Here is a 57,671-nt window from a genome sequence, read left to right on the forward strand (position 1 = left end):
TTGGAAAATCGTTGAACATCTTCTAAAGGAACTGCTTTAGAAGTGGCATTGGAGTTTGTAGAAGTATTTGTTTCATCATCTGCAAAGCCAGTCAGAGGTAACATAAGAGTAAAAGCGTACACTATCGCAAGCGTGCATGGATACAGTTTTCTTATCAACATAGCGATCTCCTCAGATGCAAGGCTACAACATAAGCCATCTTCTTTTATTATAATTATTGAAATGCAATTAAGGTGCCAGGGTTCACTTATGATAACCAATTAAGTGGTGGAATTGCCTTTCCCCTTAGTCTTATTTCAAAGTATAGACCGTTTTGTTTAATTCCGCCGCTATGACCAACACTTGCAATTTGTTCATTTTGTCGTACATACTGACCCTTGCTTTTGAATAGGGATTGATTGTGAGCATACAAGGTCATAAAACCCTGTCCGTGATCAATAATAATCAATAATCCATATCCCTTCAGCCAGTCGCTAAATACTACTTTTCCAGGATAAACGGCAGTAACTACGGCTCCTTCCTCGGCAAAAAATGTCACTCCTTGATTCATTTTGCGTAAGGATCGGCTCTGGCTCTGGACTGGACGCGGCAATTTTTTGCGCATTTGGCTAAATGGACTGCTCGTTTCATGAAACGGGTTGTCCTTTTGAGTAATGCTTTGTTGTGCCAATGACTTTAGCAAACGGGCCAAATTCTCTTTATTTTTCCGTACCTCTCTTAATCTGTTTTGTTTATCTTGAATTTCATGATTCAAAGATTGAATTAACGTCGTATGATAACTTTTATTTTGTTGCAGTTGTTCTTGATGCTTAGTAAGCTCCGTTTTAAGCTGCCTGTTCGCATTAAGTTCTTCACGAAGATTTTCTTTACTTTCACTTAAACGTGCACGAGTTTTATCAATTTTTTCAATCAAGAGTTGTCGTGACTTAACGATATATTGGTAATAGGTTAAAATCCGGCTGACCTTATTTGGATCATCTTGATTGAGCAGCAGTTTAAGGGATTGATACTCACCCATTTGATAGCGAGCACGCACGTGATTCGCTAATAATTGTTGTTGGGTTATAAGTTGTTGATTTAACTGATTTACTTGTTTTTGCAAGTCAGTAATTTTATTTTCTTTGTTCTTGATATCTTCTTGAATGGAGCGGAGTTTGCGAATCCCTTCACCGATCTGCTTTTCGGTCTCTGATAATTCTTTATTTAAAATACCGCGTTTGTCGTGTGCTGAGTTTAACGTTTTTTGGAGGCTGTTAATTTGAGCATCTAATTGTTTTAACTTATTTTGTGTTTGGAGTACGGTAGAAGATTCTGCATATACTCCAAAGCAAAACAACATACCAAAGAATAATCCACTCAAAGAGAGAGCACTCGATTGTTGATTAGTCCATCGAGTCGGTTTTAGTTTTTGCTTAACCGCTATCAAATGATAAAAAGGGGAATTTTTAGCATTTGAGTGACATAAGTCATGAGAAATTAAGTAATTCCGTTTATTCATGAGTATCTTTTTCTAACAATTGATGTCCTGTCATTTCCACTGGAGGAGTAATACCGAGCAAGGCCAACATGGTTGGTGCGATATCAATTAAGCTTCCTTCACTACGTGTAAAATGCCAATGTCCCCCTACATATACTAATGGCACAGGTTCACTGGTATGGGCAGTATGTGCTTGATGTGTCGTTTCGTCAAACATTTCTTCAGCATTCCCATGATCCGCCGTAATGAGTAGTTTACCCCCTTGTTGGGCTAGTGCATGCCACACTTTGCTCATGCATTGATCAAGGCATTCTATGGCATGAATTGTAGCCTGAAAATTCCCACTATGTCCTACCATGTCGGCATTAGCATAATTGCAAATAATGACGTCATAGGCTTGACTGTTAATTGCTTCGACCAAACATTCTGTTAATTCGGGGGCGCTCATTTCGGGTTGTAAATCATAGGTGGCGACTTTAGGAGAAGGAATGAGAATTCTCTCTTCATTCGAAAAAACATTTTCGTTCCCCCCATTGAAGAAAAAAGTTACATGCGCATATTTTTCTGTTTCTGCAATGCGTAATTGACTTAACCCGTGCTCTGCAAGAACTTCACCTAAGGTATGATTTAAAGGAATCGGTGGAAAAGCAGGGGAAGTCGGTAGATTTTTATCATATTGGGTCATGCTGACAAAATAGGATAGTTGCGGTTGCACCGTGCGGTTGAATTTTTTAAATGTTGGATCAATAAAAGCCGTAGTTAATTGTCGCGCCCTGTCTGCACGAAAGTTATAGAACAAAACCGCATCGCCATCTTCTATTGCTTTCTTTTCGCCTATAAGAGTAGGAGGTATGAACTCATCAGAAAGATTTTGTTGATAATAAGACTTGATTGCTGCTTCGGCATCTTGAAAATGATGTTGGCTGTGGCCTTGTGTTAATAAATTATAGACAGGTTCTATTCTTTCCCAACGATTGTCTCGGTCCATTGCATAATAGCGCCCACTAATCGAACAAATTTGAGCTACTGGATGTATTTTTAATTCCGTATTAAGTCGTTCTAAACTAGCTAAGGCACTTTGTGGCGGTGTATCCCGGCCATCTAAAAATAAGTGTAAATATACCGAAGTGAATTGTTTTTGTGCACATAAATCAAGTAAGGCAAATAAGTGTTGTTCGTGGCTGTGTACTCCTCCTGGAGAAAACAAACCCATAATATGCAATGACTTATTGTTTTTCTCTAGGGTGGTTATTACCTCACGAAAAATGGCGTTGTTGGCGAACGCTCCATTTTTTATGCTTTCGTTGATGCGAGTGAAGTCTTGTTGGATGACTCGCCCTGCACCTATATGCATATGTCCTACTTCGGAATTACCCATTTGCTCGTCAGGTAAACCAACAGCATATCCTGAAGCGTGCAAAAGAATATGGGGACAATTGTTCCACCATTCATCCCATTGTGGAGTATTGGCCTGGGCGATCGCATTATATTCATTATTTTTGTTATATCCCCAGCCGTCTAATATCATGAGCAACAAGGGTGTTTTTTTTTGCATGCAATTCTCCGTGGAACACAATCCCAATTGGGTGGAAAAATTATACCTTACTTAATTGGTATTTCGAAATTTATTCATGCAGTAAGGTTTTAAACTCTGGACCATTCATCGTACCCTTATCTTCGCGCTGAGTGATAAATTAATAATTTCTTAATAATAATGGTATAGAATGCGACCAGATTGATTTTTGATTGCTCAGATTAAGGCAGGCTAAATTTAATCTGGATAAGCAATACAAACCATGAGGAACGCTGCAACATGCCTATAAATTCAGGTCCTAAATTTTTCAAACTGAGTACAACTCAAGAAAACACAGCCTCATCTTCATCTCAAAATGTCCCCAAAGAAGGGAGTAATACTCGGCAATTGGCTGCTAAATTTTTAGATAAAGTAATTGATTATTCAAAATTAGATCTTAAGACCAGTCCTATTTTAATGAAACACTTGTTACATCTCTTAAAACTGGACGACCTAGAAACCAAAGATGAAGCATTTAATCTTTTCATAAAAAAACTGACCTCAGAAAGACTTGATTTGACGCAACTGATTAATGCATTTAAAGAATATGCATTGAATAATGAGGGAGTTTGCACTCTTTTAGCTTACATTGAAGACAATCAATTAATTTCCCAAGAGGAAATTAAACAAGCAGAGGATACTCTTCTCGTTCAGCTCCATCTATTGTGTCTGCTTGAATCCTTTGTTGCCACATTAAGCAATAGCAGCCAATTTGCTGAGGATACCTTTAAACATATTCTGAATCGGCGTAACAATCCATTTAATAAAGGTAATACCTGGACAAACTTTTTATTCGGCACCCCGTGGGATACCCCTTTATTTGAACGTTTGAAACTCATTTCCATTGAACCTGGCTTTTTGCAAATCCTTTTTCAACGCCAAATGAGCGATAAATTAAAAATAACCGAAGAGGATGTAAAACAATTTATCGAAAAATATCATTTATCCAGTTGGAATGCATCATCGATTATTGTCCCTAACACTGATGAACGCCCCATCTCAATTGCACCTATGGCCATTAATATAATTGAAGCATGTCGTACCGATGTGGTTAGCCTAAGATATGAAGAGCGTGGTGGCAAAGAGAACTCAAAGTCAGGATTAGGCTTAATTGGCTTGATGGAGCAATTAAATTATCGTACTGCAGCAACACACAAAAAGCATATTCTTCCTGAAGGGGTTGAGGAGCGTATGCAACATACAGATGACTATCCATTGATTCCAGGTTTAACAATTAATAGTGAACCAAAGGTGGTTTCCGAGTTTAAAATTGATAAATTTTGGCAAGATTTATATGTAAGCTGGAATGCGCGATTTGTTATTAGCAATATTGATTACAGTTTTCTTATATTTAAACTCATGGTGCCCTCAGTGCTAGGTGCGGAGGCGCATAATTTTAAAGAAACACGATTGCTTGCACTTTTTTTTATAGGTAATTTATATCTTAGTGTAGCGCCACAAAATAATTCGCTTTTTAAAATCGGATATCGGTTAAAAAATGCTGATGAAATATTGAAGCAATGGGGTGTTATAAACCAAGAGTGGGCATCCTTGCTGTTAAAGGAGCGTACCACCGATTCAGACGTCATGCCTGATAAGGCTTATGAAAAAATTATAGGTAACTATCCCACACTAAGTATGCTGAGACAGCTTACTCTATTCTCGCAAAATCCAGAGGCTTATCGAATGTTAGTAAAAGGAACCATGGCTGAACAAGAAGTTGATGAGCAAGAAAAGCCGAAAACAAGTAAACAAAAAGTTGATAAGCAACAAGAAACAAAAACAGGCAAACAAGGAGTTGAGGAACAAGAAAGAACCAGCTCCGGTAAAGAAGAGCGAGTGTTTCTAAAACCTCAATAAAACATCATGAAGCGGCATAGCTCATGTTTTAATTAACGATGTCACTTGAATATTTTTCGTTCATAAGCGCTAGTCTTCAGCTCAAAAAATGATAGGGTGAATGGTATAAATTAAATTTTTTGACATTTGTCTTGATACAATTTTTTTGAATGTCTATTGAGTCTCCTTGCTTCAGTAGTGACAATTTTGTATTAAAAAGGTTAGACTATGCACCATTTATTTAATTGGGAAGAGTAGTTTTGGAACAAAAAATTCCTCAGCATGTTGCCATTATTATGGATGGAAACGGTCGTTGGGCTGAAAGTAGGGGACTTCCGCGTATTGAAGGTCATAAAGCAGGTGTTGAGTCTGTGAAGAAAATGATTCGCTGCTGTATGACCAAGGGAATTCCTTGTCTTAGTTTATTTGCATTCAGCTCGGAGAATTGGTTTCGACCTGCTGAGGAAGTTAATTTTTTAATGGAATTATTCCTGGAGTCCTTAAGAAAGGAACTTGCTGAGTTAAATCAGCATGGAATCCGCATGCGATTTACGGGAGACCGTAGTTTGCTCTCACCGGTCTTGCAACAACAAATGCGGGAAGCAGAGCTTTTAACCGCGAATAATGAGCAATTAATTTTGAATGTAGTTGTTAATTATGGGGGTAAGTGGGACCTGGTAAACGCTGCAAAAAAGGTAGCCAAGGCAGTTTTAAATGGTGAATTGACAATAGAAGATATAAATGAAGTTAATTTTGCCCATTATGTGGATACAGAGGGATTACCTGACCCTGATTTATTTATTCGTACGAGTGGTGAGTTACGAATTAGTAATTTTTTCCTCTGGCAGCTTGCCTATACAGAGCTTTATTTTAGTGAGGTACATTGGCCAGATTTTGGTGAATATGAGCTTGAATTGGCTTTAGCTTCTTTTAATAAAAGGAAGAGAAGATTCGGGCAAATTTCTTAATTAACAATAGGGATATACATTTCATTAACTTGAGCCACATGGCCTGATTTTGGAACACAGAATCTGGTCATCCCTCGAAATGCTCAAATGACGGGAAGTGGGGGCATCCGAGTGCAGAAGGTCACTGGTTTGGCTGATATAGTAGAATTGTTAGACTCTAAATAATAAGGGCGACATTATGTTTTTCCAACGCTTAATTACAACACTGATTTTAGTGCCCTTGGTTTTATGGCTTATTTTTTATGGTAATCAGTGGCTTTTGGCAGGAATTGTTTTGCTTGTTTTTCTTGCGGCATGCAGAGAGTGTTGGCAATTAATACCATTGAACCATTGGAGTCTACAAGCCGGATTTGTTGTAATTATGCTTGTGGGGTTGTGGGCTTGTGGTGCTTTCTTTTATTATTGGGTGGATATTGGCTTAATTATTTGGTGTTTGAATGTACTTGCTATCCTCAGTTTTCCTGGCTCACAGAAATATTGGGGTTATCCTGCCGTCGTAGCGATTGTTTGTTTTTTACTTCTACCGCTATTCGCACAAAGCCTAATTCATTTATACAACTTGCCTAATGGCAAAGCACAGCTCGTTTATTTGCTGTTTTTAATTTGGGTTTCAGATACAGGGGCTTATCTTAGCGGAAAACTGATGGGTAAACATAAATTAATTCCTCAAGTCAGTCCTGGAAAATCTTGGGAGGGGGTTATTGGCGGCATTATTCTGTCTATGCTCATCGCTTGGATTGGGTATAGTTACTTTAAACCGGTTGCCGCGGTTCATTGGTTCGTTTTAGCCTTATGTACTATAATTATTGCAATCTTTGGTGATTTATTCATTAGTATATTAAAGCGTCGTTGCCATTTAAAAGATACAGGCGCTCTTATTCCGGGACATGGTGGTATTTTAGACCGTTTGGATAGTTTAATTGCAGCGTTGCCTGTGTTTTATTTTGGATTAACTTGGTAATAGTCGCAGGCGGCCCTATTGTCTGAGCTGTAAAAAATCGATATCAGGATGCTTTTCGCAAATGTGCATGGCAAGAAAGCACTTTTTACGTAGGTCTCGGAGAATTTGAATCGTAATTCTTGAGGATTACTTCATTTAGGATAGAACTATGCTTTCAACATTGCTGTATTTTCTTTTGGCGTTGGTCTTGTTAGTTACGGTACATGAGTATGGTCATTTTCAAGTGGCGCGTTGGTGTGGCGTTAAGGTTCTACGCTTTTCTTTTGGTTTTGGTCCTATCTTAGCGCGTTGGCGTGACAAAAAAGGAACAGAGTATGCCTGGTCGTTATTTCCTCTGGGTGGCTATGTCAAAATGCTTGATGAATCAGAGGGAGATGTAGACGAAAAAGAGCGTCATTTAGCCTTTAATAATCAATCTCTGTGGAAAAGAGCCGCAATCGTACTTGCAGGGCCTTTTTTCAATTTTATTTTTGCTTTTGTTGCGTTATGGTTCGTGTTGATTATTGGGATGCAATCATTAGCACCGATGATCGAATCAGTGAAACCTAATAGTATTGCGGCACATGCTGGATTAAATGCAAAGGAAGAAATTATTGCATTGAATCATACTAAGATAAACAGTTGGCGGGATTTCCAGTATGCGCTCATGCCCCTTGTTGGTTCTCAAGAGACAATTCAGTTAACAATAAAATCTTTGGTTAATGGAAAGGAACGGCAGGTATTTTTGCCTTTGACCAATTGGCAATTAGACAGCAAAAAGCCTGATCCGCTTGAAAGTCTTGGGATTCAACCGTTTATTCCTTCAATCCCCCCTATAGTGGGTGAGGTAGTCCCTAATTCTCCGGCGGCGAAAGCAGGGCTTGAGAATGGCGATAAAATATTAAGTGTTGATGGAAAACCTTTTGATGATTGGTTGTTTTTAGTGGATTACGTACAAACTCGTCCTAATCAACAATTAACTTTATCGCTTAAAAGAAACGGCAGTATACAAAATATTGTAGTACAAACTGGCAGTCAGGAAAATAAGGGTAAAATTGAAGGGTTTTTGGGAGTTCGCTCACAAAAAGTAAAATGGCCAGCACATTGGTTACGTTTAGAGAGAGAAGATCCTTTAACTGCCGTAGGTACTGCATTAAGACAAACGGTGCAACTAACTGGCACTACATTTACTTTAATGGGGCGGTTAGTTACGGGTAAATTGGGATTAAATAGTATTAGTGGGCCCGTGGGTATCGCTCAGGGGGCGGGTGATTCAGGGCGTAGCGGGTTAACAACCTATCTATTTTTTCTTGCTTTGGTCAGTATTAGCTTAGGTGCATTAAATTTATTACCTATTCCGATGCTGGATGGTGGTCACTTGATGTATTATCTTTTGGAAGCAATTCGACGTAAACCCATATCTGATGGCTTAAAATCAGCAGGAGCCTATTTAGGTTTATTGCTATTGGCAGCCCTGATGTTTATCGCGTTGTCTAATGATTTATCAAGACTTGCGGGATAATTTTCGAAAAACTTCGTAATGCTAGATTTCAGGTTGTCTTGATCGTTGCTCCTGAGACGAAAAAGGCATAGGTTAAATAGCATTTTGGGTTCCTTGGAATGATGAATCAAGCCATTAATCGCAAAGTATTGGCAAAGTCAGGGAACAAAAACTTGACAGTAGTTTCTACTTCCTATAAAAAGTGTTTCAATTTTCAGTGTACCAAATTTGAGAGTTAATAGTACACGTAGTACTGGGCGTAAAATAATAATGAAAAAAATCAGTAGTAAGTTTATATTAGGTGTTTGTTGTTCCTCGCTCATAGCCTGGTCTTCACAAACAATAGCAGCAGATACTTTCGTTGTTCGCGGTATTAAAGTGACAGGCTTGCAACGTGTTTCCACTGGAACAGTACTCAATTATATACCTGTCCAGGTTGGAGAAGAGATTGGCCCTGAATCAACTGCTGAGATTATTCGCACCCTTTATGATACCGGTTTTTTTCAGTCTGTTTCATTAGAGCGTCAAGGTAACACTTTGATTGTCAATGTGGTTGAAAGAGCCACTATAGGTTCTATTAGTGTTGTCGGGAATAAAGAAATTCCTAGTGACAAGATGAAAGACTTCCTTAAAGAGATGGGTTTAGTGAAAGGTCGTGTTTTCCAAACATCTACTTTGGAGCGTTTGGAAAAAGAATTGAAACAAGCCTATAACGCGAGAGGAAAATATAATGCGCGTATCGAAACCCGAGTTAGCCCTTTAACGGATAACCGGGTTGGTATCACCATTACTATTTCTGAGGGGCGTGTTTCCCGAATTAAACAAATCAAAATAATAGGTAATCACGATTTTACTACCAATGAATTATTACCTGAGTTTACTCTCTCCAAATCGGGTATCTTTACTTATTTTACTAAAAAAGATCAGTACTCTAAATCCGGTATGGATGCCTCTTTAGAAGCATTGCGTTCTTTTTACCTGGATAGAGGTTATTTGAAGTTTAAAATTATCTCCTCTCAAGTATTACTGTCGCCTGATAGAAAAGACGTTTATATCAATGTTCATATCGAAGAGGGGCCTCAATATCATTTTTCAGGCTATAAGGTAGTAGGGAAGCCGATCTTGCCTCCGGAGAAAATTAATTCCTTAATTCAAGTCAAAAAAGGTGCTGTTTTTTCACGTAAAAAAGTAACTGATTCGATTTCTGCTATTGGTTTGGCTTTAGGTGATATAGGTTATGGTTTCCCAGCAATTAATGCTGAACCACAGATAGACGAGAATAATAAAACCGTATTTATTGCCTTTATTGTACAGCCTGGCCGCCATGTTTATGTTCGTCGTATCAAGTTTCATGGCAATACCAAAACCAGTGATTATGTATTGCGAAGTGTCATTCGTCAGGATGAGGGGGGACTTTTATCGCTGCATAATATTAAAGAATCTGAACGGCAATTGCGCTTATTAGGTTATTTAAAAAATGTAGACGTAAAGACTAATCCTGTGCCCGAAGCAAATAACCAAGTGGATTTGGATGTTAACGTAGAAGAAGCGCCTTCAGCAGAAGCAAGTGCCTCCATTGGTTACGGTACGAATGGTTATCAATTGAATGCTTCAGTAAATCAACATAATTTTATGGGTACTGGACGTTCTATGGGGGCTGCATTTACTGCGAGCAAATGGGGACAGGACTATACAGTAAATTATTATAATCCTTTTTATACCGATACAGGTATAGGACGCGGCTTAAATCTTTATTATGCTCGCGTTGACCCGAGAAACCTTAATGTCAGTACTTACAACTCCAACCGTTTTGGTGGTGATGTGAACTATAGTATCCCGCTTGGGGAAACCAGTAGATGGCAATTGGGCTATGGATATCAAGATGTAGAAATCAAGAGTGTTGGCTATGTAGTGCCCATTCAGAACTTTGTGCAGATGTATGGAACCCATTTCCAGGAAATTCGTTTATCAACAGGTTGGAGTAGGAACAGCTATGATCAATTTCCTTATCCTACAAGAGGGATTAACCAACAAATTTCGGGGGTGGTCGCCTTACCTGCAACTTCAGATTCATTGTCTTACTTTAAAGGCTCTTATCAAGCGCGTATGTACCAACCTATAACAAGAGGATGGATTTTCTCCTTACAAGGTTTTGCAGGTTATGGAAATTCTTTTAACAATAAAGGATTGCCATTTTTTGAAAACTACTACGCAGGGGGTACAGCACAACCAGGCCAGGTACGTGGATATGACAGCTACTCTTTAGGACCATTGGATAATTACCGTAATTCTGTGGGGGGTAACTTATTACTCAGCGGAACGGCGGGAATTATATTGCCTTATCCTTTGAGTCGAGATAATGTGAGAACAACTGCCTTTGTGGATGCGGGTAACGTATTTGCGGTGAATACCTTACCTACTTTGACTGGTAAATATGAAGGTCCTATAAGATATTCAGCAGGTCTTTCACTTGAATGGCGCTCTCCATTTGGTCCGCTAGCATTTAGCTTGGCTAAGGCATTGAATCCTCAACCATTCGATCAAAAGCAATTCTTCCAATTTGCTCTATCTTCAGGATTTTAACTGATAATTTTCTTTCTTTTCTCCCTGAGCTGGGAGAAAAGATGGAGCATATTATTTGTTACAAAATTATCGAAAATCATGCTGTACATATCGCAACCTATTGCGAATTGTGCTAGCATCATGCTCTTTAAATTTGGGAGATTAGTTATGAAGCGGTTAGGTCTGGTCTTAGTGGCCTTTTTTTTCAGCATATTTGGCACAACTGCATTTGCTGATGCAGCAAAAATTGGTGTAGTTGATCTGCAAAAAATCATGCAGACTTCCAGTCAAATAAAAGAAATCCAAAAAAAATTAGAGAAAGAGTTTAAACCACGTCGCGATAAGCTTGTTGCTGTTGAAGCTGGCATTAAAGCGGACATGGAGAAATTTAAGCGTGATAGCGCGATTCTGAGTGCGGCTCAAAAGAAAGAAATGGAAAAGAAAATTGTAAGTGCACAACAACAATTTGAGCGTGATGGTCAGCAATATCAACAAGAATTAAGCACTGCAAATAATGAAGCAATGGAAGCATTGTATGCTAAAGTTCGTGCAGCAATTGCAAAAGTTGCTAAAGATGACAAGTACGATCTTATTGTACAAAAAGATGCAGCTCCTTTCAGTGCAACTACCCTCGATGTAACTGATAAAGTTGTAAAAGCAATTAATTAACCGGCGATGTAAAATTGCTGACGTTAGCGGAATTAGCTAATCATTTAGGTGGCGTGTGGCATGGAAATGCCAATCACGCCATTTTTTGTTATGCCTCCCTTGCTCGAGCTACATCTCAGGATGTTGCTTATTACGATAATTCGGCGTTACTCCCACTTCTGAGTACCACATTAGCTGGTGCGGTGCTGCTCAAATCAGAACATCGCCATTTATTTCCAGGAAACTGTATTGTTGTCGCACATCCTTCACAAGCAATGATACATGCTGCCCAGCTTTTATCAGCTCCACTGCCTGCAGTTTCCGGTATTGATCCTACGGCTATGGTTCATGAGTCTGCTCAATTAGGGCACGGCATATCAATAGGTCCTTATAGTGTAATTGGTGCTAATGCACAATTGTCTGATGGAGTGATCATTGGAGCGAATAGCGTTATTGAATCTTCCGTACGCATTGGTAAAAACAGTCAAATTGGGCATGAGGTAGTGATTCATTCAGGATGTCAGCTGGGTGCTCAAATAATCATCAATTCTGGCTGTGTCATTGGTGCTTCTCCATTTAATTATTTAAAACAACATGGACACTGGCAACAAGGCTTTAATGCAGGTGCTGTGGTTATCGAAAATCAAGTACATATAGGTTCGAATACCGTTATCGATCGTGGCTCATTAAGCGATACTTATTTGGGGGAAGGTGTTTGTATTGATAATTTGGTTCAGGTTGCGCATGACGTTTTGGTTGGTAAGAATACAATTATTGCAGGATGCGCGGCTATAGGTGCCTATGCGCAAATAGGAGCAGATTGTATCATCGGTGGTGCGAGTTGTATTGCCGCTCATGTTCACTTGGCGGATGACATAGTGATTACCGGAATGTCTACAGTCAGCAAATCGCTTGCCAAACCTGGAATTTATTCATCCGGTACTCTTGTACATGAACATCATCGCTGGCGCCGTAATGCGGCACGATTTCGACGATTGGATGATTATATGGTAAAGCTTGGCATCTTAGAGAAAAAATTGAGTAGTATTGAATAAGAAGAATAAGTTTTTAGCATTAACAATTGATTTGAACCTTCTAAATCAGGATAATGTTTTTCCTTTGGACTCCCTTTTGGGCCATACTAAGCGTACTTATTAAAGCGAGATTGCGTATGAGTGAACCTGTAGATATAAAACAGATTTTTAATATATTGCCGCACCGGTACCCCATGCTCATGGTAGACAGGGTGCTCGATTTTACACCATATGACTGTTTGACTGCTATAAAAAATGTCACCATGAATGAGAATTTCTTTTCTGGCCATTTCCCGGAAAATCCAATTATGCCAGGTGTATTAATGCTGGAGGCGTTAGCACAAGCGAGTGGACTTTTAGCAGGATTGTCTCAAACACCTGAAGAAAATTATGGTATTTTGCATTTTTTTGCAGGTATCGATAATGCAAAATTTAAACATGTGGTTACTCCTGGAGATCAGTTGCGCTTGGAAGTAAAGATATTAGCAAGAAAAAGAGAATTTTGGCGTGTGCATGGCGAAGCCTATGTGGGTGATAAACTGGCCTGTTCCGCGGATTTATTAAGTGCTGCAAAGGAAATTCAAAAGTGATAGATGAACGAGCAATAATTCACCCTTCTGCAAAGCTTGCAAAAGGGGTTTCAGTAGGTCCTGGTGCCGTAATCGGCGCTGATGTAGAAATAGGTGAGAATACCTGGATTGGTCCTTATGCACTCATTGAGGGCCCGACAACCATTGGGAAAAATAATAAAATTTTCCAGTTTGCTTCAGTAGGTGATGATCCCCAAGATATTACATATAAAGGTGAACCCACTCGTCTAGAAATTGGTGACGATAATATCATTCGCGAATACTGTATGATTAGTCGTGGAACCGTTAAAGGGGGAGGAGTTACCCGCATCGGCAATAATAACTTTTTTATGGCTTATTCGCATGTGGGGCATGATTGCATCATTGGTAATCAAATTATACTGGTTAGCTACGCTGCATTATCAGGGCATGTCACTGTCGGTGATTATGCAAATATAGGCGGATATGCCGCAGTCCATCAGTTTTGTCATGTAGGTGCCTATGCGTTTATTGCTAGAGCTTCTTATGTAGCTAAAGACGTACTTCCCTATCTCATGATTTCAGGGGATACAACTTCTGCTTGTGGCATTAATACCGTTGGATTGCGTCGACGAGGATTTTCATCTGAAGCAATTGATGGTTTACGACGTGCCTATAAAATAATTTTCCGCAAAGGATTAACGGTACAACAGGCTGTTGCTGAATTAGAATTAATGCAAAATGAATGCCCTGAAGTTGTTTTAATGATTGATGCATTAAATCAATCCACACGTGGAATTGTTCGATAAATTGATTAGAGTGATATCCTATGCTAGACATTCAATTATTGCGGGATGATCCGCAATTTGTTGCTTCCCAATTGCTAAAGCGGAGATTTAAGTTTGATGTTTCATCGTTTACTGCTTTAGAAGAAAAGCGTAAAGCGCTGCAGGTTGCCACACAAGCATTGCAAAATGAGCGCAATTTACGTTCTAAAGCGATTGGTGAAGCAAAGTCTCGTGGTGAAGACATTGAGCCAATGCGCGAGGAAATGGGCCGTCTTGCTAAGGAATTAGAAGAGAAGAAGGACGAACTGGATGATTTGCTCCAGCAAATTGAGGCAATTGCTCTAAGATTACCCAATATTCCTCATGAATCGGTTCCTGTTGGTGAAGATGAACAGCACAATCTAGAAATTAGACGCTGGGGTAAAGTGCCTACTTTTGATTTCCCCGTTAAGTCTCATGATGAATTAGGTGAGAACTTAAACCAAATGGATTTTGCTTTGGCTGCTAAACTGACTGGCAGTCGTTTTGTAGTTATGAAAAATCAACTGGCTCGATTACATCGTGCTTTAATTCAATTTATGTTGGACATACATACCCAACAACATGGTTATCAAGAAATTTATGTGCCTTACATTGTCAATGCAGACAGTCTAATGGGCACAGGGCAATTACCAAAATTTGAAGAGGACTTGTTTAAGTTAACTGGAGAGCATGGGTATTATTTGATCCCTACTGCAGAAATTCCGGTAACCAATACAGTTCGTGATGTGCTTTTAGAGGAACAGGTTTTGCCTATTCGTTATGCCTGTCATTCGCCTTGTTTTCGTAGTGAAGCGGGTTCTTACGGTAAGGATACCAAAGGGATGATCCGACAACATCAATTTGAAAAGGTTGAATTAGTTTGGATTACTAAACCTGAAGACTCATATGCTGCTTTAGAACAATTAGTAAACCATGCGGAAACCATTTTACAGCGTTTGGAGTTGCCTTATCGAGTGATCACTCTGTGCACGGGGGATATGGGACCTAGTTCAGCAAAGACTTATGATTTAGAAGTTTGGTTACCCAGTCAAAACACGTACCGAGAAATTTCATCCTGCTCGAATATGGAATCTTTCCAGGCAAGACGAATGAAAGCACGCTACAGACAGGGGCAAACACGGGAAATCGAATTAGTCCATACCCTGAATGGCTCAGGTCTTGCAGTAGGCAGAACATTGGTTGCATTGATGGAAAATTATCAAGATAAAGAAGGAAATATCCATATTCCAATGGCTTTAAGACCTTATTTAGGTGGTATTGAGTGTATTCGACGCGATGTGTGATTACTGAATAAAATAGTTGCCATGAGCTGCAGCTTTGGCTGCAGCAAAAATCAAGAATACCAGCTCTTTAATTGCCCACCCTAAGTTCCATGATCTGATTCGATACAATGTCGCTAGCCATGTGCTGATTATTTTGAGCTAAGGCTGAAAAGAAGGTGAGTCGTGGGTTATTAAAGAAGCTTTTTTTTCCGTCTATAGAGTGTTCTGAACTCTTTAATAAATCTAAAGTAGTGTCTATATCCCCTGCTAATGCATCATCGGTTATTTCTGAATGCCATTCGTTCTGTAATTCATGATGCTCAGGATTTAGTTCTTCTAGTTCACTTTGAATTTCTTTCGAAGCAGCACGCTCTTTCGTGTCGATTTCTGCTAATTCAAAAAATGAATGGCTGTATGGATTAAAAACAGAATGGTCTAAAACATCTGCATGAGCTTGCTCCAACAATTCAGATAGAAATCCAGCGGATCTTGGTTCTAGATCTTCCTTAGGATTAAGCTTGGTATGAAGGTGTGCTTTATCTTTTAATGCATGCTGATGAATCCCTGTGATTTCACGAAGTAAGATTTTGTTAATGAGTGACTTCATATTGGCGCTGCTTTGGATCTGTTTTAAAATGCTTCTTAAATAATCAATATTAACGGGATAGCTAGGGCCATTTTTCTTCATTTTCCTAGATTTTTGTGCACCAAATAAAGAATAAGGATTCCTTTTGTCACAGCGATTTTGGAGAGCATGATAGGCAGGCATTGTTCTTGCCAAGTTATGACCTAATGTTTTTTCCCTGAATTTTAAAAATAGCCAACGTTTTCTCTTTCTTTGTCTGGCTTTAAAATGTGCTTTTCTAATTAAAGCAAACAGAAGTCGTAATCTGGAAGTGAATGACGGAGTTATGAATAATTTATTAATGACATTAAATTGTCGGGTTACTGTTAGAAAAAACAATAGGTTATGTTTAAATAAAAATTTGAATTCTTGTTTTTTTTGCTCATTTTGATGCATTACATCAAATGGGTTAGGTGCTGCATTTATTTTTCTGAGCCACTCTAGATAAGATACTAATAAGGGATAAGCCGCCTCTGTTAATTGAAGGCGTTTAAAAAATCTATGCGAGTTTTGAATTGTTCTTTGTAAAGGCACATCCAGTGCTAATTGAATGGTATCCATATCACTCAATTCCTGTTCATCCAAGTTTTAAAAGTATAGTAGTTTTTGAAAAAAGTGCATTTATTTTGGGCGGTGTGATTTATTGATTGTCTTTCAGTGAGTTAAGTTAATCCTTTGACTTCCAGGAATATTTGCTTTTATGATGTTTTTATTTCTGTTGCGTATTTATTGGAAAAAAAGTTAGGTAGATAGGATTTTTTGAACAAAGCTTCCATTCAAAGGGAATATGATGCTGCTCGATACCTTGGATCTGGTGAACACCCTAGAAGATTATTTACTGCTATGGTTTTCTTTTCCTAAAAATAAACTATTTGCCCAAGTGACAACGGTAATGAATCAAAGACCACATATTCGAACTATGGATCTTTACCATTTTACCCCTAAAGGCTCATTGATTTTTGTAACTGCACCCGCTCACCCAAATGGATGAAAAAAAATTGCCTCTTTTTTGAGTGAAAACCTTTTGCAGTGTATTCGAGTATTTGGGGAAATAGAAAAAGAGGAAGTTATGGTGAAAAAAGGAAAATTTTATTGTTTGGCGATTCTCAACATTTTAACCATAATTTTTTCTCAGAATATAGGTGCAGCTTGTTCCCTCACTGATTCATCAGGCCAAACTATTGGACCAATGGAAGATATTTTAGGACGTTTACTTTTATCGGATGCACCATGTCCCCAAAATGTTTTTGCATTGCGCCAACTGCTCAAAAACTCAGGGTTAACATTGAAAACTACATTGGTTGCTAATCGTGGATTTCATAATCCAACTCTGGGAAGTTTTAGTTTATTTGAAATGGCTTTGGGGGCGTTAAAAATCAATGACGCTGATTGGCCCATTCAAGAGGGCGATTTTTTCTTCGGGCATTTTACAGCAATAGGACCAGTGGGAGACTTAATAGCGGATCAGAATCCAGAGAAAGATTCACTGATGATTGAAGCGTTTGCTTGGGATTCAAAGAAAGAAGTATTTAATTTCTATGAATTACGCGGTGATGGCTCCCAAGGGCAATGGTTCTATCGAGGAGATTCGTCTGATATTTTTGCCGATAATGAATTACTCCATCGCCAGCCCGATCCAAAGCACCCACAATTTGGTAATCGACTTCGTTGTTCAGGTTGTCATGGTGCTGGCGGACCGATTATGAAAGAACTGGATCAGCCTCATAATGATTGGTGGGAGCCTGTTAGACAACTGGATTTTGGTGGACACCATCCTGATGCCTCATTACAAGAGATTTTAGAAACATTGGTTCCTCCTGAGCAATTAGCTAAAAATGTTTTAATAGGACTGCAAAAATTGAATCAAAGTAAAAAATTGCTTTCATTACAAGAACAACTCCGTCCTTTATTTTGTCCTGTTGAATTAAATTTAATGTCCGATAGTTATCCCAATGGTAAACAACATACCGCAATAAATATTCCTGTAGAGTTTTTTCTTGACCCAAGATTTTTGCAAGTTAAAGGAAAGAAAACTATTAAGATTTCACGAACTTTATATCAAACCGCATTAAACGAGGTAGGTAGTCATTTTCCAGAAACTGATTTGAACGATGCAGATCACGCCTGGCTTACTCCAGTTAAGGCTAAATCCGATCAGTTAGCAATAGATAATCTCCTAAAAAATGGGATCATTGATTCGAAGTTTATGATGGATGTTTTAGACGTAGATATGACCAATCCAATATTTTCCTCAGCTCGTTGTAGGCTTTTGCGTTTACTTCCTAATGCAGCTACACCGGACTGGCTTGCGGTATTCAAGGAAAACCTCAATCAATCGTCCGACTGGGCGGCTAAAAAATTACTTAAAAACCTCATGTCTCAACAGCAAGATCCCGCTTTTTATGAGCAAAAAGCAAAGAAATATCTACAAGAATGCCAGTTAAAACTGCAAAATAGCAAAAACGTATTAATGGTGTATCGCTTATTGGCACAAAGACGAGCGGAGATTCGTGCCTCTGAAATCTCATTAAATCCTCGAGGGCAGATTTTGGAGCCTGGATTTCGCATTATCTTCCCTGAAAATAAAATAAACTCAACTCCTGAGCGATTAAAACTTACTTTAACCTGTGAGGTAATTGAAGACATTTGATTTATAGCAGTATCTCAATAAGCCTACCTCCTCGGATGCGCTTTAGGAGAGGAATAAAAATTAATAGATATTGAGACCTTAGCTGTTTCATAAGTAAAGAAAAAATTTATTGCCTTCCTGGTTTATCTGCTGGATTAACATCTCATTTAATTGTAACCTTCATACTTGTTTATAAGTTGTTTTTAAGTAGTTATGCTGCTTTAGCTTTAACCTGGTTTAGGAAAGAATATGGTTATTTATGAAGTAAATTTGGCCATTGATGGTGATGTTTATCCTCAATTTCAAATATGGCTAAAAAAGCATGTCAAAGAGATGCTACAGATTCCTGGATTCATTCAAGCAAGTGTTTTGAAACCCGAACATGAGGAAACTGTGGAGCAGGAACAATTAACAGTCCAATATCAATTAGAAAATAGAGATTTTCTAAATGTATATTTTGCTGAATTTGCACAAAAAATGCGTGAAGAAGGGCTTAATCTATTTCAAGATAAATTTTCCGCCCAAAGACGAATTTTCGAGGTTCAGACTAATTTCTTACATTAAAGAATTTGCATAGGCAGTATGTTTTCATATAGCCTTTTACAATGCAAAAATTATTGCACTTTGTCCTTCGGATAAATATAGGATATAGAATGAGACAGATGATTAAATTTGGATTTATATTGGGTTTGGCGGCAACGAGCAATGCTTTTTGTGCAGATCCTGTTCAAGGAGTTTATTTGGGATTACTGGGGCAACTAAGCTATGCGCCTAATACTAATCTTAGTGTGACACTTCCTGATGGAAATACTTACAATGGTTCAGTTAAGTTAAGTGTCATCGGTGGTGGAGGCGGTGCTTCTTTAGGCTATAAAATAAAAAATTTTCGATTAGAGGGTGAGTTTCTTTTTAATCTAAACAATTACGGTTCATTCAGTACAGGCTCTTGTACACTTATCAGTCCCGATGTTTTGGGTCCTAATGGGAGCTGCTCTGCTTTTGTTGAAGAAACCGGTCTAGGCTTTAATGGTTACACCGCAGGTATTTATGGACTTTTCAATACCTTTTATGATTTTTTGTCCAGCGATCCTAACGTCAACTTTGTTCCCTATCTGGGATTAGGTTTGGGGGGCGCTATTATTAAAAACCATGCTTTATTCCACAGTAATAACCAATGTATTTCTTTAGGTACTTGTTCACCGATTGTCTCGCAAACGGTGGATACCTCAAACAACGGCTTCGCAATACAAGGGATCGTTGGATTCAATTATTATCTTGACGACTTTACTACCCTTGGTCTTGATTTCCGATATCTTTCTACAGTCAATTTTAATAAGAATAATGCAAATACTTTGGTCACTACAACGAACTCAAATAGCAAGAATTATGGGATAGGTACCATTAATATCACCGCAAATTTTGCGCTTCAGAAAGCAGACTGATTGTTTTTCAGGTGCAGACTTTTCTGTGGCATGAACCATCAAGTTATATTGACTGCTAAATCATAAAATTTATAGAAAAAAAAAGCGATTCCTCTGTTTTATAGCTAGAATTAAAAAACAGAGGATTAATTTTTATCTTTAGGTGATACCTTCACGGTGATACGCCATCCCGAATGTGATGAGGGCTCTTCAGCTTGTGGGATGTGCACTCATGATGAAATGTGATGTCCATATCGGGAGAATCTTGGTGGTAAAACGTCTTAGAATGACGAGAGCTTTATGCAATTGGATTTAATTACCAATAGGTAGAATAAGGATTAGTTAATCCATCATTTTGATGTCAGGCATAATTTATTTACAGGAGTTCTTAAGTGATGCACAGTCTGATGAATCATTGTTTTCCCACATTCATATTTCTTTTTTATCTCATTATTTTTCTTTTGCTTAGCAAAGTAGTATTTCATTTTAAACGTAAGCTCACTAAGAACGCGGAAGACACAGCAATGGATATTGTCGGGAGTATCGGTGCTTTTTATAGTATTTTTTTAGGTTTTGTTATCTATATTTTATGGACTAATTATCAAAAAACGTATGAGCTTGTTAATACGGAAGCTTCCCAATTATATATTACCGCCCAAAGCGCTAAAGCTTTTCCTCCAGAGATTCAACAAAAAGTCATAACAAACTTAAGCTTATATATTTCATCTATTGTAAATGATGATCTAGTCGCTATGTCATTAGGGGAGGAAGGAAAAACAACGCAAGGAATAGGGGACAACTTGTATCGTATCTTGTTGCACTATCAACCTAAAGCTTCTGTTGCGAATTTTTACCAAAGTGCGGTTTCTGCATGGAATCAGGCGACTCAGTCTCGTGATTTTCGTTTGAATATGCTCAATCCAGCAATTCCTATTGCCTGGTATATTATTATTTTTTTAGGTGCTTTTTTTATAATTGGTATCTATTCTTTGGAGTCGAGTTTGCAGGGGCATCCTTTTCTGTATATTTTATGCATTTTTCTCGCCATTTACATGACTGCTATCACCGTTCTAAGTTTTCCATATTCGGGTTGGGTCAAGGTATCGGATGTACCCTTTAATCGACTGTATAAGACCTTAAATAATTTACCCATTCAATCCAGTATAAAAATTGGAGAGGGTGCAAAAAGCAATAATTTTTTGAGTTCATCATTTAATTGAGACGGAAATTTGGATTAATTCATTATAATTTAGGGAATAATCATGGCATTAGAATTTGATGTAATTGTTTTAGGTGGTGGCAAAGGAGGTAAAACTCTAGCTGTTGATCTAGCCAAAACTGGGCAACGGGTTGCCATGGTTGAAGACAACCAAATTGGTGGTACTTGCATCAATGTGGCGTGTATCCCTACAAAAACGCTCGTACAATCTGCAAAGATTGCACATTATTGCCGTTCAGCCTCAGATTATGGTCTTGAGGCTACTCTTGCACCCGTAGATTTTAAAGCAATTCGAGCGCGTAAAGATGCTGTCGTTCATGCAATGCGAGAGGCCAATTTAAAACAATTTTTGGATTCAGGAATGGATCTGATGTTGGGGCGTGGACACTTCATTGGGCCGAAGACAATTGAGGTTCTTTTGTCATCACCACGTGATGGTAAAAAAGTAGTGGAAATTACCGCGGACAAAATTTTTATTAATACCGGTGCCTTACCTTTTATACCGCCAATTCCAGGCCTCGACACAATAAAATATCATACCAATGACAGCCTAATGAATGTCAATAAAGTGCCGAAGCATTTGCTTATTGTTGGTGGTGGTTATATCGGTTTGGAGTTTGCTCAATTATTTCGACGATTGGGGGCAGAGGTTACAGTAATCGAGGCTGATAGTAAGTTTCTTGGTCGTGAAGATAGAGATATTGCGGAACAAGTTCTTAATACTTTAACTAAAGAAGGGATTCATTTTGCTCTTAATACTAAAATTAATAGTATTCGAGAAGAACATGGCGAAGTATTTGTTGATGTAAATCAGAATGGAGAGCCAACGTTGATTCGTGGGAGTGACGTACTCATTGCTGTGGGACGTACTGCGAATACGGCAGGATTAAATGTAGAGAAAGCAGGGGTTCAGCTTGATGAACGTGGATTTATTAAAGTAAATGATTATCTAGAGACTACAGCTAAAGGCATTTGGGCTTTAGGAGACGTAAAGGGTGGGGCTCAATTTACCCATTTATCTTTAGATGATTATCGGTTAGCAAAACATAATCTGCAACACCCTCAAAATAAGCATTCAGTTCAAGGACGACTTATTCCTTATACAGTATTTCTTGATCCAGAACTGGCTCGCATTGGTCTTACAGAAACTCAAGCGCTTGCTCAAGGCCATACTTTAAAAATAGCAAAAATTCCCGCTACGGTTATTCCCAGGGCGAAAACACAGGGGGAAACAACGGGTCTTTTAAAAGCGGTTATTGATGCAAAAACAGATCATATTTTAGGTGTATCCATCTTCTGTGCTGAGGCGGGTGAAATACTTGGGGTAATCCAATTGGCGATGGAGGTGGGTATGCCTTATCAGCAATTACGTGATGTAATGTTTGCCCATCCTACCCTTGTAGAGAGTATTAATCTTTGGTTTGCCACGGTGATAGAAAATCCCAGCCATTGAGTCTATGACGCGAGCGATGCATGCCCTGAAGCGGAGAGGAACCCCACGAAATAAGGGGAATAAAAAATAGGTTACAAAGCGTCAAAATGCCTCTTCTTGGCGCTTTTTGAGCAAAAATATCCTTCTGAATCCCCAGGCGTTTCCGCATTTTTTTAATAAAAATAGAGCAAATACTGTTCAATAAGATCTAATTTTGTAGAAAAAACACTAAAAAGTGTTGATTTTAATTTCATCTTATGTAAACCTTGCTCGACTATGAGTAGGAAATTAATTTACATAATAATCGGTATTAGTTGTCTTACATTCGGTTTGCTTGGATTGTCGCTTTATAAGAAAGCTAAGGTCCATGAGCAACCACTAACTCCGAAAAAGGTAGTTATTAAAACCGAAAAGGTAAAAAAAGGTACGACAAAAAATAATACCTCACATAAAAAGGCTGAAAAAATAGCACAACAAAGCGCTAAAAAAATAGCGCAGAGTGCTAAAACCATAGCGCATGCTACTAAAAAAATAGTGGTTGCTAAGAAAAGCGCCCGGCCTAAGGACACTACAAGAAAGGTTATTATGAAAAGCAGAAATATTGCTTTGACTAAAGTATCTTTCGATGAGTTGCCAGGTTGGGATACTGCTGATGTTAAAAAATCTTTATTAGCATTTCAGAAGTCGTGTGAGACGTTTTTGAAGCAATCACCATCTCATCCGATTAGTACCCAACACATCAAATTAAAAGCCCGTGATTGGCATCCAGCATGTAAGGCCGCTTTAGCCATGGATTCGGTTTCAGAAGATTCAGCAAAAGAGTTTTTTGAAAAATGGTTTCATCCTATTGAATTTGCGCAAAAAAAACCCGTCCATGGCTTATTTACAGGCTATTATATGCCTAAAATAAAAGGTACTTTAACAAAAAGTACTAAATACAATACGCCAATTTATGGGCTGCCAAAAGGTAAATATTCTACTTCCTATACTCGGGAGCAAATTGATAATGGCGCTCTTAAGAAAAAGGCACCTGTGATTGCATGGATCCATAGTCCTGCCGAGCGGCTCTTTTTAGAGATAGAAGGTTCAGGCGTGATTCAATTGCCTAATGGTGAAAATATCTATTTAGGATATGCAGGTGAAAATGGGGCTCCATACACCTCAATTGCCAAGGTGATGATTAATAAAGGGATTATGAGCCGGCATAATGCATCTAAAGCAGCGATTATTCGTTATTTGGAGAAACATCCTGAAAAAGCAAAAACGATTATTCAGAAAAATAAATCGTTCGTCTTTTTTGAAGATTTAAAAGAGCCCATGGCACTTGGCGCTCAAGGGATGGCTCTTACACCAGGCTATTCTTTAGCTGTGGATAAAAAATGGATTCCGCTGGGAGCTCCGTTGTGGTTGGATACCAAACGTCCTGATAAAGAAGATCAAGAGAATGAGAAACAATTCCAGCGCCTTATGATTGCCCAAGACACGGGTGGTGCAATTCGTGGGTTTATGCGTGGTGATATTTATTGGGGTTCAGGGAAGCTTGCAACATTTCTAGGCGAGCATATGAAAAATGAAGGTCATTATTGGCTCTTGCTTCCAAAAAATATTTTATCTCGGTTGGCTAAAAAATCACTTTAACTCCGTAATGCTTCTGAATGAATTATCAAACAGGTTAGTGCATCCTGGTTACAAAATACATGAGGGGGCATTGGTTATTGTCGAATAAATTGAAAGCAGAGTTGTTCCGATTGTCATGAAGCATGAAAGGATGGTAAATAGAAACCTTTTTGTAATATCTCATCACTCTAGAGGGTGAGATTTTTCTTACCTTCCGGGAGTGGTGGTGCAGAGTTAATGACATCCGTAATTAATAGCCGTTAATATATTATTTTTAGTTCAGCTTTTATTCGTTGGCATTGATCTTGAGATGTTTCTAATGTTGTTTGGGTCTTACGAACCGTTTGCGGTAAAATATTGAAAAATTTCATGCACGAAGTTCGCCATGAGGATTCATTATTATACTTTGCCAGGGTTAAATTTTCTTTATTTATATCCTTAGTGATTTCATCCAAAACATTGATAGCGCATATGAGTTTTTCATCAAGCTTTGCTTTCATTTCACCATAACTTTCTCTGACATAAGGGGCAATAAGGCCATTTTTCATGTCTTCAATTAAAGAGGTTAAATGAGCTAATTGTGATGAAAGGATCAAAAATTTTGCATCGGTTGACCCGTATTTAAGGACTAATCGCCCAGCAATTCGCTCAAAATCGTGTTTCATTTTTTCTGCAACAGAGAGAATAACTGCATATTTTTCTCTAAAACGCATAAATAATTTGCTTAAATGCTCTTCAGAATTGTAATTCCTAAAGTAATCGGTATTTAGATTAGGGATAGGGGCGAGTCGATGTTTGTCTTTGTTAAAATTCTCTGAAAAATTGGTGAATGTTTCTCCATTATTATCATCTACCTTATAATAGTTTTTAAGCCTCGATAAATATTTTACGGCAGGGTATGCCTCATTTTCAGATGGGTCGCAGATATAAGCCTCTTCACCCCATGTTGTGGGATCCAGGGGATTGCTACCAGCTTTTCTTCCGATTACTAGAAAGCAATGATCACCACCTTTTATATAAAAAACTTCTGCAGAAACATGAGGCTCATGATTAATAACATAATCTAAAGCAAGTAACGCATATTCATAACAATTTCCAACTGAGAATTTCTTACAAAGTTGAATACGTTGATAAAATTGTTGGGCATTACTATCAAATTCCAAAGAAAATTTAGGGTCCCGCATTGCCAAAATACGAAATTCAAACATCACCTCACTAATTGCTTTTTTTCGGATGTCACTATACATATTATTGGCAGGCTGAGTTGTCCCTTCCAAAATAATTTCTCTAGCATATTTTACAGCTTTTCCTGCGATATCTTTGTTAGTCATAGGGTATCTAAAAATATAAAAAGAATTGAATAATAATAAATAAAGGGAGTTAAGTAATTATTAAAATAGAACAAAAGCTGAAAACTAAAACATCGTGGACAAGGTTAATTTTTGTTCATTTTTGGCTATAATTTACAAAAGCATATAAAAAGGAGTTAATATGCTGTCCAAGTTAGAGAGTGCCATTAAAAAAGAACTCCCATCTTTAGTGTTCAGGCTGATCCCAGGCACGGATTTAATTCCTACCCGTAATACCCATGGCCCACGCCTAGAGTCTCTAAATACGGGAAATACTTTGCAATTAGGATATTACGGCCTTGTTAATTCGGAGGATATTGGTGGAAGGGAGGTGGAAAAATTATTACCTTGTCTGCAAGCAGAGCATCAAATTACTTCAATACTAGCGAATAATAGTGTTATAGATGATCCGGGTGCTGTATTAATCGCCAATTTCCTAAAAAATAATACTTCTCTTCGTGTTTTAGATATACACGCTAGTCAAATCAGTGAAGAAGGTTTACTTGTAATCATCGACGCCTTGAAATCAAATGATTCCTTAGAATATCTGAATATAAGAGCAAATAAGATTACCAATAAAGTATTAGAGAGCCTTTCACTGACGCTTCAACAGCACAATACTTGTTTAAAGCAAATTGAGCTGACGCAAAACAGCGATGACCTATCAGAAAAAGCTTTAGATCAAGGGCTACTCACGAAAATTTACGAGCAATTACCTATTAATTTCGAGACGAGAAAAAGAGAGGAGCAAGAAAGGCAAATAGCGTTACTAGCCATTGGGGCAGAATCGCAGAAAGGCGGCGAACTTGAAAAAAGGCTACCGAAGGAGGTGATTGGTATTATCTCCTCTTATTTTCGCCCTCCACCTCAATCAAAACCTGGTGGGCCGAAGGAAGATGCGTCACCTACGGTGGGACCTAAATAGTCATATAGGATAGGTGTACAGCCACAGAATTTCAGGCTCTGGCTTTGTCCTGGAAAATAATATCCCTAAAATGGTTTCTTAACTCAATTATTCGCCTATATCCTCACTCCAGAGCTTACTATTTTGAGTAATGAAATGCCGCTTCATGGTGATGCATTCTTTATTCTGTAAGGCCTCAAGTTTGACACCATGAGATGTTAATAGCGACTCTTCCCCCATAAAGGTTTGATTTTCTCCAATCACAACATAAGGGATTTTATAAAGAAGAATGGTTCCGCTGCACATGGCGCAAGGAAAAAGAGTGGTATATAAAATGGATTGCTCATCAACTTTAGCCTGCTGTCTACCTGCATTTTCGAATGCGTCCATTTCACCATATAAGATGGTGCTTCCTTTAGCGCTTCTTTAAGATAACGTTTATGGAGCACGGACATGGTTTATTCCTTTAAATCGGGTTTATATTTTTCATATATTAGGGCGTGTTGCCAATTTATCCCCACCGGCTACGTGCCGCGACGTGTTCGCGGCATCCAGGAAATGGTCAAGTTAAAGATGAACTTAATTCATTGCTCTAATCGATTGATGAATAAGAGCAAACTCATAATATATCGACTTCAATATCAAGTATAAAACGAGTTTGCAATGGCAAGACTGATGTTCCGTGATGAGCTATGGTCTAAGCTAAAGGAGATAATGCTACAACATCAGATATATGACAAACCTAATGTTCGTATGATGGTTGAGGCAATGTTATATCGCATGCGTGTAGGCTGCCCTTGGCGAGACCTACCTAAAGAGTTTGGATTTTGGAATTCTGCCTATCAACAATTCAATCGTTGGTCCTCAAAGAACAAGTTGATGATGATTTTCAAAGCGCTCATACAACATCCTGCTCTTGAATGGGAATTTATTGATGGCCGTATCGTTCGTGCCCATCAACATAGCTCAGGCGGCATAGGAAAGAAACATCAAGCAATAGGGAAATCCGTTGGTGGTAATACAACAAAAATTCATAGGGCAGTTGATGCTTGCGGCCTTCCGATTGAATTTCAATTGACTGGCGGAGAGGTACATGATGCTAAAGCAGCTTCAGGTCTCATTGAAACACTCCCTAAAGCTGATTACACCATTGCAGACAAAGGATATGATAGCGAGGAAATTCGAGATCAGATTAGGCAAAAATCATCTACTCCAATGATTCCTCGGAAGACGAACTCTAAAACTGGGAATGCTGATATTGATTGGGGTCTATACAAATATCGTCATCTAGTTGAAAACGTATTTGCGCGACTTAAACATTTTCGAGCTGTTGCCACAAGAGATGATAAATTGAAGAGAAATGATGCGTCAATGCTCGCAATGGCTTGTTCCTATATTTGGCTACCAATGTAATCCGTGAAATTTAGGTGATATCATCGCATTGAGTCCAACACTCTGATCAAAACAAGGAAGCCAAATGAAGTCATTTTATGTCTATATTATGGCAAGCAAGCGAAGTGGTACACTATACGCTGGTTCAACATCAGATTTAATTAAACGAGTATGGGAACATAAAAACAACCTGATTCCAGGATTTACAGCTAAGTACAATGTACATATTGGTTTATTATGAGGTTCATGAAACCTATATAGAAGCTGCTCGACGTGAAAAGCGATTCAAAAATTGGCCCAGGCAGTGGAAGTTACATTTGATTGAGAACCTAAATACAGAATGGCATGATCTTTATGAAGAAATTTGCCACTGATTAAGATCGGCTGGTTGCCGCGAACACGTCGCGGCACGTAGGCGGTGGGGATGAATTGTCAACACGCCCTATCAAATCGCATATAAAACACATTAAAAATAAAAATTTTACAGTAGCATTAAGAGCTAAATGATAACTTATAGTTACCTCGAGCTGTGTGGCAAAAAATATTCCTGACAACTGGCATGTGATATTTTAAATGTTCAATATTATCCCTGTTGATTTTTTTATCTAAGTACTTGTAAAATATTAGACTCAATGACGTTGTGATTTTGGGAATGAACGTCAGGAATGACTTCTGCTCTGTTAAAAAATCTTGCGAAAATATCCATTTTTGGTTTTATGCCCTGTTTGTATTTTGATAACTCAGGATCTGTTTCACAGGAGTTATTTTTGATTTTGTTCCCTTTGCCTTTTCCAGTTCCTACTTCAAATGCTTCTTTGTTTTTCTTTGCTTTCTCTGTATCTGCAATCATTATATCTTCAGTCGCACGAAGAAAAATCAATTCTGCTACTTCGTAGGGTATTTCGATCCCATTTATCTTTAGTAAATTATTGCATATATAGAAAAGATAATGGGCGTGTTTTTTTATTTCTAAACAGTATCTTATTAGTGCCACATCAGCAGCTACAGGCTGCTCTAGTCGCGTAATTACCTCCTTCTTTGTCATTTTATCTGTAATAAAAATATGGATCTTATCTGTAAAATTTTTAAGTTGTAACAGATTTTGGTCGCTCATAAGTTGATAAATTGGATAATTATCATAGATGCTTTGTCTGTCGGATTTCAATAACTGACATAAGAGAAGATATAACAAATAGAGCAAAATGAATGCGACAAACATCGTGCCTACACTTTCAGGAGCAATGTACACCATCAAAGCCTCTGAACAATATTCATCTTTCAATTGTATGCACTCAGTCGGATTCACATCCAAACTTTGACACACAACGTAAGTATTATCAATGCTGCCATTTAATTCATAGCAGGTAACACTACTACCGTCAGTGTCACTGAATACTACATTTTCCCAACGCTCTTCAAGCTGTGATTTTTTTATGATTCGAGTAATCAGATCATATAACAAATAGCTAAAGCCTATACTACAAGTCCCGCTTAAAAGAGTAGTAGTTGTTAACTTCATTCGATCAAATTTCGGATTGCTGTCTACGCTGTATAATTTAGCCTCCCTTTTAATAAAGTTGATACACTGATTTATATTTTTATGACGAGATTCCAGGTCGGATAATAAAATTTCATAATAGCAGCCTGCTTTTCTAAAAGATTCTATTTCAGGGTAATTAGGCTTAGGCTCCATTGGCGTTTGAATCTCTTTCTTCTTATCTTTCTCTTCATTTTCTCTGGTGACTAGGGGTTGAGCTTCAAGATCAAATTGCGCGCTCGTTTTTTTCTTTCCTTTAGAAAACAGTCCAAACATTTTTACGCCTTATTTTTAAAATATTAATTGGTACCTTTTTTGTATTTAATCGTATTGAGCTGATGTACTTTTTTTAGCGAAGCTATTGATAATAATCTATTTTCTAAAAAATTAAGATGATTCTCAATTTGATAGGCAGGCAATTCTATAGAAAATGAAATGCTAATGCGAGAAATTAATGTAGTTAAATTTTATATTGCAATGAACATGAAGCGCAGCAAGCGTAGTGGTGTTCAGTTCATGAAGCCACAGTACAATAGGATATCCCGCTTAAAACGCGTCCTCTTGAAACTGCAGCTGACAAGCACCTGAACAATTTACCTACTCCACCAGATCATGAGATTTTCTGCGACAAAACCGAATCTTCAGATGCAGGATCTGGTAAAGAAACAGATTGTATTTCCCCTTTTTGATTCTTAACTTGCTCCTTTTTCAGGGGCTTAAAAAACAATATTCTGGGTTGCGAATCAAATTTACTTAAAAGCGAATCTTCTTTCTTTTTTAAAGTGTTTTGCAAAATTTTTACTGAGGCAAAATTATTAGGATGTACTGTGGCAACAATCTCATCAGGTAGTCGCGATTCTCGATTCTCTGTAGACTGAGAGACAAGATATTGTATGTATTTTTTTCCAATTATGGCCATTTCTGTTCCATATCCTTTACCCCAACAGGTATGATCAATAATGTAACCTATTTCTGCAACATTCTTATGGCCACGACCTATGTTGTCATATCCTGGTGAAGGATAATAAATATTCAAACTTCCTATAAAAGTACTAGAGTTTAGATCATTAACAGAAAAAACACCGAATCTACCGCCTTCATTCCATTTATTTGTTTGCGTGGTGATAAAATTTTTTACGCTTTCTTCATTCCATGGATTTCCATCTCGGAACATTTGGACATTATTAACCTTGCCAAGGAGTAATTTATAGTGATGAGTTATTTCAGGCGTATCATATTGATTGAGGGAGCTAAAGGAGAGTCTTTCTGTTTTGATTGTAACGTAATTTTCTTCAATGGATATACTTATGCTACCAATTTTTTTTGACTCTATGGTGTCGGTCTTGCTCAACATGCGGGTCTCCACTTATGTACATTATTAAAATTAATTAGTTTTGCTTTTCTCTGTAGGATTGATGAAGTGTATAAGCTATTTTTTCCCTAATTCTTTCCATTGAACGTTCTATATGTTTGCCTGCCCAGGCAACTTATCTAATTTCTACAACTATCCTACTTTTTTGAAAAGGGTCGTTTCAGTAAATAAGATTTATTCGAGTTCCATTTTACATGAACAGTACCATTTTTGCATGGTGCTTGTTTTTGCCTTTTTATTGACTAAGGCGACTAAATTATTACAATGATGGCATCAATACTTTCGGAAAAAATCACATGCCAAGACAATATAACCAGCTACAAGATATTGATGTATCAAGGCAAAATCATAAAAATTCAATAGATGCGAGCGATAATTCTATGGAGATTGATGAAGAGCTGACATTAGAAAGTGACGAAGAGGAGGAGCCTCAACGAGAAAGTGAGGTCGCACTCTATACCTATTTGGAAGCAAATGAAATACAGTTTATTCCCTATGAATTCCATGATGAAACAAATGCAGTAGACCTGGTCATTGATTCCAGAGAGCAGGATCATCAGGATCCTGTAATATGGTATTGTTCTAGCAGACTTAAGTCATTGAAACAGCTTAATATGGATTGGGCAAGTACTATGGCAGCAGTCGCTCTGTTTGATAATAAAGAATTTTGGATGGAAAGTGCAGTGGCTGCTGGACGTTGTACCCGTTTATTATTGGGCGAAATGCAACCCGAGATGCATGTGTGCAAGGGGGAAACTATTTCGGAAGTCACTGGGATGTCTCGTATTTATAGATTATCAAAAGAAATACCGGGCTTTCGTACTTGGAATTCTTTTTGGCAAAATAGCAGGATTTTTCCCCTCAAAAAACCAATAGTAGGACTAACAGCCGTTTTTTTAATAAATTATTTTCTAGCTAATATTGATATGAATAACGACAACTATGGTGTGGTTGAGTTAGAGGATTATTGGCAAGCTGTGTCCATTGATCCTGAATGCTGTTTCAGTTATGAATTTTATACTGAGCAAAAAAGCAAAATTCATTCTTATATCCAGAGGTTGCCGGACATGCTCCCTGACGGATTATTTAATCAACAAGAGCTGTTTGATACTTTAGAAAAAATTATTTCCACCCCTTTATCGGCGTACCAGAAAATTTTTGATGAATCTTTTAGTCCAACATATAAGCGGCAAAAAGAACTCTACTTGTCGGTTATGGGAGTAAGGATCCAGAGATTTAAGGAAGTTTATGGTGAAATTCTAGAAGAGCCAGTGAAACATTATAAAAAGTTAGAAGAAACTTTTAACTGTAGCCGTGCACAGCAACGTGCGAATCAAAACTTTCTTGAAGCTATTTGTGATTATAAGCCGCAGCCTCAGAGTTTTTTCAGTAACAATCCATATGTGTTTTATTACAGTAAGACTCAGGATGAACAGGCCACAAAGCAACCGACTCCTTCCAACAGAGGTTGGTAACAAGCCAGCATGGAGCATTGCGAACCTCATCCATTGCCCCCTTTTTTTACCCTCGACCGTGATAAAAAAGGTTGGCTTGCTTTTTGAGCACCATAAAAACTGGAAGTGTGGATCCTAGATAAACTCGATAAGCTTGAATTGATCCTATTAAATATCTGATACTTTTAACTCAGATTGGTCTAAATGATGATCTTCATTTTGAAAATCGTAATCCTCTAAGCTGACATAGTTCCACGCATCGAGTATTTCTTGTCGCGCAACCTCCCAATCGGTACCTCCTTTATCTGAGCCTTGCCAAGACAGTGGCGTGAAATAGGGAGTTATTAAATGTTTAAACGAGAGGATTTCCGTTATGGTATTTCCCTCATGGCCATATCCACATTTTTCAATTTGCAATAGTTCATGATAGCTTTTGGCACGCGCCTCAAATGGAGAAAGTCCTATAGAGGCTTCATCGAAGAGCATATTTTTTTTCTTAGGTGTTATATACCCAATTAGATAAGGTCTGATAAATGTAGTGGCTTTTCTTTTACCTTCATTGGAGCCAGAACATCGAATAGTTCCATTTTCATGAACTAAATATAAACTCGATCCCCGTTCACTTTTTTGATCGTTGGTGATAAAAATTACCGGTTTATTGAGGGGGCCAGAAAAAAGATAAGAATAATTGAGGCATTGTTTCTCTTTCATGGAGTACTTACCGCCTAAATGGAAGCGAATTGTGCTCTAAACAATAATAAATGGCAACCCCTTTGCATGAGTTCTTCTTGGTTTATAGAGGGCGCTTTTTATTTTCGTCTGGGATAGGTGGTGAAGAATTAAAATACAGATAATTAATAGGACTAAAGAAACGGCAAGTGCAAGATAAAGAAGGATTTTTTGCGATAAGGATAAAGGTAGGATTAGTTCCTGTATTTATGTAAGTGGCCATAAGAATTGCTATAGCCAAAAATGCAAAAGCCCCAATTCACATTATTTCTCCCTATGATAAAACTTCCTCCTTATAGAGTAGTCTAAATTTGATTTAGAAAATGTTAACTTTTCAAAAAGTATTTTTTGAAGGAGCAATTTATGGGTTATCTTCTGATAACCCATAAAATTTAACTTGCTCTAGTTAAAAGCCCGAGTACATCGTACTCCTAACATGTAGTACTTAACACCAGTACTCTGAAAACTGGCTCCCCTGTCAAAGATTTGGGACCACGAGTTGAATTGTTTAAAGGTAGAGTCCTCAGTAGAGCTATTATAGCGGTTTGCAAGGCAGTTTGCACCCAGAGCGCAGGAAGTGCTTGGATTGGGAGCACCAGCGACACCAATTAAAGCGGGTAAATCATCGACGATGTTTTGCGTGCCAGTAACACAACCAGAACCATTGGATTCGGGACCCATCTCACAAATCGCCGGTAGATACCAGTCTGCATAACCATTAATTGTCTGCGCACAGAGTCCTGCAGCGTAATAGGTTAATGGGGTTGGTCCAGGAGTGGCTGTGAATTTCGGGGTTCCAAAATCGTTATAATGGGTTATGAATGTATTATAGAAGGTTAGCAGGTTGTCCGTATTACACTGACCATCGGCATTTCCCTGGCATGCTCTAAATGACGAAGCGGTAAATGGGTCCGTATTGGTATACGTCGCCGAAAAAGCGGTTTGAAACTCAGAAAAAGTGGGCGACGGACTCAATGGAGTAGACGTATTATCAACTCCAGGGATTACGTCGTAACTTACATCCTGGGGATCAAAGGGAGAAGTCCCATGACCTGTACCCCCATTTGAGCTATAAATAATGCCAGGAAGTACCGGTGCCTGATCGACTAAAGAAACCACCTTGCCACCAATGCTCTGAGATCTATTCGCCGTTTCTGCCATGGCAAAAATATATCCCCCTTGATAAATACAGCCATAACCCAGAACTTCTACATTCACTGAGGTTTGGAGTGCATTATTTGCAGTGACCGAGATCACGCCTGGTATTGGCGCAATTCCCGTAGTACATGCCGCATTGCCTGCTCCTGAGGTGGCTGTGGTGCCAGGGACTACGGTAATCGTGCACGAACCACCGGCTGGAAGAACAGTACCGTTGGTGCAGGCGGTGGAAGAGGTAGTGTCTACTGTAGTTCCCGCTGGCCATGTGGGATAACTAATGGATAATCCGGTTGTAGGAGCATCTCCGTTGTTGTTGATGGTAATCACTCGGGACTGTCCTGAAGGTTGTCCATTTAAGGTAAGCCCCTTGATGCTGAGTGCTAAATTCGCCGTACTCGCACTTAACTCTTGTGCCACAGTAATGGCTAAACTATCTGCTTTACTCGGGCTATAACACTCATTGGGATTAGGTGTCCCATCAGGATTAGCTTGACACAGAATAGGTCCTCCAGAGAGTCCGCTGGTAGGCAGTGCACTGCCGTTAATGGTTAATGACAGCTGGCAGGTGGGATTTGGAGAGCCTTTGGGACCAAGCAGACAAGGACCGTTTTGACTTACCCCTGTTTGTGGCTTGATAACCAGGTTATGAGGCTTTCGTGAATTATTGGTTACAGTGTACTGTACCTCAACAGTGGCTGTTGAGGCCACCGTTGCTGTAGGTGGATGATTGACATCTGGTGTAAAACTCCAGACAGGAATTCCTGCTTGTACGGCACTGATAAAACAACAAGTACTGAAACCGATGCCCAATTGTGGCATTAAAAGTGCTAATTTCATGATTGTGTCCTTATGCGATGTAGGTGAGGTTGAATAAAACACCATTGGTATAGAGATGATTTAGTGTCAGCCCGCTGTTTTCGGTTTGCTCCTCGGCACGGCCAAGACTGCTTTTACCCCAATCAGAAAATTCATAGCCCACCCCAACCTGCCAATGGGATGTTAATGCCTTTTGCACGCCAGCACCTACCGTATAGCTGAACGCTGTTTCAGTGTGGGATGCAAAATTGGGATTAGGCAGTGCTTCAAAAATCAAAGGTGTATTATGAAATGCATGGGCATCGTTGAAACCAACACCGATACTGCCACTTACCCATGGAATAAGCCAGTAGCCCATGTCGGCCAAGAGTTTACCTTTTACGGCTACATGAGTGTGCTGAATTTTATACTCATAGGTAAAATTATCAAACTCAGGGTCCGCATCATCCCATATATGCCCAGAAAGTTTTGCATTACTGGTTGCAGCAACGGCCACGCCCAATTGACCTTGCAGGGTTTGTGACAGCCACTTTTGCAGACCCAAAAAAACTTCACCATCGAATAAAGTGTTCGTGGATTTAGTCGCTGCGTAGGTCTTTTCTATATCGGGTGCCAGATAAAAGGTTTGCGTTTTGCCACCATCTTCCCAAACTGGACCTACACTGACCGTGCCTACCCAAGCCCAAGCAGGATGTTGCGTTATAGGCCCCATAGTGCCTGCGAGCGCACTACTGGTTGTAAGACTGGCTGATAACAGCAGTACAACAGAATTCTTATTCATTAGTTCTCCTATACTAAAAACGGTTCATAAAAAACAAGGGGGTAAGACAAGCAATCTCATATAACAAACTGGTTGATGTGTTAAAGTACACGACTTTTTTCAAACAGCAAAATAAATAAATCAGAAAAAAACCCAGAAAATGAATGGGGATGGAGGTAAGTTGAATCGAATGGATAGTCCAGTTGTTCATTAATCCCTAAAATAAGTTTCCAAGAGTAATGCTTACAAAAATTTTAAGCTGCAAACATGCCTAGGTCATCCTATCTTAATTGTTACAAAAATGCAAAAAATTCCTTTAATTTCAATGACTCAACTCCATTATTTTGCCCTGGTATTGTACGTGTTACTAGGGTTGATTTTGCTTATCCTGTTAACGTTCGCACTTCTGTTTCATGTTGTAAAACCAGGTTTAATTTCTATAATTTTTAATAAAGCTTTTATTTGGAGTAAGGCAATGAGTCGTTGTTCACTAGCATTTTTATTCACTTTAATTTCAATGGCCAATTTCGCCTTCAGTGATGAAGTCCCTGAGGTACCTAATAAAGCTCAAACCAATAATATTCTTGAGCAAACAAAACAAAAACTTGATCATGCGAATCAAATTGAGAAGGATAATTTAGAGAAAGGCATCCAACAAGGGGAGGGGCAATATGACAAAAATAATTGATACATTAGGGCCTATATTTTTGACAGAGCTTTTATTTAAATTCAAACGTTAGCATATCAAAGCAAGCCCAGTTCCAGTGACCATGGAGTACATCAATAAGTGGACAGAAGATATTTTAAAATGAGATATCTAAATAGCTGAATCATTGCCTGAGCGCCAGAGCAAGGATGTTACTTTTTTTAGATCCCAAAACAGGCACTCGCAAACTGCGTGCGACAATTTTTTGAATGTGAGTATTGTCGCTCTCGAAGCCTTTGCAGTTATTGGAAGTAATAACTCAAGGATTAGCTCCCTAATTAATTTTTTTGCTCTTGCATTCCAAAAGATAATGGATTGTGTGACTGAAACGTTAAATGTCACTTTATAATTTTGCCAGTTGGTTTCGCACTGATTTTTGCCGGAGTCAGGTTGTTAGTGATACGGGAGATAGCCCTATCTATTCGTCGTTGAAGCATGATTTCGACCATGACTGTTTCATTCGGATGAAGAATTTTGTGAATGTCAGCGAGCGAAGAATGAAAATCGAGTAACCTGTAATAGGCAAGGGCTTGGCTGCTGGCTTCAGGGTGTGCCTTAATTCGAAACCCCAGATTACCTTGCATTTTTGGCGTATTGATCCCGGCCTCCATGATATCGTAGTTAAGAAAATAGGTGAGTTTTCCCCGAGCACGCTGGTTTCGCTGGCGGTCTGCGAAGAAACCTACAGGAAGCGCATCCTCGCTATATTGGGGGCCAGCAGTGAGATAAAGATCATAATCGTCAAGATGATTGCCCCGGTCATCAATGAGTCGGAATATAATCATCGAGTAGCGATTGGTGATATACTCGCGCTTATAAATAAGTGTCTTCACAAGTTCTGTATGCTCATTTTTTTGCGTTTCTTCAGTAAGCTTATCGAGTTCTTTTGCCAATGTATTATAGGCGTCACGATTTTTTACTTGCAGGCATTTTAAGACCCATGTCGCCGTAGGATGAGTGGCAGCGTTGGCCATAGTAATACTGCGAATAACTCCCATATTTTTACCCGAATGCGAACATCCAGGAAGAACTCCGAAAGCCATTGGCCGTGCCCGTCTCATTTTGGCAACCACAAGACTTTCTCCATTATTTCCCTCTTGATGTAACTTTAATAGACTGTAATTCATATTTGCAGCAGCAACTCGTACCACTCCATCCGATCCGGCTTCGCCGGTGTAGGAATTAAGCGCATCATAAAGTTGGCGATCGATCTTCTGTCCTGTAAGCACAAAGCAATAGATACCATGAGCAGTGCAATCGTAATCAAGCCAACTTTCATTAAGTTGCCAGCTCATATCACTCCCAAGCTCAAGCCAATCAAGTACATGCTGTCCCGGTTCAATACCTTCAAAAAAGCTTTTTATACGACCTAGCCTGGATTTACCGAGTTGGGCAAGCGCAGAACCGTGGTTGGCGGGAGCCAACATGATAAGATGGCTCAAGGGGCATTTTGCAAGATTATTCTTAAAGTATAAATCCATCCATTTACGGACAACGGGGCCACCGGTAGAGTGAGTGATGCAAGCAAAACGCTCCCCTTTTTGCAGCTTATCCGCAATTTCATCGCCTATTGCATGATCGAATGCACGTGCTATATCATCGACTGTTACTGTATCGTTAAAGCTGATATAACGTCCAAGATAGATATTGCCCACTTGAATATCCAGCGTTCCATCTTTGCTCTGACGTTCAAGCCATTGAGGCAGCTCCCCATAAGTATTGGTATGTGTGACACTCCAACCATGGACAAAGATAACAATCATAACTCTCCTTAGCTTATTCACTCAACAAGGGGCAGGGCAGAATAAATCGATGGTATTGGATTATTTTACAATGAGTTAGCTAAGTCAAATTAAAACTTGATGTCCATTTGAAACCAAGACCTATACTTGAAGCAGTGTCCTATCAATAAGACGAGCAATGTCCTGAAATTGCTGGACTATACTCATTATATGGAGTTCAAGGAGGAGAAAAAAAATGCTTTCTATTCAGCTTACCCCTATTATTTCAATAATTGCTGGAGTTTTAATCCTGCTTTTACCACGACTATTAAATTATATTGTCGCTATTTACCTGATTATTGCTGGCATTGTAGGCTTGGGAGTTTTGCATTAAGAAAACTGATCCATAGCTGCATTAGATGAACACCTTTATCTTTAAGTTGTGGAGCAAACTACAAACCAAGACCTCTATTGGCTCTGGTAATTAGTGTTGTTTTCATAGGAACCTGCTTTGTATTTGAAATTTGCCGGGATCAGAAAAGCTCGCTTTTTAAAATTCCAATTGTTTCATATCTAAAAAGTAACTATTAAATCAATTCGTAGTATAGTCATATTCACTTATGAATGACTTTTAAGAGTCAACATAGAATACACATATAGAATTGTTTGCGCCTTTGCACTTCAGCAAAGGCTAAGGCGATGCAAAAAATTATATTTTAATCAGGAGAACTAGATGTGGATTAAGGACTTATTTATTGATATCCCTATACGAGATAATGCACCTGAAACCAGATTGCATATCCGTATAGTCTGTGAAAACGAAGCTAATCTCGACAAAATGCCCTACGTTTTTATGCTTCCTGGCGGCCCTGGTGCCAATTATTCTCACTACAAGGATTATGAATGCTTAAGTACAACAGGCAATATAGTATTCATTGATCCTAGAGGATGTGGATTAAGTGATAAGCAAAACCCTGCATTCTATACTATGGACAATTATATTCGGGATGTGGATGAAATTCGTAAATACCTCAATCTGGAAAAAATAGTTCTATTGGGTAAATCCTATGGAGCGATGTGCGCTCTAGGATATACTCTGGCCTATCCAAAATATGTTTCAAGTCTTATCCTGGCAGCTGGTTCTCCAAGCTTTAAAAACCTTGAAACAGCGCGTCTTAATGTGGAAAAAAGAGGATCTCTAGCTCAACAAAAAGCTTGTAAGCAATTATGGGAGGGGACCTTTAAAAGCGATGAAGAGCTGGATAATTTTTTTGATGTCATGGATTCTATGTATTCTTGGAGGAAAAGACATAATCTTCCTGTAAATCGACCAGCTCCGGATTATATTTTTGCACATGAGCCTTTAAACCAGGGTTTTGGTGGATTTTTACGTACATTTAATTATGAAGATTGCTTGCATGAAATAACCTGTAAAACGCTCATTTTGGTAGGCGAAGAAGACTGGATTACCGATAAGAAACATTCTGAATTCATGGCGAACAGAATTCCGGACAATCAATTTATCGTGTTTCCCAATGCAGATCATTCCATGGAATCTGATGTTCCAGAAGAATTCTTCTCAAGCATACAATCCTTTTTGAAAAGCCAATGTGAAAAAAGAAATTCGCATCATTTTTTTCAAAATGAGCACAAGGGAGAAAAAGCAAATTTGATTGTTGATGAAACAAAAAAATGTTCATTCGGCTAAAAATTAAAAGAGTTCATTTGCAAAGTAATGTTGGGTCTTTTTGAACCAACAAACCATTTTATCCCAATGCTCGATCTTATTGATGTCCTGGTGGATGCAACCAATCAGGTGGGTGGTTATTCAATAAATCCAATTCGATTTGTTGGTGTAACTTCTCCTGAGTAGTTTTAACTTGATGGATTGTCGATAGTTGAAAAGTTTACTTTGGTGAATTTAGCTTATAAATTTTTTATTTTTAATGGTCGGAGTGACAGGAATTGAACCTGCGACCCCTGCCTCCCGAAGGCAGTGCTCTACCAGGCTGAGCTACACTCCGTGTGAGAGTCGTACTATATAACATGGTTTGCATTGAATTCCTGGGTTCACTGTGCTGCACCCAGGCTTCTTAAATCAATAACTTCTTTGCAAAGCGAATTGAGCCAAATTAATTAGTGCTTCTTTATATTTTGAATCAGGTAGGATCACCAAAGAGGATAACGCTTTGTCAACTTCTTGGGCGGCGATGTTCTTGGTATATGCTATCGCTTTTGTTTCTTCCAGGGCCACAAGAATATCCGGTAAAAAATCCAAGCTGCCTTTTTTTAGGCTTTCTATAATTTGTTGTTTTTGGAGTTCGGTACCGTGCTGTAATGCATGAATTAAAGGCAAGGTAGCTTTTCCATCAGCTAAGTCGTCCCCTATATTTTTGCCAATAGTTTTGGCATCAGAGCAATAATCCAGAGCATCGTCTATAAGTTGAAATGCATTACCCAGATGCAGTCCATAGGCATAGAGGCTGTCTTGCATTTCCTTGGAGGCATTGCTGATTATCGGGCCTATACAGGCAGCAGCAGCAAATAAAAGCGCTGTTTTTGCTCGAATTACATCAAAGTATTCATCAAAGGTTAGCGTAGGATTATGACGGTTTGATAGCTGTTTTACTTCCCCACAGCTGATCTCAAGAGCTGTCTTGGCAAAAAGCTTGAGTACTTCTGGGTTACCAGAATCAACAATTAATTCGATGGATTGAGTAAAAAGATAATCACCCACTAAAATACTTGCTTTGCTACCCCAAATATCATTTGCCGTTTGCCGTCCTCTTCTTAAGGTGGATTCGTCGATGACATCATCGTGAAGCAGGGTGGCTGTATGGAAAAACTCCACCATAGCAGCCAGAGTAATATGCTCTCTACCTTGATAACCACAGGCATTACTTGCTAAAAGAACTAACAATGGACGCAGTCTTTTGCCGCCACTTTCTATTATATGGTGGGACATATCATCAATTAAACCGATTTGTGATTCGATTTTATTAATGATAAGCGCATTAACTGCATCAAAATCGTCACTAACCAGCGTGCGTATACTGTCAATCGACATTGTTTGTCCTCTACGATTCAATCAGCAAATGCTAAGGTTTGTGCATACGAATTGTCAAGTAAAAGTAGGTTTAACTTGCAAGTACTCTGCCCCAGGTCCGGCCAAAGCATACGATCTTTTCTTGAGTTATTCGCTGCACTCGAGCTTATACATTAAATCGAAAATGCATGACATCGCCATCGCAAACCACATAATCTTTACCTTCCAGACGTAATTTCCCTGCTTCTTTTGCACCTTGTTCACCTTTACAGGTGATAAATGCATCATAGGCAATGACTTCTGCGCGGATAAAGCCTTTTTCAAAGTCCGAATGGATAACGCCTGCTGCTTGTGGCGCAGTAGCTCCTTTAGGAATAGTCCATGCTCTTACTTCTTTGACGCCCGCAGTAAAATAAGTTTGCAAGCCTAATAACTCATAACCTGCACGAATCACGCGATGTAATCCGGGTTCACTTAAACCTAAGTCCTCCATGAATTCTTGGCGATCTGCTTCATCTAGTTCAACTAACTCTGCTTCAGTTGCAGCACATAGAGCAACAATGCTGGCTTTTTCTTGCAACGCTAAATTCCGAACTTGATCCAGTAAAGGATTGTTTTCATAACCGTTGTCATCGACATTTGCAATATAAAGCACGGGTTTTGCGGTAAGCAGAAAAAGTCGGCGCGCAATAGATTCTTCTTCAGCACTCAATTCTAGGGTGCGGACAGGATAGCCTGCATCAAGATGCGTCTTGATTTTTTCCAGGGTTTTCATCTCAAAAATTGCTTCTTTATTACCACTACGACTGTTTTTTCCTGCTTTCAATATGGCTTTTTCAAGAGTATCCATATCGGCTAAAGCCAGTTCTGTATTAATGACTTCTATGTCACTGAGTGGATGTACTTGACCTTCGACATGAACTACGTCGGTATTTTCAAAACAGCGTACTACATGGGCAATGGCGTCCGTTTCACGAATGTTAGCCAAAAACTGATTACCTAAACCCTCGCCTTTAGATGCTCCTTTGACAATACCAGCAATATCAACGAATTGCATGGTTGCTGGGAGTACTTGTTGTGGTTTGACTATGTCACTTAAAGCATCAAGACGGGGATCAGGAACAGTAACTATCCCAACATTGGGTTCTATTGTACAAAAAGGATAGTTTGCCGCTTCAATACCTGCTTTGGTGAGTGCGTTGAACAGTGTTGATTTACCAACATTGGGCAAGCCCACGATGCCACATTTAAATCCCATGTGTAGTTACCTCTATTATTAAAACGAATGTGAGTTCAAAATAGAACGTCATTCCCGTAAAAATGTGGGGCATTTTATACGGAGCCATTCTACATAATTCGGTTCAATCTAACAAAAGGTATCTTCTCAGATTGAACTCACCTTATATCTATACTAACTGCTACCCTTCATTAAGCTGCATTCAAATTCTAGCCAGAATTTTTTTGCATCATAGATAAGCAGTTTTTAAACATTCAATTGATTCATTGCCCTGGCTAAATCACCTGAGAATATTAAAGGCATTACTGCTACGCCTCTATCAATTGCATCATAAATTAACTGTCTGTCTTGTGCCGAGGGTTTGCTGAGCACAAATTGATGAACTAAATCTCTATGGCCAGGATGACCTATTCCTATTCGTAAGCGGTGAAATTCTGTGCTGCCTAATTGGGCTATTATATCTCTTAAACCATTATGACCACCATGGCCTCCACCTGTTTTAAGTTTAATGCGTCCTGGTGGTAAATCCAGTTCATCATGAACCACCAATATTTCTTCAGGTGAAATTCGGTAAAATTGACTAATAAGCCGGGTAGGTTGACCACTATGGTTCATGAACGATAGAGGCAAAACCAGCTTACCTGAGTGCTGATTTAATTCCAAATCAGTCAGTTCGGCCTGCATTTTTTTTTCCAGCTTAAAACAGGCACTATGGCGCTGAGCTAAGGCTGAGACTAACCATCCACCAGCATTATGTCGAGTATATTCATAAGCTGAACCTGGGTTACGCAAACCAATGATAAGTTTAATGGCCATGATATAGTTCTTGATAGGGGGTTGGTGCTTATGTAGCCTGGGTTATGATTCGCTTAACCAGGCTACATTTTACTACGTGTTACATTGATTCAAGCAAACTTGAATGATTACTCTTCGTCTTTTGCAGCATTAACAGTAGGTACCTCAGATGCTGAAACCTCTGTAGCTTCTGGTGCTTCTTCTTCTGTTGCGCTTGCTCGAGGCATGTGAATGCTCACAACAGGAGCGTCATGACTACCATCGGCAACATCAACAGTCAGTTGTACCCCTTTAGGCAATTTCAAGTGAGATAGGTGAACCACCTCATCCATTTGAACATTGGACATATCTACTGCGATAAACTCAGGTAAATCTTTTGCCTGACAACGAACTTCAACTTGAGTCATGGTATGGTTAATAATACCACCCGCTTTAATGCCAGGAGCTTTGTCTTCATTGATAAAATGAATTGGCACTAATTTAACCAGAATGTCGGTTTTAGAAACGCGTTGTAAATCCATGTGCATTACAAGTGGTTTGTAAGGATGACGTTGCAACGCTTTTAAAATAACATGTTCGACTTTGCCATCAACTGTAATATCAAAAACACTGGAATAGATACTTTCAGTTTCCAACGCCTTAACTACTTTATTGTGTTGAAAGTGAATTGACATTGGTTTTTTATCCCCGCCATAAATAACAGCAGGTACTTTATTTTCAAGACGACGTAGGCGGCGGCTCGCACCTTTCCCCATATCCGTTCTTGTTTGTGCTTCTAAAAGGATGTTTGACATTGTATACTCCAAAGTTATATAAGTGCCCTATTTAATTTAATCCGCGACCAGATTAAACACCGGATTATCAATTAAAAAATCCAGAAAGGGTGGCGAAGTATACAATATTTTAAAATGAACTTGAAGTCATAGGCATAATTTCATAGAATATGCGACTTTATTGAATTTGTGATAGCCAATCAGGCGAGTTGGAGAAAAATTATGTATGCGGTAATCAAAACTGGCGGTAAGCAATACACCGTGAAGGAAGGTGATGTGTTAAAAATTGAATTACTGCCTGAAGATGTTGGCAATGAAATACAATTTAAAGAAGTACTCATGTTGGCTGATGGCGATAAAATCGTGTGTGGTACTCCATTAGTTGCTAAGGCAACTGTGAAAGCTGAAGTGCTTGATCATGGCCGTCACAAGAAAGTCAAAATTATCAAGTTTCGTCGTCGTAAGCACCACATGAAACACATGGGGCACAGACAATATTATTCACAAGTTAAAATTACTGCGATAAGCAAGTAAGAGAGGATAGCAATGGCTCATAAGAAAGCAGGTGGTAGTACTCGTAACGGCCGCGACTCGAATCCCAAGTACCTTGGAGTGAAGCGTTATGGCGGTCAATTTGTTAATGCGGGTGAAATAATTGTAAGACAACGTGGCACACGTTTTCATCCAGGACCTGGTGTTGGTTGTGGTCGTGATCACACCTTGTTTGCCTTGGTTGAAGGTTTGGTACAATTTGTTGTCAAAGGTGAAAAAAATCGTAAGTATGTAACTATAGTCGCAGAACAAAAAGAAGAAGCTGCAAACTAATTAAGTTATATTACTATAGCCAGAATTCTGCTTAGAGTGGACTTGGTTTTTTATGGTGTGTTTCGGATTATCGATTTTACTTTATAATCCAAATTACATGCTATACCTAAATGCAATGTTATTAACCCCGGCAACGGGGTTTTTTTTTATTTCGAGGTTGGTCATGAAATTCGTTGATGAAGCGGTAATAAAAATAGAAGCAGGCCATGGTGGAAATGGTTGTCTTAGCTTCAGACGCGAAAAATTCATACCAAAGGGTGGCCCTGATGGTGGTGATGGGGGCGATGGCGGTAGTGTTTATTTCGAAGCAAGTACGGATTTAAATACCCTTGTTGATTTTCGTTATATGCGTCATTACAAGGCCGGTAATGGGCAGCAGGGTATGGGCGGCAATTGTACTGGAAAAAAAGGGGATGATTTAATAATAAAAGTACCTGTTGGTACTATGGTTTATGATGTGGATACTGGGGAATTGCTGGGTGATATTAAAGAGCCAGGCGTGCCGGTGTTAATTGCTCAAGGTGGATTTCATGGATTGGGGAATACACGCTATAAGAGTAGCGTGAATCGTTCTCCACGGCAGACTTCTCCTGGAAGTCCAGGGGAAGCACGACATTTACGACTCGAATTACGGGTTTTGGCGGATGTAGGTTTATTAGGCTTACCTAACGCAGGGAAATCAACTTTAATTCGCGCTGTCTCCAGTTCAAAAGCTAAAGTCGCTGATTATCCTTTTACCACACTACATCCCAGTTTAGGTGTAGTCAGTGTTTCTTCTCACAAGAGTTTTGTCATGGCTGATATTCCGGGGCTCATTGAAGGAGCATCTACAGGGGCCGGACTTGGTCATCGGTTCTTAAAGCATCTTTCGCGGACCTGTGTGTTACTTCATGTAATTGATGTTGCTCCTGTTGATGACAGTGATCCGGTTGCATCAGCTAAAACAATTATTCATGAATTGGCAGAATACAATCCAGAGCTATTACAAAAACCCCGATGGCTGGTATTGAACAAAATAGATATGTTGCCTGATGCAGCAAGTAGGGAAGAGCGAATAAAAACCATAGTTAAGGGTTTGAATTGGAAGGATAAAGTATTTGCTATTTCAGCAATCAGTGGTGAAGGAACACAACAGTTGTGTTATTCACTGATGCAGCTGATTGATGAGATGAAAGAGTCTGAAGCATAGCCACTCTGCAGCATGTTCGACTACTGAAGCAGTACGATAAGGTATATTATGGGTTTCATGACCTTTCTGCTCGTGATTGCTGTAGTCGATAATTAATTGTGTGGTTCCTCGTGTTGGTAGTTGTTGCCAGTATTCGGTTAAGCCAGTCAGATGAAAAAATAATTTATTTTTATGCAGACCACTAAAATCCAATAAATGATGGATATGAGGTCTAGTAAGCAATAATTGCAATAAACCACCCGTGGCTTCATCAATAATGGTTATTGGTTCATTAATGTGTAGGATTAATTCCCGTAAATTTTCAGAAGCTTTTTTATCTATGCCACTAATGATATGTGGTTCTAGGATAGGGTCAACAATAGCTTGTATTTGCTCGACACGATTAGGCATACAACGAACCTTGAATTCGATATAAGGTGATTCCCAGCGATAACCAGTTTGACAATCAATATCCTGCAGCGCATCTTCTAATTTTTGAGCAATTTCACTTTCTGCCAAGCCAAAAATTCGCCACTTAAGTATTTGTTTTTGACTGTGACTTGTTTGCTGTAGTATGGGTAATACATATTGATTAAACATAGGCAAACATTCTCGTGGAGGGCCAGGTAATAAAAAAAACTTTTTATTATTCCACGGGTAGTAACATCCTAAAGCACTACCCAGAGGATTGGGTAAAAGTTGGGCGTCTTTAGGAAAGAGGCTTTGTTGAATATTCCCTGGATTAAGATCAAGATTTGCATCACGAAGCCGGCTTTTTATATGTTCAAGAGCGATAGAGTGTTGAATTAACTCCTGGCCAGTAAATTGAGATAGGGCAAAGCGCGTCAGATCATCTGTGGTTGGCCCAAGCCCGCCAATGATAATTATAATGTCATGCTTCTGGGTCAAGAAGTGTAAACAGTTGATGATATCATCCTCTTTATCACTGCATGAAACATGGAAACCTAAAGACAAGCCTTCAGAGCTTAGCGCATGGGCTATATCACGCCCATTCGTATTTAAAGTATCACCATGAACTATTTCATCACCGGTTGCTAAAATGCCTAACGTCATTGCCTGTTTCCGAGTGTTAAGTATGAATTTGATTTTATAGCATAATTTGAAAAAACTGTAATAGTTGTTGACATTTATCCGCAAATTGCCTAATAACTAAAAAAGGTGGTTTTTTTTAAGATAACTATCCATAGAACTACCTAATTTTTACGATTTTTGTATGTGAGGAGAAATTATGGAATTTTCAAGCCGTTATGTAGCGCATGTACCTGACGCTCAAGGGTTTGTTAATTATTCGAAACAAGAACACTCTATTTGGAGTATTTTATTTGAAAGACAAATGAAATTATTGCCAGGAAGAGCTTGTGATGAATTTCTAACCGGATTAAAAGCGTTAGGCATTCAATCTGAGGCCATTCCACAAATTCCAGATCTAAATCAAAAACTTAAAGCAGAAACGGGTTGGCAAGTGTCTGCAGTCGCTGCGTTAATTTCTGCCCGCGAATTTTTTGAATTATTGGCAACAAAACATTTCCCCGTAGCTACATTTATTCGTAATGAAGAAGAATTGGATTATGTAAAAGAGCCTGATATTTTCCATGAAATTTTTGGTCATTGTCCTATGCTGACGGACAAGGTTTATGCAGAGTTTGTTTACGATTACGCTCAGAAAGTATTAACTTTTCCTGAGTCCGATTGGCCGTTACTGCAACGTATGTTTTGGTTTACTGTTGAGTTTGGCTTAATTTATAGCATGCAAGGTCTGAGAGCATATGGAGGTGGGATACTGTCCTCGATTAGTGAAACAGTATACAGCGTGGAAAGCGATATTCCGCTGCGAGTCATGTTTGATCCAATCGCTGCATTTCGCATGCCCTATCGTATTGACATGTTACAACCCGTTTATTTTGTAATTAATGACTACCAGGTTTTATACGATTTTGTTTCATCGGATATCGGTAAACTTATGGCTCGAACCCGAGAATTAGGGGAATTTCCGCCTCTGTTTAAGGTGGATCCGAATAATCCTAATATTCATATTCGAGCATGTTAAAGGTATATATATTGTAATGAGCAGCCAGTCTTGTTAACATCGAGCAACCTGTTTGTTCATTGGCTGTCTTAAGTCAAGGAGCATTATTTGATTAAAGTATTAATTGTTGATGACCATGCATTGGTTCGAATGGGGATTCGACGATTACTCGAAGATATGTCGGATGTAGAGGTAGTTGCTGATGCAGAAAGTGGTGAGCAAGCTTTGGCATTAGTAAAAAAACATTCCCCCGACGTGGTCCTTTTAGATATGAAAATGCCTGGAATTGATGGCTGGGAAGTAACGCGTCGTCTAAAAAAATCAAATCCGCACGTTAAGGTTATTGCTGTAACTGCAATGTGTTCTGATGTGTTGCCTACTCGAGTATTACAATTAGGCGCCATGGGCTATCTGACGAAAGAATCAGGTGCTGAAGAAATGGCGGCTGCGATACGTAAAGTTGCTAAAGGCGAGAGATATTTAAGTGCTGAGATTGCTCAGAAAATGGCGATCAATAGCTTGGAAGAAGTACAAGGCTCACCTTTCGATGTATTATCTGAACGCGAAATGCAAGTCATGTTAATGATTACTAGTGGTATGAATGTTCAGGAAATAAGTGACCGGCTATTCCTTAGTACCAAAACGATTAATGGGTATCGTTACCGTACATTTGAAAAATTAGGTATTAAAAATGATGTAGAGCTTACTTATTTGGCTCTAAAGCATGGAATTATAGAAAATCCCATCGATCTGGCGTCAGAAGATTAAAGGGCTTTTTAGCACCGATTAGCGCAGCATAGTCCGGGATTTCTGCATAAATACGGATTACTCATCTCGGATTGTGCTGTGCTAATCCGAGCTACAAAACTGCGTTCCAGAGCACGATTAATTACTGCTATTATTACATGAATATTTCTACTGAATTAGCGTTGTTCCTCACCAAGTTACCTAATGAACCCGGTGTTTATCGTATGTTGGATGAAGCAGGGAATCTTCTTTACGTAGGTAAAGCATCCAATTTGAAAAAACGAGTCACAAGCTATTTTAATAAACAAAATACAGGCATCAAAACACGTTCTTTGGTCAGTCAAATCGCCACTATAGAAATTTCGGTCACGCGCAGTGAAACAGAAGCTTTATTATTGGAAAGTAATCTGATTAAGACATTGAAACCAAAATACAATGTTTTGTTACGCGATGATAAATCCTACCCATACATCCATCTTTCCAATCATCCTGATTTTCCACGCATTGAAAGTTATCGTTCTAAGAAAAAACCTCTTTCAGGAGATTTTTTTGGTCCTTATCCCAGTAGTGCTGCGGTGAAGGAGACTATAGTAACAATTCAAAAAGTGTTTAAAATCCGCAATTGTCGAGACAGTTATTTTAATGCACGCTCAAGGCCTTGTTTGCAGTATCAGATCAAACGATGCACCGCTCCATGTGTCAATTATATAACGCCAGAAAATTACAAGCGATCGGTACAAGATGCCATGCGCTTTTTACAAGGGAAGTCCCAACTAATTCTTGATGAACTTGCTAAACGAATGAACAAAGCAGTAAGTGAATTGAATTTTGAAGAAGCAGCAATTTTGAGGGATCAGATTAAAAGTTTACGTTTAGTACAAGAACAACAGGGCGTGTTACAGTTACGAGGCGATGCAGATGCTATTGCCATTGAGGTAAGTCCCGGTTTTGCTTGTGTTCAGTGTGCGACGATTCGTGAAGGCCAAGTATTGGCGAGTCAGTGTTACTTCCCTTCGGTGCCCCCAAAAGGTTTAGACGATGAGCTCAGTATGGATGATTTATGGCAACAAACGTTTGATGCATTTGTAGGATTCTATTATTTAGATAGCCCTGAGAAAATCCCTGCGTTAATTATCACGAACCATGATTTAGTGGATCACCTATCATTGGAAGAAGCCTTATCACAACAACGAGGTAAGCAGTGTAAAATTCAAATAAATCCTCGCGGTATAAAATCCCGTTGGATGGATTTTGCACTAAATAATTTACGTGTTTCGGTAGCTGAATACGTGACAAAACATTCCACGATGAAATCTCGTTTTCATGAGTTAGAACAATTTTTAGGATTGAAAAAGCCTATCGAACGCATGGAATGTTTTGATATCAGCCACACCCAGGGTGAAGCAACTGTGGCATCGTGCGTTGTCTTTGATCATGAAGGTCCTAGTCCTAGCGAATATCGGCGATTTAACATTGAAGGAATTACTCCTGGAGATGACTATGCTGCAATGAAACAGGCCATTACTCGTCGCTTTAAACGGTTAGTAGAAATTCAATCATTGCCGGATGTATTAATTATTGATGGAGGAAAGGGGCAAGTCGCTGTCGCTGAGCAAGTATTACTCTCTTTAGGTATCTCGACAGTGATCTTATTGGGTGTTGCTAAAGGACCTTCGCGAAAGGCTGGATGGGAAAAGTTGATTTTAGTCCATGAGGCACGCGAATTGACTTTACCCGATGATTCCAAAGCCTTACATTTGCTTCAACATATCCGTGATGAAGCACATCGATTTGCTATTACGGCTCATCGTAAAAAAAGACAAAAAAAGAGACTGGATTCAACGCTTGAAGATATAGAAGGAGTCGGGGCAAAACGCAGACAAGCATTGCTTCATCGTTTTGGTGGGATACGAGAGCTTGCTAAGGCACCGATAGACGAAATTGCCAAAGTATCAGGGATTAGTGAACACTTGGCAAAACGTATTTTTCTTTTTTTTCATGGAGAAAAACGGTAATCAGGGGCTCGTCATCCCGAGTGCCTGACCCTTAGGCTATCATCAGTAGATCAGAATATTATTCATAACCCTAGCAAAAATCCTAATATTCGTACTAAACTAAAATTAGATATGCTCGAATAATAATTATAATAAATTGATATTTAAGCACAAATCTTGCATGTAAAAAAATAAAAGTAAGGTGAGAGGGGGGCATATGTATAAATTACTTTCAACTGCATTGATGATGTTTATGGTTGCTGTTGCGAATGCGGCTAACTTTTATGGCACTGGATTATGCGGTTACCCACAGTATGATTGCGTGAAGGTTGAGGCGGGACAAAGTTGGGAAACCTTATTTCCAGATGAAAAGCAACGCGATATCGTACAAAGAATCAATCGTACTTATAATCCTCTATGGACTGGCAAGATTATTGCGGTTCCAAAAAATCTAGCTTATCTCACCGTTTTTGACGTGTCCCCTTTTCCGCTAAAAATTTCAAACGAACATCAAAAGCAAATTATTGTTGATCAGGACAAATTGGCTTACGCAGCTTATGATGCTGAAGGGAATTTGGTGATATGGGGGCCCATTTCATCAGGAAGGGACAGGTGTCCGGATGCTAATCGTTCTTGCCGCACTTTAACTGGGATTTATCGCGTATTCAGTAAGGAAAATGAAAAATGCGTCTCTGACGTGTTTCCCATAGGTAAAGGTGGCGCGAAGATGCCTTTCTGTATGTTCTTCCATAAAGGCTTTGCATTACATGGTTCTCCAGACATCCCTGGTGTAAGAGCAAGTCATGGCTGTGTGCGAATGTTTACTCAGGATGCAAAATGGTTAAATGAAAACTTTGTTGAGTTATCCAGTGAACGAAATAATTTCAGGGGTACAACAGTTATTGTCCGTCCAATAAATGACAGTGAGTGAGAAAAATGATGAATACAATTAAAAAAATCACTTCGATTTCATTAATGTTTTTCTTAGGGTTAATGTCTACACACCTTGACGCAGCCAAATCTAAAAAAATTGATCCTAAAGAGGCGCAAGCCAAAGCAGAAAAAGAAGAGGCTCGATTTCCTATAGGATGCAGGCCCGTGGGGTATAAGGAAAGTTTAAAAGTATTGTCCCTTTACCCTGGAAAAGAGGGGGCATTACAATCCTTGTATTTCTTCTTTAACCAATTGCCACAAACGGTGAGTTTGTATCAAATGCGAGATGAAGACAGTCAATATACTACTCGATACAATCATACAATAGGTGGCCGTCAATGGGCGGCATTAGCCACAGGGGAGCCCTTAGTCAAATTTATTTGTACTTTGGGTGATGGTAAAACTTCCTATGGAAAAATTATTGATTGTGCTGATACGATAAAGGTATGTGAATACGTCAATGTAAAATTTGGTTTAAATAATAAAGGCAATTTTTGGATAGTCGATGGCACTACAAGAAATGGTGCCGTTAATGAGGTAGTGCATTACGGCATAATACCTGGGGTATAAATCTGAACACATAATGATAAAAATTCAGGTGAAATTGCTGTGCAAAGAGGGAGAATCTTCATGAAATCGCTAGTACCTTGGGTATGTTTATTCGTTGCATCAGCCAGCCAACATGCTTTTGCTGATGATTTTAGTGCCTATCGATTAGGGAACTATAATAAAGCGATAGAGCCTTTAATGAATCAATCAGGGAAAAATGCAGTTGCTGATTACTACTTGGGACGGATTTATCTTTATGGATATGGTCAACTTAAAAACAGTCAGTTGGCGATACGCTATTTTACCCAATCGGCACAAAAAGGCTATCTTCCTGCAATCCAACTTATGGCCAGATACAGTTTATTGCATGAAAAGGACTCACAACAAGCCTTTACATGGTTTAAAAAAGCGGCGGATGATGGTGATGTAGATGCCCAAATGTTTACGGCGGCGGCATACAGATATGGGGTTGGAGTCAAACGCAATGAGGATGCAGCAACTCGCTATTACATTAATGCGGCAAAAAATGGTAATTCCCTTGCCCAATTTACTTTAGCCAAGAATTTTATTGACAGTCGTAATGCATCAAATAAAAAATTAGGCCTTATCTGGTTAAATAAGGCAGTGGCCAATGGTAACCCTCAAGCAATAACTCGATTAGGGGAGTTATATCTTGAAGGGAAATTGGTTGATAAGGACGAAAAGAAAGGTGAAGAATTATTAAACCAAGCAGCAAGTCAAGGTTTTGCACCCGCAATGGTTGCTTTGGGTGAATTGGCTTTGCATCAAAACCAAAAAGAACAAGCCTTGAAATGGTTTAGTCAGGTAACGAAACAACAGAATGATGAGGCGTATTTGGATTTGGCTCATATTTATTTAGAACCCAAAAGCCCCATTTATGATCCAAAAACTGCGTTCATGTGGACCTTAAAAGCGGCTCAAGATGGTTTCCCACAAGGAAAACGTGAGTTAGCTGAAATGTACCAAAAAGGAATAGGCGTGGATGCCGATCCGAATTTGGCTAAGCAATGGCTAAATCAGGCGAATCAGGATGACAGTGCGAAAAATCAAGAGGCTGCTTTGGCGCAAGCGGCACTTTGGTTAAGTAATGGTACAACAGATAAATTGGAACAAACTGATTTTCAAATGAGGGGCATACTAAGTGCTTGGCATAATCCAACGGTATTAGGCGATTTCGCTTATAACCAGGCACCACGATTGAAAAAGATAATGCGTCAGTCTGTTTTTAAACCCCAATTTGAATTAGTCCAACCTAATGATGTTCCCATAACCAGTTACTATGATGCGATCTTGAATAAAACTCCTGGCTTCCAGGCGAATCAATGGACATACCCACTTTATCCTTTAGATCAGCAGTTATCTGCCTTAGAAAGAACAAATACTCCAATATTTGCGCAATTGAATCTTCCGGCACCTTATATTGATGCCAATTATTATGATTATGATGATTATTCACAAGCCAATATTATGGATTTATGGACTCAGGGCTGGCAAGCGCAACTTAATTATATGTCTGTATTTAATCATTTGTATTTTAGGGCGATATTAGGTGATGCCCAATCGCAATTTCAAATAGGACAAATGTTTCAATATGGTATTGGTGTGGCGCAAAGTGATTCGTCCGCAATTATTTTTTATCAAAATGCAGCTCAACAGCAACATTTAGGGGCCGAATACAATTTAGGGCTTTTATATTTACAACATGCCAAGGATAAACAAGGTTATCAGCTTGCATTAAATGATTTAACTGATGCCGCATTTAAAGGCAATAAAAAATCTCAATATGTATTGGCTCGAATTCTTTCACAAGGCATAACCGGTCCAGACGGTACTGTATACATTCAACCCAATCAAGAGCAAGCGATGTCTATGTTATATCTGGCTGCAGCCAATAATTATGGTCCTGCAGAATATGAGTTGGCAGATAGTTTGGCACGTCAAAATGATAATGGCTTAAGTGTGAATGTCAGAAAACACAAAATAGCTATGATTCGTCAATTGTATCAAGGTGCAGCTGATCGAGGAATTTCTCAAGCGTTATTGCCGCTCGCCTTTTATAATGCTATGGGTCAGGATAAACAAAGACAGGCACAAGCTTTTCGAGTTGCTAAGGATCAAGCAGCTACTGGTGATGAAAATGCTGCCTTGTTATTGGGCTTGCTTTATGATCGGGGAATTGGTGTACAAGCCGATCCAGGCCAAGCAATTAATTGGTATCAACAATCGGGTCAAAATGCAGTAAGTGATTTTATTTTGGGAACTTATGCTGCTGAAGGAAAAGGACTTGCTCAAGACAAGGAAAAAGGGATAGCGAAATTACAGCAATCTGTTGATGATAAATTCTCCTACGCAGATTTTAATATGTCTGTATTACGAAAACAAATCGGACAAGACTTTTTGCCTGATTTGATCAATTCATATAAATTAGGAAACAGTCATGCCGGAATCGTTTTAGCTGATTATTATTTAGCAGAAAACTCTGATCCGGAAAAAATGCAAGAAGCCAAACAAATTTATACCGGTTTGGCTGAAAAAGGTGATCAGTATGCCCAATTGAAATTGGCTTTTATGCTCGAAAAAGGATTAGGTTCGGAACCTAATCTGGCCGATGCGCAACGTTGGTATACTGCTTCTGCGGAACAAGGAAATCCTCTCGCACAGTATTTATTAGGTCAGTTTTATCAATTGGGTGAGAATGGAGAGCCTGATTATAACTTGGCGAAACAATGGTATGCGAAAGCAGCTACAGCACTGCCTGAGGCTTCTGTTGCCTTAGGTTTTATTGATGAAACAGTCAATGATAATTATGTGCAGGCATTAAAAAATTATGAACAAGCTGCTGCCAAAGGCAATGTTTTAGGGGTATACAATTTGGCGCTCATGTATTTATACGGTAAAGGAACTCCAGTTAATTATCAGAAAGCTAAAGATTTATTTGTTCAAGCAGCAACTCACCAAGTTCATGAGGCAATGAATCAATTAGGAGCAATTTATTTTAATGGTTTGGGACAAGCCCGTGATACTCAACAAGCTCTAGCTTGGTATAAAAAAGCAGCCGATTTAGGTAATGCGAATGCACTTTACCAGTTAGGATTATTCTCTGAAACGGGGGTTTCTACCAAGCTTGATTTCAATAACGCGCTCAAATATTACCAACAATCTGCAGACAAAGGTAATGAAAAAGCGATGTTGGCTTTAGCAAGAATGTATCATTACGGGTTAGGAGTTGAGAAAAACCCTAAAATGGCAGCAAGTCTTTATGAAAAATTGGCTGCACGTCAAAATGCATACGCACAATACCAATTAGGTACTTATTATCTCGAAGGTACTGCTGGTGAGCGTTCTATTACTAAAGGCAAGCAATTATTACAACAAGCCAGTGATAATGGCAGCATACAGGCTCGTAAACTCTTGCAAAGAATGGAAGCACAAACTCAGGCTCGTGTCAGTTTTATTGAGCCTGTACTGATGAATAAAGCACCGGTTACTGCAGAGCAAGCTGCTGATTTTATGTATCTGGAAGCATTAAATGAATGGAATCAAGGGGATGAAATCTTATCGCGTATGATTTTACAACGTTTAGTGACTCAATATCCCAATTTTGCACCAGCAAAACGTACTTTCGATCAATTAAATCAAGCACGAAGAGTCAGTATTTATGGTTAGTTAGTCAATTCCCCAAGTGAGGAAATCCTTCACTGCCATTAAAAAGCTCCTCTTCCAGCAGTGGGAGAGGGGGAGTAGGGGGGAGGTGTTTATTGTCGCAATACTCTCATCCGCCCTGACAGGCACCTTGATAATGATCTGATGCTCACCAGTTATCTATTCAACAAAGTCCATCGGAAGTAGCAGCGTATTCGTCAGATAAATTGGTTTTCATTGATGAAGCAAGTGTTGATAAATTTATTTCAAGAGAATAGGTGTGGAGTAAAAAGGGACGCAAGGATATTGGAGAAGTTTCTTGTAAATGCTTTGCCAGAGAGAGTTTTATTGATGGATTAAGGGCGAATGAGGTGGATGCTCCTCTTTGTTATAACGGAACTTGCGATACGGTTTATTTAATTTTTGGTTAGAGTATTGTTTATCCTCAACTCAGTTTGCGGTTTAAATTTTATTTTTTCACCCAACGTGATTGGGCAAGGTGAACAAAATGACAGAATATAACGGAACCGAACCCTATGAGCCCACCTAATATAACATGCGTCAAGCGTTCTGATGCAACGCTAGCTGAATGCGTGACTAACATCACTGTTGTTGCAACAAAGAAACAACGAAAAGAATATGCAATGACATAACGACGGAAGGCAACTAAAGTTAAGAAAATGCCACAAATGGCAAAGGTCAAAGCAAAAGGCGTGCTGGGAATAATAAATCCGAATAAAATACCTAAGGGAACACCTAGTGATACGCCAATAACACGTTGACTCAATTTTTGTGGCGTTGTCATTACATTACCAGTAACGACACTGGCAGTCCCCCAAATCATCCACTGTCCATTTTGCATCTGAAAATATTCAACCAGAAATGCTGAAATACAAACGGCGATTGCCATTGCAACCATGCTTTCAACATAAGGATTTTGCTCTCCAAGATCATTCAAACCGCCTAATCGCAATGGGTGATAATGAATCTTACGTTTTTTATAATATGCGCTTATTTCATCGAATTGGGCAAGCAATAACGTAGGAACTAATGCAATCAACAGATAGGGTAAAAATTGAGGAGCCTGATGTAACATCACTGTATGATTAGTCTCCGCAGCAAATTCTGTAGCAAGAATAATGGCAGGAATAAAAGTCCAACTCCCTAAAGGACGCAGCCTCTCGCCCTTTATCGTAACCAAAATTACTGTCGTAGCAGCGAGGGTGCAGGAGACAATATACAGCACTGGCATAAGCTGGGTTAAAAAAAGTAAGTAAAACATTACAACAATCATGCAACCATGAAGCAATACCCCTAATGCAGTAAGCTCAAGTCGTTCCTCTACAATAAGCGTTGATATAGTTAAAACAGAGGATTGAAGCCAAATCGAGTTATTGGTACTCAAATAGAGAAGGGCAAAGGGGAACAATACGATAATACCCCGCAGTAAAGACCCTATCTGAATTTCATCTTTTAATGCTTGTATCGTCTTGGAAATAACGTGCATTAGATCCCTTTGAGTTCATTTACTGTGACAATTTGCGCTATTTTTTCCATTAATTGGATAGAAAATTGATGTTCCTCCTGATTCGCCGCCGCACAAATGTCTTCAACAATACATACTTTATAATCACGATCATGAGCATCGCGAGCGGTGCTTTCTACTGCCCAGGAAGTACTGACTCCTCCCAGTATTACTCGTTCAATTTGGTTTGCTCGTAGCGCCGCATCAAGTGCAGTCCCATAAAATGCGCTCACTCTTGGTTTGACCATTATTAAACTATTGCCAATCAGTAATTCAGGATGAAACTCTGTTCCTTTAGAACCAAGTTTTAGAGCATCCAACACATGTACTTTACCAAAGATAGGCG

The 57,671-nt window shown here is 39.0% G+C and carries 51 protein-coding genes, 1 tRNA gene and 1 pseudogene (2 of these 53 only partly in view); 33 read left to right on the forward strand and 20 right to left on the reverse strand.

The features are described from left to right. The 3 genes from OQJ26_RS08380 to gpmI form a co-directional block, all read right to left on the reverse strand. A protein-coding gene (locus OQJ26_RS08380) for a S41 family peptidase (protein ID WP_265703411.1) crosses the window boundary here: on the reverse strand, positions 1-161 show its beginning. The gene continues 1,183 nt to the left of window position 1, outside the view; 161 of the gene's 1,344 nt are visible here — the first part of the coding sequence; it begins with the start codon at positions 159-161; its stop codon lies off the left edge, out of view. A gap of 86 nt (positions 162-247) precedes the next feature. Then, positions 248-1,339 (reverse strand): murein hydrolase activator EnvC family protein, encoded by a 1,092-nt coding sequence (locus tag OQJ26_RS08385; protein ID WP_265703474.1) that lies wholly within the window; start codon positions 1,337-1,339, stop codon positions 248-250. Between the two features lie 151 nt (positions 1,340-1,490). After that, positions 1,491-3,032, reverse strand: coding sequence for a 2,3-bisphosphoglycerate-independent phosphoglycerate mutase (gpmI, locus tag OQJ26_RS08390; protein WP_265703412.1), 1,542 nt, complete (start codon positions 3,030-3,032; stop codon positions 1,491-1,493). A 258-nt stretch (positions 3,033-3,290) separates the two neighbouring features. Between gpmI and OQJ26_RS08395 the strand changes: the two genes are divergently transcribed. The 10 genes from OQJ26_RS08395 (at position 3,291) to serS (ending at position 15,203) form a co-directional block, all read left to right on the forward strand. Continuing rightward, positions 3,291-4,910, forward strand: a complete 1,620-nt coding sequence (locus OQJ26_RS08395) for a symporter (protein WP_265703413.1) — start codon at positions 3,291-3,293, stop codon at positions 4,908-4,910. A gap of 239 nt (positions 4,911-5,149) precedes the next feature. Further along, positions 5,150-5,857, forward strand: coding sequence for a polyprenyl diphosphate synthase (gene uppS, locus OQJ26_RS08400; protein ID WP_265703414.1), 708 nt, complete (start codon positions 5,150-5,152; stop codon positions 5,855-5,857). A 178-nt stretch (positions 5,858-6,035) separates the two neighbouring features. Next, entirely contained in the window at positions 6,036-6,818 is a 783-nt protein-coding gene (locus OQJ26_RS08405; RefSeq protein WP_265703415.1) for a phosphatidate cytidylyltransferase, read from the forward strand. 148 nt (positions 6,819-6,966) lie between these two features. Further along, positions 6,967-8,319 (forward strand): RIP metalloprotease RseP, encoded by a 1,353-nt coding sequence (rseP, locus tag OQJ26_RS08410; protein WP_265703416.1) that lies wholly within the window; start codon positions 6,967-6,969, stop codon positions 8,317-8,319. 249 nt (positions 8,320-8,568) lie between these two features. After that, positions 8,569-10,881 (forward strand): outer membrane protein assembly factor BamA, encoded by a 2,313-nt coding sequence (bamA, locus tag OQJ26_RS08415; protein ID WP_265703417.1) that lies wholly within the window; start codon positions 8,569-8,571, stop codon positions 10,879-10,881. Between the two features lie 147 nt (positions 10,882-11,028). Then, a complete protein-coding gene (locus OQJ26_RS08420) occupies positions 11,029-11,529 on the forward strand; it encodes an OmpH/Skp family outer membrane protein (RefSeq protein WP_265703418.1) in 501 nt (166 codons plus the stop codon). Positions 11,530-11,543: 14 nt separating this feature from the next. Beyond that, positions 11,544-12,563, forward strand: coding sequence for a UDP-3-O-(3-hydroxymyristoyl)glucosamine N-acyltransferase (gene lpxD / locus OQJ26_RS08425; RefSeq protein ID WP_265703419.1), 1,020 nt, complete (start codon positions 11,544-11,546; stop codon positions 12,561-12,563). A 116-nt stretch (positions 12,564-12,679) separates the two neighbouring features. Then, on the forward strand, positions 12,680-13,132 hold the full coding sequence (gene fabZ / locus OQJ26_RS08430; RefSeq protein ID WP_265703420.1) for a 3-hydroxyacyl-ACP dehydratase FabZ: 453 nt from the start codon (positions 12,680-12,682) through the stop codon (positions 13,130-13,132). After that, entirely contained in the window at positions 13,129-13,899 is a 771-nt protein-coding gene (lpxA, locus tag OQJ26_RS08435) for an acyl-ACP--UDP-N-acetylglucosamine O-acyltransferase (RefSeq protein ID WP_265703421.1), read from the forward strand. The genes fabZ and lpxA overlap by 4 nt, the downstream gene beginning before the upstream one ends. Positions 13,900-13,919: 20 nt before the next feature. Then, a complete protein-coding gene (serS, locus tag OQJ26_RS08440) occupies positions 13,920-15,203 on the forward strand; it encodes a serine--tRNA ligase (RefSeq protein ID WP_265703422.1) in 1,284 nt (427 codons plus the stop codon). Positions 15,204-15,270: 67 nt separating this feature from the next. Here the strand turns inward: serS and OQJ26_RS08445 are convergent, their stop codons facing one another. Further along, positions 15,271-16,368 carry a hypothetical protein gene (locus OQJ26_RS08445; protein WP_265703423.1) on the reverse strand — a complete coding sequence of 366 codons (1,098 nt, stop codon included), beginning with the start codon at positions 16,366-16,368 and terminating at the stop codon, positions 15,271-15,273. Positions 16,369-16,594: 226 nt separating this feature from the next. On the opposite strand from OQJ26_RS08445, the gene OQJ26_RS08450 reads away from it, so the two are divergent. The 7 genes from OQJ26_RS08450 to mltA all read left to right on the forward strand — a co-directional run bounded on the left by OQJ26_RS08450 (position 16,595) and on the right by mltA (position 24,146). Continuing rightward, positions 16,595-16,798: a hypothetical protein gene (locus OQJ26_RS08450; protein WP_265703424.1), complete on the forward strand. Its 204-nt coding sequence runs from the start codon at positions 16,595-16,597 to the stop codon at positions 16,796-16,798. A 78-nt stretch (positions 16,799-16,876) separates the two neighbouring features. Beyond that, complete coding sequence (locus OQJ26_RS08455) at positions 16,877-18,457, forward strand: hypothetical protein (protein WP_265703425.1); 1,581 nt, start codon at positions 16,877-16,879, stop codon at positions 18,455-18,457. A 228-nt stretch (positions 18,458-18,685) separates the two neighbouring features. Beyond that, positions 18,686-19,000, forward strand: a complete 315-nt coding sequence (locus OQJ26_RS08460) for a DUF4286 family protein (RefSeq protein WP_265703426.1) — start codon at positions 18,686-18,688, stop codon at positions 18,998-19,000. An 89-nt stretch (positions 19,001-19,089) separates the two neighbouring features. Continuing rightward, positions 19,090-19,878, forward strand: coding sequence for an outer membrane beta-barrel protein (locus tag OQJ26_RS08465; protein ID WP_265703427.1), 789 nt, complete (start codon positions 19,090-19,092; stop codon positions 19,876-19,878). Between the two features lie 374 nt (positions 19,879-20,252). Then, positions 20,253-21,077: a bestrophin-like domain gene (locus tag OQJ26_RS08470; protein WP_265703475.1), complete on the forward strand. Its 825-nt coding sequence runs from the start codon at positions 20,253-20,255 to the stop codon at positions 21,075-21,077. Between the two features lie 42 nt (positions 21,078-21,119). Next, positions 21,120-22,529, forward strand: a complete 1,410-nt coding sequence (locus tag OQJ26_RS08475; protein WP_265703428.1) for a mercuric reductase — start codon at positions 21,120-21,122, stop codon at positions 22,527-22,529. 318 nt (positions 22,530-22,847) lie between these two features. After that, positions 22,848-24,146: a murein transglycosylase A gene (gene mltA / locus OQJ26_RS08480; RefSeq protein WP_416209952.1), complete on the forward strand. Its 1,299-nt coding sequence runs from the start codon at positions 22,848-22,850 to the stop codon at positions 24,144-24,146. Positions 24,147-24,385: 239 nt separating this feature from the next. Here mltA and OQJ26_RS08485 read toward each other — a convergent pair whose 3' ends face one another. Next, a complete protein-coding gene (locus tag OQJ26_RS08485; RefSeq protein ID WP_265703430.1) occupies positions 24,386-25,456 on the reverse strand; it encodes a hypothetical protein in 1,071 nt (356 codons plus the stop codon). 160 nt (positions 25,457-25,616) lie between these two features. On the opposite strand from OQJ26_RS08485, the gene OQJ26_RS08490 reads away from it, so the two are divergent. Beyond that, complete coding sequence (locus OQJ26_RS08490; protein ID WP_265703431.1) at positions 25,617-26,399, forward strand: leucine-rich repeat domain-containing protein; 783 nt, start codon at positions 25,617-25,619, stop codon at positions 26,397-26,399. Between the two features lie 87 nt (positions 26,400-26,486). Here the strand turns inward: OQJ26_RS08490 and OQJ26_RS08495 are convergent, their stop codons facing one another. Continuing rightward, positions 26,487-26,783 (reverse strand): cytidine/deoxycytidylate deaminase family protein, encoded by a 297-nt coding sequence (locus tag OQJ26_RS08495; RefSeq protein WP_265703476.1) that lies wholly within the window; start codon positions 26,781-26,783, stop codon positions 26,487-26,489. A 258-nt stretch (positions 26,784-27,041) separates the two neighbouring features. On the opposite strand from OQJ26_RS08495, the gene OQJ26_RS08500 reads away from it, so the two are divergent. Both OQJ26_RS08500 and OQJ26_RS08505 read left to right on the forward strand, forming a co-directional pair. Further along, on the forward strand, positions 27,042-27,791 hold the full coding sequence (locus OQJ26_RS08500) for an IS5 family transposase (RefSeq protein ID WP_265703432.1): 750 nt from the start codon (positions 27,042-27,044) through the stop codon (positions 27,789-27,791). Positions 27,792-27,855: 64 nt separating this feature from the next. Then, positions 27,856-28,144: pseudogene (locus tag OQJ26_RS08505) on the forward strand (GIY-YIG nuclease family protein). 227 nt (positions 28,145-28,371) lie between these two features. On the opposite strand, the gene OQJ26_RS08510 reads toward OQJ26_RS08505, so the two are convergent. After that, complete coding sequence (locus tag OQJ26_RS08510) at positions 28,372-29,583, reverse strand: hypothetical protein (RefSeq protein WP_265703433.1); 1,212 nt, start codon at positions 29,581-29,583, stop codon at positions 28,372-28,374. Positions 29,584-29,917: 334 nt separating this feature from the next. Continuing rightward, positions 29,918-30,661, reverse strand: a complete 744-nt coding sequence (locus OQJ26_RS08515; RefSeq protein WP_265703434.1) for a GNAT family N-acetyltransferase — start codon at positions 30,659-30,661, stop codon at positions 29,918-29,920. A gap of 398 nt (positions 30,662-31,059) precedes the next feature. On the opposite strand from OQJ26_RS08515, the gene OQJ26_RS08520 reads away from it, so the two are divergent. Further along, positions 31,060-32,154 carry a hypothetical protein gene (locus OQJ26_RS08520; RefSeq protein ID WP_265703435.1) on the forward strand — a complete coding sequence of 365 codons (1,095 nt, stop codon included), beginning with the start codon at positions 31,060-31,062 and terminating at the stop codon, positions 32,152-32,154. 147 nt (positions 32,155-32,301) lie between these two features. Here the strand turns inward: OQJ26_RS08520 and OQJ26_RS08525 are convergent, their stop codons facing one another. The 3 genes from OQJ26_RS08525 to OQJ26_RS08535 form a co-directional block, all read right to left on the reverse strand. After that, entirely contained in the window at positions 32,302-32,844 is a 543-nt protein-coding gene (locus tag OQJ26_RS08525) for a hypothetical protein (RefSeq protein WP_265703436.1), read from the reverse strand. A 420-nt stretch (positions 32,845-33,264) separates the two neighbouring features. After that, positions 33,265-34,857 (reverse strand): hypothetical protein, encoded by a 1,593-nt coding sequence (locus tag OQJ26_RS08530; RefSeq protein WP_265703437.1) that lies wholly within the window; start codon positions 34,855-34,857, stop codon positions 33,265-33,267. A 10-nt stretch (positions 34,858-34,867) separates the two neighbouring features. Further along, entirely contained in the window at positions 34,868-35,617 is a 750-nt protein-coding gene (locus OQJ26_RS08535; RefSeq protein WP_265703438.1) for an outer membrane protein, read from the reverse strand. A gap of 454 nt (positions 35,618-36,071) precedes the next feature. Between OQJ26_RS08535 and OQJ26_RS08540 the strand changes: the two genes are divergently transcribed. After that, positions 36,072-36,284: a hypothetical protein gene (locus OQJ26_RS08540; protein ID WP_265703439.1), complete on the forward strand. Its 213-nt coding sequence runs from the start codon at positions 36,072-36,074 to the stop codon at positions 36,282-36,284. 356 nt (positions 36,285-36,640) lie between these two features. Here the strand turns inward: OQJ26_RS08540 and plaB are convergent, their stop codons facing one another. After that, entirely contained in the window at positions 36,641-38,065 is a 1,425-nt protein-coding gene (plaB, locus tag OQJ26_RS08545) for a phospholipase PlaB (RefSeq protein ID WP_265703440.1), read from the reverse strand. Between the two features lie 214 nt (positions 38,066-38,279). Between plaB and OQJ26_RS08550 the strand changes: the two genes are divergently transcribed. Both OQJ26_RS08550 and OQJ26_RS08555 read left to right on the forward strand, forming a co-directional pair. Further along, positions 38,280-38,417, forward strand: coding sequence for a DUF3096 domain-containing protein (locus OQJ26_RS08550; RefSeq protein WP_081776877.1), 138 nt, complete (start codon positions 38,280-38,282; stop codon positions 38,415-38,417). 339 nt (positions 38,418-38,756) lie between these two features. Then, on the forward strand, positions 38,757-39,731 hold the full coding sequence (locus OQJ26_RS08555) for an alpha/beta fold hydrolase (protein WP_265703441.1): 975 nt from the start codon (positions 38,757-38,759) through the stop codon (positions 39,729-39,731). A 239-nt stretch (positions 39,732-39,970) separates the two neighbouring features. Here the strand turns inward: OQJ26_RS08555 and OQJ26_RS08560 are convergent. The 5 genes from OQJ26_RS08560 to OQJ26_RS08580 all read right to left on the reverse strand — a co-directional run bounded on the left by OQJ26_RS08560 (position 39,971) and on the right by OQJ26_RS08580 (position 43,895). Beyond that, a tRNA-Pro gene (locus OQJ26_RS08560) sits at positions 39,971-40,047 on the reverse strand. A 74-nt stretch (positions 40,048-40,121) separates the two neighbouring features. Next, positions 40,122-41,090, reverse strand: a complete 969-nt coding sequence (locus tag OQJ26_RS08565) for a polyprenyl synthetase family protein (protein WP_265703442.1) — start codon at positions 41,088-41,090, stop codon at positions 40,122-40,124. Positions 41,091-41,235: 145 nt separating this feature from the next. Then, on the reverse strand, positions 41,236-42,327 hold the full coding sequence (gene ychF, locus OQJ26_RS08570; RefSeq protein ID WP_265703443.1) for a redox-regulated ATPase YchF: 1,092 nt from the start codon (positions 42,325-42,327) through the stop codon (positions 41,236-41,238). 225 nt (positions 42,328-42,552) lie between these two features. Then, positions 42,553-43,122, reverse strand: coding sequence for an aminoacyl-tRNA hydrolase (gene pth, locus OQJ26_RS08575; RefSeq protein WP_265703444.1), 570 nt, complete (start codon positions 43,120-43,122; stop codon positions 42,553-42,555). Positions 43,123-43,229: 107 nt separating this feature from the next. After that, positions 43,230-43,895, reverse strand: coding sequence for a 50S ribosomal protein L25/general stress protein Ctc (locus OQJ26_RS08580; RefSeq protein ID WP_265703445.1), 666 nt, complete (start codon positions 43,893-43,895; stop codon positions 43,230-43,232). Between the two features lie 201 nt (positions 43,896-44,096). On the opposite strand from OQJ26_RS08580, the gene rplU reads away from it, so the two are divergent. The 3 genes from rplU (at position 44,097) to cgtA (ending at position 45,888) form a co-directional block, all read left to right on the forward strand. Further along, positions 44,097-44,408, forward strand: coding sequence for a 50S ribosomal protein L21 (gene rplU, locus OQJ26_RS08585; protein WP_265703446.1), 312 nt, complete (start codon positions 44,097-44,099; stop codon positions 44,406-44,408). Positions 44,409-44,420: 12 nt separating this feature from the next. Further along, the gene (gene rpmA / locus OQJ26_RS08590) at positions 44,421-44,699 is read left to right on the forward strand and encodes a 50S ribosomal protein L27 (protein WP_028381048.1); all 279 of its coding nucleotides are present in this window, start codon (positions 44,421-44,423) and stop codon (positions 44,697-44,699) included. A 163-nt stretch (positions 44,700-44,862) separates the two neighbouring features. Beyond that, a complete protein-coding gene (cgtA, locus tag OQJ26_RS08595; protein WP_265703447.1) occupies positions 44,863-45,888 on the forward strand; it encodes an Obg family GTPase CgtA in 1,026 nt (341 codons plus the stop codon). Here cgtA and OQJ26_RS08600 read toward each other — a convergent pair. After that, positions 45,844-46,941 (reverse strand): competence/damage-inducible protein A, encoded by a 1,098-nt coding sequence (locus OQJ26_RS08600; protein ID WP_265703448.1) that lies wholly within the window; start codon positions 46,939-46,941, stop codon positions 45,844-45,846. The genes cgtA and OQJ26_RS08600 overlap by 45 nt on opposite strands. Positions 46,942-47,116: 175 nt before the next feature. On the opposite strand from OQJ26_RS08600, the gene phhA reads away from it, so the two are divergent. From phhA to OQJ26_RS08630, 6 genes are all read left to right on the forward strand, one after another. Beyond that, complete coding sequence (gene phhA, locus OQJ26_RS08605; protein WP_265703449.1) at positions 47,117-47,935, forward strand: phenylalanine 4-monooxygenase; 819 nt, start codon at positions 47,117-47,119, stop codon at positions 47,933-47,935. 87 nt (positions 47,936-48,022) lie between these two features. Further along, the gene (letA, locus tag OQJ26_RS08610) at positions 48,023-48,682 is read left to right on the forward strand and encodes a two-component system response regulator LetA (RefSeq protein WP_058510655.1); all 660 of its coding nucleotides are present in this window, start codon (positions 48,023-48,025) and stop codon (positions 48,680-48,682) included. A 137-nt stretch (positions 48,683-48,819) separates the two neighbouring features. Next, positions 48,820-50,676 (forward strand): excinuclease ABC subunit UvrC, encoded by a 1,857-nt coding sequence (gene uvrC, locus OQJ26_RS08615; RefSeq protein ID WP_265703450.1) that lies wholly within the window; start codon positions 48,820-48,822, stop codon positions 50,674-50,676. A 196-nt stretch (positions 50,677-50,872) separates the two neighbouring features. Continuing rightward, positions 50,873-51,586 carry a L,D-transpeptidase gene (locus OQJ26_RS08620; RefSeq protein WP_265703451.1) on the forward strand — a complete coding sequence of 238 codons (714 nt, stop codon included), beginning with the start codon at positions 50,873-50,875 and terminating at the stop codon, positions 51,584-51,586. Between the two features lie 8 nt (positions 51,587-51,594). Continuing rightward, positions 51,595-52,158, forward strand: coding sequence for an endopeptidase IV (locus OQJ26_RS08625; protein WP_265703477.1), 564 nt, complete (start codon positions 51,595-51,597; stop codon positions 52,156-52,158). Positions 52,159-52,218: 60 nt separating this feature from the next. Continuing rightward, positions 52,219-55,824: a tetratricopeptide repeat protein gene (locus OQJ26_RS08630; protein WP_265703452.1), complete on the forward strand. Its 3,606-nt coding sequence runs from the start codon at positions 52,219-52,221 to the stop codon at positions 55,822-55,824. 445 nt (positions 55,825-56,269) lie between these two features. Here the strand turns inward: OQJ26_RS08630 and OQJ26_RS08635 are convergent, their stop codons facing one another. Next, the gene (locus OQJ26_RS08635; protein ID WP_265703453.1) at positions 56,270-57,307 is read right to left on the reverse strand and encodes an FUSC family protein; all 1,038 of its coding nucleotides are present in this window, start codon (positions 57,305-57,307) and stop codon (positions 56,270-56,272) included. Then, positions 57,307-57,671 carry the 3' portion of a cysteine hydrolase family protein gene (locus tag OQJ26_RS08640; protein ID WP_265703454.1) on the reverse strand. Its footprint extends 220 nt past the window's final position, so only the last 365 of its 585 coding nucleotides appear in the window; its start codon lies off the right edge, out of view — the gene reads right to left on this strand; the stop codon is at positions 57,307-57,309. Before OQJ26_RS08640 ends, OQJ26_RS08635 begins: the two co-directional genes overlap by 1 nt.

It is taken from the genome of Legionella sheltonii (assembly GCF_026191355.1).
In the GTDB taxonomy this organism is placed as follows: domain Bacteria; phylum Pseudomonadota; class Gammaproteobacteria; order Legionellales; family Legionellaceae; genus Legionella; species Legionella sheltonii.

Bases quoted from the DNA above. Each gene is read 5' to 3' on its own strand.
- serS (WP_265703422.1), top strand. From the start codon at position 13,920: ATGCTAGACATTCAATTATTGCGGGATGATCCGCAATTTGTTGCTTCC.
- OQJ26_RS08490 (WP_265703431.1), top strand. From the start codon at position 25,617: ATGCTGTCCAAGTTAGAGAGTGCCATTAAAAAAGAACTCCCATCTTTA.
- OQJ26_RS08500 (WP_265703432.1), top strand. From the start codon at position 27,042: ATGGCAAGACTGATGTTCCGTGATGAGCTATGGTCTAAGCTAAAGGAG.
- OQJ26_RS08540 (WP_265703439.1), top strand. From the start codon at position 36,072: ATGAGTCGTTGTTCACTAGCATTTTTATTCACTTTAATTTCAATGGCC.
- OQJ26_RS08470 (WP_265703475.1), top strand. From the start codon at position 20,253: ATGCACAGTCTGATGAATCATTGTTTTCCCACATTCATATTTCTTTTT.
- fabZ (WP_265703420.1), top strand. From the start codon at position 12,680: ATGAGTGAACCTGTAGATATAAAACAGATTTTTAATATATTGCCGCAC.
- OQJ26_RS08535 (WP_265703438.1), bottom strand. From the start codon at position 35,617: ATGAATAAGAATTCTGTTGTACTGCTGTTATCAGCCAGTCTTACAACC.
- rplU (WP_265703446.1), top strand. From the start codon at position 44,097: ATGTATGCGGTAATCAAAACTGGCGGTAAGCAATACACCGTGAAGGAA.
- OQJ26_RS08460 (WP_265703426.1), top strand. From the start codon at position 18,686: ATGGTTATTTATGAAGTAAATTTGGCCATTGATGGTGATGTTTATCCT.
- plaB (WP_265703440.1), bottom strand. From the start codon at position 38,065: ATGATTGTTATCTTTGTCCATGGTTGGAGTGTCACACATACCAATACT.
- OQJ26_RS08510 (WP_265703433.1), bottom strand. From the start codon at position 29,583: ATGTTTGGACTGTTTTCTAAAGGAAAGAAAAAAACGAGCGCGCAATTT.
- gpmI (WP_265703412.1), bottom strand. From the start codon at position 3,032: ATGCAAAAAAAAACACCCTTGTTGCTCATGATATTAGACGGCTGGGGA.
- phhA (WP_265703449.1), top strand. From the start codon at position 47,117: ATGGAATTTTCAAGCCGTTATGTAGCGCATGTACCTGACGCTCAAGGG.
- OQJ26_RS08555 (WP_265703441.1), top strand. From the start codon at position 38,757: ATGTGGATTAAGGACTTATTTATTGATATCCCTATACGAGATAATGCA.
- OQJ26_RS08580 (WP_265703445.1), bottom strand. From the start codon at position 43,895: ATGTCAAACATCCTTTTAGAAGCACAAACAAGAACGGATATGGGGAAA.
- OQJ26_RS08530 (WP_265703437.1), bottom strand. From the start codon at position 34,857: ATGAAATTAGCACTTTTAATGCCACAATTGGGCATCGGTTTCAGTACT.
- OQJ26_RS08630 (WP_265703452.1), top strand. From the start codon at position 52,219: ATGAAATCGCTAGTACCTTGGGTATGTTTATTCGTTGCATCAGCCAGC.
- ychF (WP_265703443.1), bottom strand. From the start codon at position 42,327: ATGGGATTTAAATGTGGCATCGTGGGCTTGCCCAATGTTGGTAAATCA.
- OQJ26_RS08635 (WP_265703453.1), bottom strand. From the start codon at position 57,307: ATGCACGTTATTTCCAAGACGATACAAGCATTAAAAGATGAAATTCAG.
- OQJ26_RS08520 (WP_265703435.1), top strand. From the start codon at position 31,060: ATGGAGATTGATGAAGAGCTGACATTAGAAAGTGACGAAGAGGAGGAG.
- OQJ26_RS08395 (WP_265703413.1), top strand. From the start codon at position 3,291: ATGCCTATAAATTCAGGTCCTAAATTTTTCAAACTGAGTACAACTCAA.
- OQJ26_RS08550 (WP_081776877.1), top strand. From the start codon at position 38,280: ATGCTTTCTATTCAGCTTACCCCTATTATTTCAATAATTGCTGGAGTT.
- OQJ26_RS08525 (WP_265703436.1), bottom strand. From the start codon at position 32,844: ATGAAAGAGAAACAATGCCTCAATTATTCTTATCTTTTTTCTGGCCCC.
- OQJ26_RS08385 (WP_265703474.1), bottom strand. From the start codon at position 1,339: ATGTTGTTTTGCTTTGGAGTATATGCAGAATCTTCTACCGTACTCCAA.
- OQJ26_RS08465 (WP_265703427.1), top strand. From the start codon at position 19,090: ATGAGACAGATGATTAAATTTGGATTTATATTGGGTTTGGCGGCAACG.
- OQJ26_RS08620 (WP_265703451.1), top strand. From the start codon at position 50,873: ATGTATAAATTACTTTCAACTGCATTGATGATGTTTATGGTTGCTGTT.
- OQJ26_RS08420 (WP_265703418.1), top strand. From the start codon at position 11,029: ATGAAGCGGTTAGGTCTGGTCTTAGTGGCCTTTTTTTTCAGCATATTT.
- OQJ26_RS08625 (WP_265703477.1), top strand. From the start codon at position 51,595: ATGAATACAATTAAAAAAATCACTTCGATTTCATTAATGTTTTTCTTA.
- bamA (WP_265703417.1), top strand. From the start codon at position 8,569: ATGAAAAAAATCAGTAGTAAGTTTATATTAGGTGTTTGTTGTTCCTCG.
- OQJ26_RS08565 (WP_265703442.1), bottom strand. From the start codon at position 41,090: ATGTCGATTGACAGTATACGCACGCTGGTTAGTGACGATTTTGATGCA.
- OQJ26_RS08405 (WP_265703415.1), top strand. From the start codon at position 6,036: ATGTTTTTCCAACGCTTAATTACAACACTGATTTTAGTGCCCTTGGTT.
- OQJ26_RS08515 (WP_265703434.1), bottom strand. From the start codon at position 30,661: ATGTTGAGCAAGACCGACACCATAGAGTCAAAAAAAATTGGTAGCATA.
- cgtA (WP_265703447.1), top strand. From the start codon at position 44,863: ATGAAATTCGTTGATGAAGCGGTAATAAAAATAGAAGCAGGCCATGGT.
- uvrC (WP_265703450.1), top strand. From the start codon at position 48,820: ATGAATATTTCTACTGAATTAGCGTTGTTCCTCACCAAGTTACCTAAT.
- pth (WP_265703444.1), bottom strand. From the start codon at position 43,122: ATGGCCATTAAACTTATCATTGGTTTGCGTAACCCAGGTTCAGCTTAT.
- OQJ26_RS08450 (WP_265703424.1), top strand. From the start codon at position 16,595: ATGATGCTGCTCGATACCTTGGATCTGGTGAACACCCTAGAAGATTAT.
- rseP (WP_265703416.1), top strand. From the start codon at position 6,967: ATGCTTTCAACATTGCTGTATTTTCTTTTGGCGTTGGTCTTGTTAGTT.
- OQJ26_RS08475 (WP_265703428.1), top strand. From the start codon at position 21,120: ATGGCATTAGAATTTGATGTAATTGTTTTAGGTGGTGGCAAAGGAGGT.
- OQJ26_RS08600 (WP_265703448.1), bottom strand. From the start codon at position 46,941: ATGACGTTAGGCATTTTAGCAACCGGTGATGAAATAGTTCATGGTGAT.
- OQJ26_RS08485 (WP_265703430.1), bottom strand. From the start codon at position 25,456: ATGACTAACAAAGATATCGCAGGAAAAGCTGTAAAATATGCTAGAGAA.
- rpmA (WP_028381048.1), top strand. From the start codon at position 44,421: ATGGCTCATAAGAAAGCAGGTGGTAGTACTCGTAACGGCCGCGACTCG.
- OQJ26_RS08445 (WP_265703423.1), bottom strand. From the start codon at position 16,368: ATGGATACCATTCAATTAGCACTGGATGTGCCTTTACAAAGAACAATT.
- OQJ26_RS08455 (WP_265703425.1), top strand. From the start codon at position 16,877: ATGGTGAAAAAAGGAAAATTTTATTGTTTGGCGATTCTCAACATTTTA.